The 56,412-nt window shown below is 72.0% G+C and carries 55 protein-coding genes and 2 tRNA genes; 22 read left to right on the forward strand and 35 right to left on the reverse strand.

From position 1 onward, the window contains the following. Positions 1–50: 50 nt before the first annotated feature. From ABL57_RS18960 to ABL57_RS18975, 4 genes are all read right to left on the reverse strand, one after another. Positions 51–989 (reverse strand): ABC transporter substrate-binding protein, encoded by a 939-nt coding sequence (locus ABL57_RS18960; protein WP_047805048.1) that lies wholly within the window; start codon positions 987–989, stop codon positions 51–53. Positions 990–1,092: 103 nt separating this feature from the next. Next, positions 1,093–1,764 carry an ABC transporter permease gene (locus tag ABL57_RS18965; protein WP_047805049.1) on the reverse strand — a complete coding sequence of 224 codons (672 nt, stop codon included), beginning with the start codon at positions 1,762–1,764 and terminating at the stop codon, positions 1,093–1,095. Beyond that, positions 1,761–2,441, reverse strand: coding sequence for an ABC transporter permease (locus tag ABL57_RS18970; protein WP_047805050.1), 681 nt, complete (start codon positions 2,439–2,441; stop codon positions 1,761–1,763). The genes ABL57_RS18965 and ABL57_RS18970 overlap by 4 nt, the downstream gene beginning before the upstream one ends. After that, positions 2,438–3,547 carry an ABC transporter ATP-binding protein gene (locus ABL57_RS18975; protein ID WP_047805051.1) on the reverse strand — a complete coding sequence of 370 codons (1,110 nt, stop codon included), beginning with the start codon at positions 3,545–3,547 and terminating at the stop codon, positions 2,438–2,440. The genes ABL57_RS18970 and ABL57_RS18975 overlap by 4 nt, the downstream gene beginning before the upstream one ends. A 189-nt stretch (positions 3,548–3,736) precedes the next feature. Here ABL57_RS18975 and ABL57_RS21530 point away from each other — a divergent pair, with 189 nt between their 5' ends. The 4 genes from ABL57_RS21530 (at position 3,737) to ABL57_RS18985 (ending at position 6,382) form a co-directional block, all read left to right on the forward strand. Continuing rightward, positions 3,737–4,786, forward strand: coding sequence for a DUF262 domain-containing protein (locus tag ABL57_RS21530; RefSeq protein ID WP_160310824.1), 1,050 nt, complete (start codon positions 3,737–3,739; stop codon positions 4,784–4,786). Between the two features lie 12 nt (positions 4,787–4,798). Then, positions 4,799–5,455, forward strand: coding sequence for an MAE_28990/MAE_18760 family HEPN-like nuclease (locus ABL57_RS23615; protein WP_160310825.1), 657 nt, complete (start codon positions 4,799–4,801; stop codon positions 5,453–5,455). A gap of 64 nt (positions 5,456–5,519) precedes the next feature. Further along, on the forward strand, positions 5,520–6,047 hold the full coding sequence (locus tag ABL57_RS18980; protein WP_047805052.1) for a 2'-5' RNA ligase family protein: 528 nt from the start codon (positions 5,520–5,522) through the stop codon (positions 6,045–6,047). A 98-nt stretch (positions 6,048–6,145) separates the two neighbouring features. Beyond that, the gene (locus tag ABL57_RS18985) at positions 6,146–6,382 is read left to right on the forward strand and encodes a hypothetical protein (protein WP_047805053.1); all 237 of its coding nucleotides are present in this window, start codon (positions 6,146–6,148) and stop codon (positions 6,380–6,382) included. Between the two features lie 12 nt (positions 6,383–6,394). On the opposite strand, the gene ABL57_RS18990 is transcribed toward ABL57_RS18985, so the two are convergent. Continuing rightward, the gene (locus tag ABL57_RS18990) at positions 6,395–7,351 is read right to left on the reverse strand and encodes a YafY family protein (protein ID WP_047805054.1); all 957 of its coding nucleotides are present in this window, start codon (positions 7,349–7,351) and stop codon (positions 6,395–6,397) included. A gap of 105 nt (positions 7,352–7,456) precedes the next feature. On the opposite strand from ABL57_RS18990, the gene ABL57_RS18995 reads away from it, so the two are divergent. After that, positions 7,457–8,020, forward strand: coding sequence for a DinB family protein (locus tag ABL57_RS18995; RefSeq protein WP_047805055.1), 564 nt, complete (start codon positions 7,457–7,459; stop codon positions 8,018–8,020). 29 nt (positions 8,021–8,049) lie between these two features. After that, positions 8,050–8,622, forward strand: a complete 573-nt coding sequence (locus ABL57_RS19000) for a DUF664 domain-containing protein (protein WP_047805056.1) — start codon at positions 8,050–8,052, stop codon at positions 8,620–8,622. On the opposite strand, the gene ABL57_RS19005 is transcribed toward ABL57_RS19000, so the two are convergent. From ABL57_RS19005 to ABL57_RS19020, 4 genes are all read right to left on the reverse strand, one after another. Beyond that, complete coding sequence (locus ABL57_RS19005; RefSeq protein WP_047805057.1) at positions 8,579–9,175, reverse strand: DUF421 domain-containing protein; 597 nt, start codon at positions 9,173–9,175, stop codon at positions 8,579–8,581. The genes ABL57_RS19000 and ABL57_RS19005 overlap by 44 nt on opposite strands. A gap of 3 nt (positions 9,176–9,178) precedes the next feature. Next, positions 9,179–11,050: an ABC transporter ATP-binding protein gene (locus ABL57_RS19010; RefSeq protein ID WP_047805058.1), complete on the reverse strand. Its 1,872-nt coding sequence runs from the start codon at positions 11,048–11,050 to the stop codon at positions 9,179–9,181. Between the two features lie 217 nt (positions 11,051–11,267). Beyond that, a complete protein-coding gene (locus ABL57_RS19015; RefSeq protein ID WP_082157590.1) occupies positions 11,268–11,756 on the reverse strand; it encodes a DoxX family protein in 489 nt (162 codons plus the stop codon). A 60-nt stretch (positions 11,757–11,816) separates the two neighbouring features. Then, a complete protein-coding gene (locus tag ABL57_RS19020) occupies positions 11,817–12,305 on the reverse strand; it encodes a MarR family winged helix-turn-helix transcriptional regulator (protein ID WP_047805059.1) in 489 nt (162 codons plus the stop codon). 67 nt (positions 12,306–12,372) lie between these two features. Between ABL57_RS19020 and ABL57_RS19025 the strand changes: the two genes are divergently transcribed. Then, on the forward strand, positions 12,373–13,029 hold the full coding sequence (locus tag ABL57_RS19025; RefSeq protein ID WP_053005193.1) for a hypothetical protein: 657 nt from the start codon (positions 12,373–12,375) through the stop codon (positions 13,027–13,029). Here ABL57_RS19025 and ABL57_RS19030 read toward each other — a convergent pair. The 9 genes from ABL57_RS19030 to ABL57_RS19065 form a co-directional block, all read right to left on the reverse strand. Beyond that, a complete protein-coding gene (locus ABL57_RS19030; protein WP_047805061.1) occupies positions 13,022–13,714 on the reverse strand; it encodes an MOSC domain-containing protein in 693 nt (230 codons plus the stop codon). The two genes, ABL57_RS19025 and ABL57_RS19030, sit on opposite strands and share 8 nt — an antisense overlap. Then, positions 13,711–14,112 (reverse strand): monovalent cation/H(+) antiporter subunit G, encoded by a 402-nt coding sequence (locus tag ABL57_RS19035; protein ID WP_053005195.1) that lies wholly within the window; start codon positions 14,110–14,112, stop codon positions 13,711–13,713. The genes ABL57_RS19030 and ABL57_RS19035 overlap by 4 nt, the downstream gene beginning before the upstream one ends. Then, the gene (locus ABL57_RS19040) at positions 14,109–14,366 is read right to left on the reverse strand and encodes a monovalent cation/H+ antiporter complex subunit F (protein WP_047805062.1); all 258 of its coding nucleotides are present in this window, start codon (positions 14,364–14,366) and stop codon (positions 14,109–14,111) included. Before ABL57_RS19040 ends, ABL57_RS19035 begins: the two co-directional genes overlap by 4 nt. Then, the gene (locus tag ABL57_RS19045; RefSeq protein WP_047805063.1) at positions 14,363–14,773 is read right to left on the reverse strand and encodes a Na+/H+ antiporter subunit E; all 411 of its coding nucleotides are present in this window, start codon (positions 14,771–14,773) and stop codon (positions 14,363–14,365) included. The genes ABL57_RS19040 and ABL57_RS19045 overlap by 4 nt, the downstream gene beginning before the upstream one ends. Further along, entirely contained in the window at positions 14,770–16,275 is a 1,506-nt protein-coding gene (locus tag ABL57_RS19050) for a monovalent cation/H+ antiporter subunit D family protein (protein ID WP_047805064.1), read from the reverse strand. Before ABL57_RS19050 ends, ABL57_RS19045 begins: the two co-directional genes overlap by 4 nt. Then, complete coding sequence (locus ABL57_RS19055; protein WP_047805065.1) at positions 16,272–16,718, reverse strand: sodium:proton antiporter; 447 nt, start codon at positions 16,716–16,718, stop codon at positions 16,272–16,274. Before ABL57_RS19055 ends, ABL57_RS19050 begins: the two co-directional genes overlap by 4 nt. Continuing rightward, complete coding sequence (locus ABL57_RS19060) at positions 16,718–19,681, reverse strand: DUF4040 family protein (protein ID WP_047805066.1); 2,964 nt, start codon at positions 19,679–19,681, stop codon at positions 16,718–16,720. Before ABL57_RS19060 ends, ABL57_RS19055 begins: the two co-directional genes overlap by 1 nt. A gap of 91 nt (positions 19,682–19,772) precedes the next feature. Next, positions 19,773–19,925 (reverse strand): hypothetical protein, encoded by a 153-nt coding sequence (locus ABL57_RS22535; protein WP_158041214.1) that lies wholly within the window; start codon positions 19,923–19,925, stop codon positions 19,773–19,775. Between the two features lie 37 nt (positions 19,926–19,962). Then, on the reverse strand, positions 19,963–20,373 hold the full coding sequence (locus tag ABL57_RS19065) for a hypothetical protein (RefSeq protein WP_047805067.1): 411 nt from the start codon (positions 20,371–20,373) through the stop codon (positions 19,963–19,965). A 132-nt stretch (positions 20,374–20,505) separates the two neighbouring features. Here ABL57_RS19065 and ABL57_RS19070 point away from each other — a divergent pair, with 132 nt between their 5' ends. Continuing rightward, positions 20,506–21,279, forward strand: a complete 774-nt coding sequence (locus ABL57_RS19070) for an NAD-dependent deacylase (protein ID WP_047805129.1) — start codon at positions 20,506–20,508, stop codon at positions 21,277–21,279. A gap of 267 nt (positions 21,280–21,546) precedes the next feature. Further along, positions 21,547–22,374, forward strand: coding sequence for an aldo/keto reductase (locus tag ABL57_RS19075; protein ID WP_047805068.1), 828 nt, complete (start codon positions 21,547–21,549; stop codon positions 22,372–22,374). A 54-nt stretch (positions 22,375–22,428) separates the two neighbouring features. Here ABL57_RS19075 and ABL57_RS19080 read toward each other — a convergent pair whose 3' ends face one another. Continuing rightward, a complete protein-coding gene (locus ABL57_RS19080) occupies positions 22,429–23,040 on the reverse strand; it encodes a dihydrofolate reductase family protein (RefSeq protein WP_082157591.1) in 612 nt (203 codons plus the stop codon). A gap of 159 nt (positions 23,041–23,199) precedes the next feature. On the opposite strand from ABL57_RS19080, the gene ABL57_RS19085 reads away from it, so the two are divergent. Then, positions 23,200–24,726: a peptide MFS transporter gene (locus ABL57_RS19085; RefSeq protein WP_047805131.1), complete on the forward strand. Its 1,527-nt coding sequence runs from the start codon at positions 23,200–23,202 to the stop codon at positions 24,724–24,726. 104 nt (positions 24,727–24,830) lie between these two features. Here the strand turns inward: ABL57_RS19085 and ABL57_RS19090 are convergent, their stop codons facing one another. Further along, a complete protein-coding gene (locus ABL57_RS19090) occupies positions 24,831–25,898 on the reverse strand; it encodes a nitronate monooxygenase (protein WP_047805069.1) in 1,068 nt (355 codons plus the stop codon). Between the two features lie 127 nt (positions 25,899–26,025). Between ABL57_RS19090 and ABL57_RS19095 the strand changes: the two genes are divergently transcribed. The 3 genes from ABL57_RS19095 to ABL57_RS19105 all read left to right on the forward strand — a co-directional run bounded on the left by ABL57_RS19095 (position 26,026) and on the right by ABL57_RS19105 (position 30,272). Continuing rightward, on the forward strand, positions 26,026–27,489 hold the full coding sequence (locus tag ABL57_RS19095; RefSeq protein ID WP_047805070.1) for an APC family permease: 1,464 nt from the start codon (positions 26,026–26,028) through the stop codon (positions 27,487–27,489). Positions 27,490–27,530: 41 nt separating this feature from the next. Continuing rightward, entirely contained in the window at positions 27,531–27,920 is a 390-nt protein-coding gene (locus ABL57_RS19100) for a universal stress protein (protein WP_047805071.1), read from the forward strand. A gap of 120 nt (positions 27,921–28,040) precedes the next feature. Then, on the forward strand, positions 28,041–30,272 hold the full coding sequence (locus tag ABL57_RS19105) for an MMPL family transporter (protein WP_053005198.1): 2,232 nt from the start codon (positions 28,041–28,043) through the stop codon (positions 30,270–30,272). A 25-nt stretch (positions 30,273–30,297) separates the two neighbouring features. Here ABL57_RS19105 and ABL57_RS19110 read toward each other — a convergent pair whose 3' ends face one another. Beyond that, positions 30,298–31,131: a phosphatase PAP2 family protein gene (locus ABL57_RS19110; RefSeq protein ID WP_238986135.1), complete on the reverse strand. Its 834-nt coding sequence runs from the start codon at positions 31,129–31,131 to the stop codon at positions 30,298–30,300. Positions 31,132–31,549: 418 nt separating this feature from the next. On the opposite strand from ABL57_RS19110, the gene ABL57_RS19115 reads away from it, so the two are divergent. The 4 genes from ABL57_RS19115 (at position 31,550) to ABL57_RS19130 (ending at position 36,775) form a co-directional block, all read left to right on the forward strand. Further along, entirely contained in the window at positions 31,550–31,879 is a 330-nt protein-coding gene (locus ABL57_RS19115; RefSeq protein WP_047805073.1) for a glutaredoxin domain-containing protein, read from the forward strand. 149 nt (positions 31,880–32,028) lie between these two features. Next, the gene (locus ABL57_RS19120) at positions 32,029–33,222 is read left to right on the forward strand and encodes an ROK family transcriptional regulator (RefSeq protein WP_047805074.1); all 1,194 of its coding nucleotides are present in this window, start codon (positions 32,029–32,031) and stop codon (positions 33,220–33,222) included. A gap of 171 nt (positions 33,223–33,393) precedes the next feature. After that, positions 33,394–34,809 (forward strand): sugar porter family MFS transporter, encoded by a 1,416-nt coding sequence (locus tag ABL57_RS19125; protein WP_047805075.1) that lies wholly within the window; start codon positions 33,394–33,396, stop codon positions 34,807–34,809. Positions 34,810–35,086: 277 nt separating this feature from the next. Further along, positions 35,087–36,775, forward strand: a complete 1,689-nt coding sequence (locus ABL57_RS19130) for a thiamine pyrophosphate-dependent enzyme (protein ID WP_047805076.1) — start codon at positions 35,087–35,089, stop codon at positions 36,773–36,775. Between the two features lie 129 nt (positions 36,776–36,904). Here the strand turns inward: ABL57_RS19130 and ABL57_RS19135 are convergent, their stop codons facing one another. Then, the gene (locus ABL57_RS19135; RefSeq protein ID WP_047805077.1) at positions 36,905–38,302 is read right to left on the reverse strand and encodes an MFS transporter; all 1,398 of its coding nucleotides are present in this window, start codon (positions 38,300–38,302) and stop codon (positions 36,905–36,907) included. Positions 38,303–38,386: 84 nt separating this feature from the next. On the opposite strand from ABL57_RS19135, the gene ABL57_RS19140 reads away from it, so the two are divergent. From ABL57_RS19140 to ABL57_RS19155, 4 genes are all read left to right on the forward strand, one after another. Next, positions 38,387–39,217, forward strand: coding sequence for an MSMEG_6728 family protein (locus ABL57_RS19140; protein WP_047805078.1), 831 nt, complete (start codon positions 38,387–38,389; stop codon positions 39,215–39,217). Next, entirely contained in the window at positions 39,214–39,837 is a 624-nt protein-coding gene (locus ABL57_RS19145; RefSeq protein ID WP_047805079.1) for a LysE/ArgO family amino acid transporter, read from the forward strand. Before ABL57_RS19140 ends, ABL57_RS19145 begins: the two co-directional genes overlap by 4 nt. Before the next feature lie 128 nt (positions 39,838–39,965). After that, a complete protein-coding gene (locus tag ABL57_RS19150) occupies positions 39,966–40,967 on the forward strand; it encodes a zinc-binding dehydrogenase (protein WP_047805080.1) in 1,002 nt (333 codons plus the stop codon). Beyond that, complete coding sequence (locus tag ABL57_RS19155; RefSeq protein WP_053005200.1) at positions 40,964–41,764, forward strand: GntR family transcriptional regulator; 801 nt, start codon at positions 40,964–40,966, stop codon at positions 41,762–41,764. Before ABL57_RS19150 ends, ABL57_RS19155 begins: the two co-directional genes overlap by 4 nt. Before the next feature lie 7 nt (positions 41,765–41,771). Here ABL57_RS19155 and ABL57_RS19160 read toward each other — a convergent pair whose 3' ends face one another. The 4 genes from ABL57_RS19160 to ABL57_RS19175 form a co-directional block, all read right to left on the reverse strand. Continuing rightward, positions 41,772–43,181, reverse strand: a complete 1,410-nt coding sequence (locus ABL57_RS19160; RefSeq protein ID WP_152683470.1) for a HAMP domain-containing sensor histidine kinase — start codon at positions 43,179–43,181, stop codon at positions 41,772–41,774. Between the two features lie 35 nt (positions 43,182–43,216). Continuing rightward, on the reverse strand, positions 43,217–43,909 hold the full coding sequence (locus ABL57_RS19165; RefSeq protein ID WP_047805082.1) for a response regulator transcription factor: 693 nt from the start codon (positions 43,907–43,909) through the stop codon (positions 43,217–43,219). A gap of 308 nt (positions 43,910–44,217) precedes the next feature. Further along, positions 44,218–45,012 carry a rhomboid family intramembrane serine protease gene (locus ABL57_RS19170; RefSeq protein ID WP_047805083.1) on the reverse strand — a complete coding sequence of 265 codons (795 nt, stop codon included), beginning with the start codon at positions 45,010–45,012 and terminating at the stop codon, positions 44,218–44,220. A gap of 127 nt (positions 45,013–45,139) precedes the next feature. Beyond that, positions 45,140–45,685 carry a peptidylprolyl isomerase gene (locus ABL57_RS19175; protein WP_047805084.1) on the reverse strand — a complete coding sequence of 182 codons (546 nt, stop codon included), beginning with the start codon at positions 45,683–45,685 and terminating at the stop codon, positions 45,140–45,142. Positions 45,686–45,843: 158 nt separating this feature from the next. Between ABL57_RS19175 and ABL57_RS19180 the strand changes: the two genes are divergently transcribed. After that, positions 45,844–46,716 (forward strand): hypothetical protein, encoded by an 873-nt coding sequence (locus ABL57_RS19180; RefSeq protein WP_047805085.1) that lies wholly within the window; start codon positions 45,844–45,846, stop codon positions 46,714–46,716. Between the two features lie 167 nt (positions 46,717–46,883). Here ABL57_RS19180 and ABL57_RS19185 read toward each other — a convergent pair. The 9 genes from ABL57_RS19185 to dnaN all read right to left on the reverse strand — a co-directional run bounded on the left by ABL57_RS19185 (position 46,884) and on the right by dnaN (position 56,171). Continuing rightward, positions 46,884–46,959, reverse strand: a tRNA-Ala gene (locus ABL57_RS19185). Positions 46,960–46,970: 11 nt separating this feature from the next. Then, entirely contained in the window at positions 46,971–47,093 is a 123-nt protein-coding gene (locus ABL57_RS23360; protein WP_255396112.1) for a hypothetical protein, read from the reverse strand. A 32-nt stretch (positions 47,094–47,125) separates the two neighbouring features. Beyond that, positions 47,126–47,199: transfer RNA gene (locus ABL57_RS19190), tRNA-Ile, on the reverse strand. Positions 47,200–47,295: 96 nt separating this feature from the next. Beyond that, the gene (locus ABL57_RS23230; RefSeq protein WP_082157593.1) at positions 47,296–47,883 is read right to left on the reverse strand and encodes a DUF3566 domain-containing protein; all 588 of its coding nucleotides are present in this window, start codon (positions 47,881–47,883) and stop codon (positions 47,296–47,298) included. Next, complete coding sequence (gene gyrA / locus ABL57_RS19200) at positions 47,880–50,573, reverse strand: DNA gyrase subunit A (protein WP_047805086.1); 2,694 nt, start codon at positions 50,571–50,573, stop codon at positions 47,880–47,882. Before gyrA ends, ABL57_RS23230 begins: the two co-directional genes overlap by 4 nt. Before the next feature lie 89 nt (positions 50,574–50,662). Further along, positions 50,663–52,762 (reverse strand): DNA topoisomerase (ATP-hydrolyzing) subunit B, encoded by a 2,100-nt coding sequence (gyrB, locus tag ABL57_RS19205; RefSeq protein ID WP_047805087.1) that lies wholly within the window; start codon positions 52,760–52,762, stop codon positions 50,663–50,665. 347 nt (positions 52,763–53,109) lie between these two features. Then, complete coding sequence (locus tag ABL57_RS19210; RefSeq protein WP_238986136.1) at positions 53,110–53,781, reverse strand: DUF721 domain-containing protein; 672 nt, start codon at positions 53,779–53,781, stop codon at positions 53,110–53,112. Beyond that, complete coding sequence (gene recF / locus ABL57_RS19215) at positions 53,778–55,010, reverse strand: DNA replication/repair protein RecF (protein ID WP_047805088.1); 1,233 nt, start codon at positions 55,008–55,010, stop codon at positions 53,778–53,780. Before recF ends, ABL57_RS19210 begins: the two co-directional genes overlap by 4 nt. Before the next feature lie 36 nt (positions 55,011–55,046). Then, a complete protein-coding gene (gene dnaN / locus ABL57_RS19220) occupies positions 55,047–56,171 on the reverse strand; it encodes a DNA polymerase III subunit beta (RefSeq protein ID WP_047805089.1) in 1,125 nt (374 codons plus the stop codon). Positions 56,172–56,412 lie beyond the last annotated feature (241 nt).

Below are 56,412 nucleotides of genomic sequence, written 5' to 3' on the forward strand. Positions count from 1 at the left end.
ACCGGGCACCCGCACCGCTGTGCGGAGACGTGGTTCCGCCGCGGCCGGGCTCAGTAGCCGTTGGCGGAGAGCCACTCCTGGGCCGCGTCCGCCGGGCTGATCGGCTGGTCGCCGCTGACCTTGCGGTTCAGGTCGATGAGGTCCTCCGTGGTGAGCTTGCCGGAGAGCTCGTTCAGGGCGTCCACGGCCTCCTGGGGCAGCCGGTCGGCCGCAGCCAGCGGAAGGACCTGCTGGGCGATGAAGTTGTTCTCCGGGTCCTCCAGCACCACGAGGTCGTTGTCGGCGATCGCCGGTGTGGTCGTGAAGATGTCGGCGACGTCCACGTCACCGTTGAGCAGGGCCTCGACGGTGAGGGGCCCTCCGCCGTCGTTGATCGGCTCGAACGACTGGGGCACGCAGCCGTACTTCTCCTCGAGGCCGTCCAGGCCGTAGGCGCGCTCGGCGAACTCGGGCGGACCGGCGATCACCAGCTGGCCGCACACCTGCGCCATGTCGGCGATGCTCGTGAGGCCGTACTGCTCCGCGGTCTCGGGCGTGACGACCATCGCGTCCTTGTTCTGCGCCTCGGAGGGCTCCAGCACGGTGAGCCCCTCGGGGAGGGCGCCCGGCAGGGCGTCCATGATCTCCTCGGCGGAGCTCGCGGTGGCCTCGGGGTCGGCGAAGAGCAGGAGGTTGCCCGAGTAGTCCGGGACGACGTCCACGGACCCGTCCTGGACGGCCCCGACGTACGCCTCGCGGGCCCCGATCCCCAGGGACGTCTCCGTCTGGACCCCGGCGGACTCGAGGGCGCCGGCGTAGAGCTCGGCCACGATCTCGCTCTCCGGGAAGTCGGCGGAGCCCACGGTCACGGTCTCCGAGGACCCCGCGGAGGTCTCCTCGCCCCCGGCGAGCGGATCGCCGCCGGAGCCGCAGGCCGTCAGACCCAGCAGCAGGGCGGCGCCCAGGGCCGGCCCGGCGGCGCGGCGGAGGGAAGCGGGAGCAGTGGTCATGGTGGTTCTCCTGTCGGTCGGTGCAGGTGGTCGGTGCAGGCGGTGGATGCCGCCGGTCGTCGGACGGTCGGTGCAGGCGGTGCGGGCGGAGGACGGCGGGCGGTCAGGGAGAGGCCAGGCGAAGGCCCGGTGAGGTGGACAGCCGCTGGGCCGCGGCGAGCGCGGCGTCCACGGCGAGCGCGAGGACCGCCACGAGCACCACGGACCCCAGCATCCGCGAGTAGTCGCGCACCGCGAGCCCGTCGATGAGGTAGCGGCCGAGCCCGCCGAGGTTGATGTAGGCGACCACGGTCACCGTCGCCACGACCTGCAGGGCGGCGTTGCGGATCCCGCCCAGGATCACCGGCAGCGCGTTGGGCAGCTCCACGCGGGTCAGCACCTGCCCCCCGGTCATGCCCATGGCCGTCCCGGCGTCCTTGAGGGCCGGGGAGACGTTCGCGATGCCGGCGTAGGTGCCCGACAGGATCGGGGGGATCGCCAGCAGCACCAGCGCGATGATCGGCGGCACGAGCCCGAGGCCCAGCAGCAGGGTGAACAGGGTCAGCAGTCCGAGGGTGGGCAGGGCGCGCAGGGCACCGGTCAGACCCACGACCAGGCCCGAGCCGCGTCCGGTGTGGCCCACCCACAGACCGAGCGGCACCGCCACGGCCAGGGCCACGGCCAGGGTGATGCCGCTGTAGGCGAGGTGCTCGAGCAGCCGGGCCGGGATGCCGGCGGCCCCGGACCAGTTCTCGGGGTCCGTCAGCCAGGACAGGGCGGTGCCGAAGAGGCTCATGCGACGGCTCCTCTCCGCACGCGCGGCACGCGCGTGCGGGCCCGGCCCGCCCGCTGCCACCGGGTCAGGGCGTGCCCGGTCCCGCGCAGCACCAGGTCGAGGAGCACGGCCAGGAGCACGGTGAGGGCGATGCCGACCACGATCTCCTCGAGGATGGAGCGGCGCAGCCCGTCGGTGAACAGGGTGCCGAGGGACTGCACGCCGATCACCGCGCCCACGCTGACCATGGAGATGTTGCTGACGGAGGCGACCCGCAGCCCGGCGATCAGGACGGGCACCGCGAGCGGCAGCTCCACCGCGAAGAACCGGCGCAGCGGGCGGTAGCCCATGGCGGTGGAGGCCTGCAGGACGTCCCGGTCCACGGACTCGAAGGCGTCCACGGAGGAGCGGACGAGGATGGCCACCACGTAGACCGTCAGGGCCACGATCACGTTCGTCACCGAGGTGATCTGCGTGCCCAGCAGCAGGGGCAGGACCACGAACAGGGTCAGGGACGGGATCGTGTAGAGCAGGGACGAGCCCGTGACGAAGACCGGGCGCAGCGTGCGGTTGCGGGCGGCCAGCCGGGCCACCGGGATCGCGATCAGGGCGCCGAGGAGCAGCGGGAGCACCGACTGGACGAGGTGCGCGCCCGTGAGCTCCAGGACGTAGGGCCAGTTCCGGGCCGTCCAGTTCACCGCGGGGTCCTCCCGCCGAGCCGGGCGTCCTGGACGGCGGCGACGATCTCGCCGGGCTCCATGACCCCGATCGCCCGCCCGTCGTCGTCGACCACCACGGCCAGCCCCGAGGGCGAGGACAGGGCGGCGTCCAGGGCGCTGCGCAGGGAGCCGCCGGGCCGGTGCAGGGTGCCCCCGACCACGGGGTCGGCCTCGGCCCCGGTGCGCACCCAGCCGCGCGGGGCGCCGTCGTCGCCGACCCGCAGGGTCCACCCCCCGGGGAAGGGGCCGTCGCCGGGTCCGACGACGCCCGGGGTGCCGTCCGGGCGGAGGACCGCCACGGAGCGGACCGGGATGTCGTGGGCCGAGTCGAAGGTGAGGGAGCGGAAGCCGCGGTCGCGGCCCACGAAGTCGGCCACGAAGTCGTCGGCCGGCGCCCGCAGCAGCTCCTCCGGGGTGGCGTACTGGGCCAGGCGCCCGCCCGTGGCGAAGACGGCCACCTTGTTGCCGAGCAGGACCGCCTCGTCGATGTCATGGGTGACGAACACGACCGTGCGGTGCAGCCGGCGCTGGAGGTCGAGCAGCTCCCGCTGCAGGTCCTGGCGCACCACGGGGTCCACGGCGGAGAACGGCTCGTCCATGAGCAGGATCGGCGGATCGGCGGCGAGCGCCCGGGCGACGCCCACCCGCTGCTGCTGCCCGCCGGAGAGCTGGGACGGATAGCGGGAGCCCAGCCCCGCGTCGAGGCCGACCGTGCTCAGCAGCTCCCGGGCCCGCTCGCGCGCCTGCTTCCTCGGCACACCGTTGAGCCGGGGGACGGTCGCGATGTTGTCGACCACGGTGCGGTGCGGCATCAGGCCCGACTGCTGCATGACGTAGCCCATGGAGCGGCGCAGCTCGTGGGCCGGCACGGAGGTGATGTCGCGGCCCTCCACGGTGACGGTGCCGGAAGTGGGCTCCACCATGCGGTTGATCATCCGCAGGGACGTGGTCTTCCCGCAGCCGGACGGCCCCACGAAGACGGTCAGCGACCCCCGCGGGATCTCGAGGTCGAGGGCCTCGACGGCGGTCGTCCCGTCCGGGTAGGTCTTGCCGGCACCCTCGAAACGGATGGCGATGTCGGTCATGGAGATCCTCCCGTTGCCGTGCCGCAAAGCCTATCTTCTTGCCCCTGCCACAACAGGTGCGAGTGCAGGAACATGACGACGCCCACCAGAGGGCTAATCGGGGCTGCCTCAAGGATAGGCGCTTCCTGCAAACCCCCGAACCGCTCTGGTTGCTCATTATAGGCTGCCAGTTCCCCTATGATCGTAAGTATGGTGGAAGCGAAAGAACTTCAGTCAGAACTCGATGCCGCCCGCAAAAAGGTGGATGTAGACGCATACAACATAATTGTGCGCGAGCTTGTGGGAATGACAGAACGAGGTGAATTGCATCGAGCTCCCACCTATCAAAGAAAGTTTAGATGGGATAGCGAAACAGAATCCCGCTTAATTGAATCCATTCTTTTGGGACTTCCCATCCCTAACGTTTTTGTGGCCACCAACGACGATGGGACTTGGGAAGTGGTCGACGGCCTCCAGCGAGTATCTACACTTTTGCACTTTACGACTGAAGATCCACAATCCCTTGCTGAGCTGGGCAAAACCGATCCATTGGAACTCGAGGGGCTCCGTTCGCTACCCAATTTCAATGGCAGCACTTTTCGGTCCCTTCCACCAGCAATCCAAATGAGCTTTATGAAACGCGGGATTGGCATAACCGCCCTTTCCGATAAGAGTGATCCAAAAACTCGGTTCGAAAGTTTTGAACGACTTAACCGCGGAGCCGTAGCATTATCTCCTCAGGAAATTAGGGCCTGCATTTACGAAGGTCCGTTTAATGAACTACTTCGCGAACTAGCAGGTTACCCCGGTTTCAAATCTCTGTTAAAGCTTCAAAAGAACGACGAAGCGAACGCAACCAGGGAGGAACAGGTACTAAAGTACTTTGCTTATAGCTACAATAGGGAAAATTTCGGGGGTGCGGTGAATGAATTCTTATCGAAGTTCATGGAGGACCACCGTGACTCTGGGCAGATTATTGAGTTGAGACAGGAATTTCACTCAGTAGTGGATTTCTTGAATGAATTGATCGGCGGGCCATTTTTGCGAACGAATGTCGCTGTGACGCCGAAAATTGAACTTGAAGCCTGCATGGTGGCTGTCGGCGACATACTTCGAGACGGCAGTTCTCCCGTACATCCGCAGGAAAATTGGCTTGACGACCCCCAGCTCGTTGAGGCTAGTACGGGAGCAACCAACACTCGCAAAAAACTCCGTGAAAGAATTGCTCGCGCGCGACAACTTCTTACCAATGCTGAGTAACTGAGTATTCTTGTGGCATATTCAAATTTGGAAGGCTGCCTTCACACAGCTGGGGAAAGTCTGGATGGAATTCGACAAGCCCTTCTGGACATCAGTTCTGGAAAAGTCAAGGGAGGCGCAGCAGAAGCCCTACATGCATCAACCTATGTCCTAATCTCTGCCACCCTCGAACGCACACTAAAAGAATCTCTCACCGCATTAGTGAATGAAATAAACGCAACAAGAACTCCACTTATCCAGGTGCGTCCCAGTCTGTTTTCCCTCATTTGCGATTCGCAGTTTGTTTCCATAGCGAATAGTGGCGCCCACGAATCACTTAATCGGAGAGTTGACCTAACTCTGCAGTTTAGTAGTCACGACCAATGCCTGCTCAACGAAAGCATTTTGCCTCTCGATGGCAGAACAATTCGAAAAAAGCACTTTGATCCAATATGGAGAGTCTTCGGCTTTTCGAATAATTCGCTTGATCTTCCTAGGCATCAATTTACACTTGAGACTGTAGCCAACTTCCGAAATGATGTTGCCCATGGCGATGCTTCGTTAGCCGAGGTCGCGGGACGCCAAACAGTCGAGGACACCTTACGATACGTCGACGAGATAGAAGCCGTTTTACTTCACTTCTATTCAACTGCGGAGGACTACCTATTGAAATCTCTCTATGTAAGGTAAGTCAGACCTCCATGCGCCAATTTACGGGCATAAAGAACATATCGGCTGAGGGAGGAGGTGGGCGGTGCACAGCCTGGAACTGCTGCTCGGCGAGGACGCCGAGGCGTCCGTGCGCGCCGACTGGGACCGGCTGATCGAGGCGGGTCTGCCCAGCTCCGGCCGGCACCGCTCCCCGTCCAACCGCCCGCACATCACCGTGGTGGCCGCGCCCTCGCTGGCCCCGGAGACGGTCCCGGGGATCGACGAGCGGGTCGCCGCCGCCGCCGGGTTCGTCGACCTGCCGCTGGCCAGCGCCGGGGTGCTGCTGTTCGGTCCCGGGCGGGGCGGCTACGTGGTGGTCCGCCAGGTGGTGACCACCCCGGAGCTGCTCGAGCTCCACCGGCGGGTCTGCGACGCCGTCGGCACCGTGCCCGGGCAGGCCCGCACCTCCTTCCCCGGGGCCTGGACCCCGCACATCACCCTGGCCCGCCGGATGCGCCCGGACCAGGTGGCCGTGGCCCTCGGCGTCCTCGAGCCGCACCCCGCGCCGCTGCGGGCGGTCTCCCTGCGCCGCTGGGACTCGGACGCCCGCACGGTGGTCCGGCTGGCCTGACCGGCCCTGGCCGGGTCCTGCGGCCCGGAGCTGCTGCGGCCCCGGATCCGCTGCAGCCCCGGTGCGGCTGGGGCGCCGGAGCCGCGTAGGCTCGAGGCATGACGAGCGCACAGGACATCGCCGGCTGGATGGTCGACCGGATCCGCACCGAGGGACGGCTGTCCCAGGAGCAGGCCGTGCAGGAGATCCCGGAGACCTTCGGGCCCGAGTGGGTCCGCACCCTGGAGAACGGGCACACCGCGATCAGCAAGGAGGTCCTCGCGGAGTTCCGCAAGGCCCACGGCGGCACGGTGCAGTGGGACCGGGACCGCCGCTTCTGGTCCGTCAAGGGCTGACCCCCGGGGCCCTCACCCGGGTCCCGGGACCGCCCGCAGCATCCGCCGCCCCATCTCCTGCAGGACCGCGGTGAGCTCCGGAGGGTCCAGGACCTCCAGCTCGAAGCCGGTCCGCACCAGGTGGAGGGCGATCCCGGCCAGGTCGTCCCCGCCCGCCTCGAGCACGCACGCGCCCGGGCCGTCGGCCGTGAGCCGTCCCGCCTGCGGCGGGACGACCTCCCCGGCGCGCTCCAGCGGCACGAGCAGGCGCACCCGCACGGTGTGCGCGTAGGCCCAGGTGGTGACCGACCGGCGCACGTGCTCCTCCACGTCTGGCACCGGGCGCGGGACGAACCGGAACGTGGTGGTGCGCGCGCCGTGGATCCGGTCCAGCCGGAACGTGCGCCAGTCGTCCCGGTCCGCGTCCCAGGCGAACAGGTACCAGCGCCGGCCCAGGGACAGCACCCGGTACGGCTCGATCCGCCGCTCGGCGCGCCGGCCGTCCCGGGTCTCGTAGTCCAGCCGCACCAGCACCCGGGTCCGCACGGCCCGGGCCAGCAGGACCAGGACGTCCGCGTCCACGCTCGGCCCGGGCGGGACGACGACGTCGACCGCTCCGGCCACGGCCGAGACCTCCTCGCGCAGACCCGGCGGCATCAGCTGGTCCAGGGTCGTCAGCGTCCGCAGCGCGGCCTCGCCCAGCCCGTCGATCCCGGAGGCCGCCGCCAGCCGCAGTCCCACGGCCGCGGCCACCGCCTCCTCCGGCTGGAGCAGCAGGGGCGGCAGCCGGCGGCCCCGCCCCAGGCGGTAGCCGCCGCCGTGCCCCCGGTCCGCCGGCACGGGATAGCCCAGCTCCCGCAGCCGGTCGACGTCCCGGCGCACGGAGCGGACCGTGACGCCCAGCTCCGCGGCCAGCTCGGGCCCGGTCCACACCGGGCGGGACTGCAGCAGGGAGAGCAGGCGCAGGACGCGACGGGTCGGATCGGTCATGGCACCAGTGTCCTCGCACCAGCGGACAGGATCTGTCCGCTCCTGCGCGGACACTGGCTGCACGGCCCCGCACCCGCCCAGGGCCCCGAACAGGAGGGAACCGCCATGCCCGACCTCGACGTCGCCGCCTGCGCCACCGACCAGATCGAGTGGCACTGGACCCATCAGCTGCGGCCCCGCCTCGCGGGCCTGACCGATGAGGAGTACCACTTCGACCCCACGGGCGGGTCCGCGTGGACGGTCCATCCCCGGGGCGAGCAGCGCACGCCGATGCAGGCGGGCGGCGGGGAGTTCGTGGTGGACTTCGCCTTCCCCGAGCCGGTGCCCGCGCCGTTCACGACCATCGCCTGGCGGATGGCCCACGTCGTCGTCGGGATCCTCGCGGTGCGCAGCCACGGGCACTTCGGCGGCCCGGAGGCCTCCTACCAGGACTGGGCCTACGCCGGCACCGCCGACGAGGCCCTGGACCAGCTGGACCGCGAGTACGCACGCTGGACGGCCGGGGTGCGCTCCCTGTCGGAATCGGACCTGGCGCGCCCGTGCGGACCGGTGGAGGGCCCCTACGCGGAGCTGCCGATGCTCGCGCTGGTGCTGCACATCAACCGCGAGCTGATCCACCACGGCGCGGAGCTCGCCCTGCTGCGCGACCTGTACGCCCACACCCGCTGACCCACCTCCCCGGACACCAGGAGACGACCATGCCGTTCCTCACCCGCACCGTCACCGACGAGCGCGACGCCCTCGCGGCCTTCGCCGCCCAGCAGATCCGGCAGATCGCAGCCACGCTCCAGGGGCTCGACGCCCAGCAGCTGCGCGCGACGCCCTCTGCCAGCGCCATGAGCCTGGGCGCGCTGGCCCGCCACGTCCTGTTCATCGGCGAGCACGGCGCGTTCGCCGAGCTGCTGGATCCCGGCCGGACGCCGGAGCAGCCGCAGGACGGCACGGACTGGGCGGCCGGCGCGGTCCTGCCCGAGGCCGTGCGCCCGGCGGACACCGCAGAGTCCCTGCGCGCGGCCCTGCTCGCGCTGGCCGACCGGGTCGAGGCCGCTCTGCGCACCGCGGATCCCGAGATGCGGATCCCCGTCCCGGAGGCGCCCTGGTTCCCGCCCGACCTGGAGACCTGGCCCGCCCGGTGGGTGGCGCTGCACATGGTCGAGGAGAACGCCCGGCACGCCGGGCACGCGGACATCCTGCGCGAGAGCATCGACGGCAGGACCGCCTACGAGCTCAACGCCCTGGCGGACGGGGAGGAGTGGAGTCCGGAGGAGTGACCGTCAGCAGCTCCCGCGGCACCAGGTCCCCGTCCCGCACGCCCGCCAGCAGCCGCGGGTCCACCGGCGTGCCGCGCCGGAGCACGCTGATCGTGCCCGAGGCCTCGAAGACCACGCAGGCGATCTCCCCGAGGTTGCGCACCCCCGCCTTCCGCAGGGCTCCGTGGAGCTCGGCCTCCACCACGTGCACCCGGCGCAGGTTGGCCTCCAGCACCCGGTCGCCGGCCATCAGCAGCACGGCCCGGTTGTTCATCAGCGCGGACACCCGGATCCCGGAGCGGAGCCGGCCGAACGCGGCCTCCAGGGCGAAGAGCGTGCCGAGCCCGAGCACACCGGCGGCGAGGGTGGGCGTGTCCCCGAGCACCGCGCGCCCGGCCACGGCCCCGAGCATCACCGCCACGACCGCGTCGAAGGTGGACAGCCGGGAGAGCACGCGCTGCCCGAGCAGGCGCACCATGAGCAGGAACGCCAGATAGATGCCCACCGCCGAGAGCACCACCGCGAGCGCGCCCGCGGCATCCACTCCGAGGCGCGCCAGGACGTCGTCGAGCACGGGTCAGACCTCCTGGTCGGCGAACTGGGTCTCGTACAGCTCGGCGTAGCGCCCGCCGGAGGCCAGCAGCTCCGCGTGCCGGCCGCGCTCCACGATCCGGCCGCCCTCCACCACCAGGATCTGGTCGGCGGAGCGGATGGTCGAGAGCCGGTGGGCGATCACCAGGGCGGTGCGCCCCTCCATCGCCTCGCCCAGCGCGGCCTGGACGTAGGCCTCGTTGGTGGAGTCCAGCGCGGAGGTCGCCTCGTCGAGGATGACCACGCGCGGGGCGGCCAGCAGCAGGCGGGCGATCGTCAGCCGCTGGCGCTCACCGCCGGAGAGCCGGTAGCCGCGCTCGCCGACCACGGTGTCCAGCCCGTCCGGCAGGGCCCGGATCACGTGCTCCATCCGGGCCCGGGCCAGGGCGTCCCACAGCTGCTCGTCCGTGGCCTCGGGGCGCACGAGGGCGAGGTTCTCCCGGATCGACTCGTGGAACAGGTGCCCGTCCTGGGTGACCATCCCGATGGTCTCCCGCAGCGAGGCGAAGGTCGCCTCCCGCACGTCCGTGCCGCCGATCCGCACGGCCCCGGAGGTGACGTCGTAGAGCCGGGCCACGAGCTGGGCGATGGTGGACTTGCCCGCGCCGGAGGAGCCCACGAGGGCGACGGTCTGCCCGGGCAGCACCGTGAAGCTCACCCCGTGCAGCACCTCCTCGCCGCCCCGGGTGTCGAGCACCGCGACGTCCTCGAGCGAGGCCAGGGAGACCTCCTCGGCGGAGGGGTAGGCGAAGCGGACGTCGTCGAACTCCACCGACGCCGGGCCGGGGGGCAGGGCCCGGGCTCCGGGCCGCTCCTGGATCAGGGGCACGAGGTCCAGGATCTCGAAGACGCGCTCGAAGCTGACCACGGCGCTCATGATGTCCATCCGGGCGTTGGCGAGCATGGTCAGCGGGGTGTAGAGCCGGGTGAGGAGCAGGGCGAGGGTCACGACGTCGCCGGCGTCCAGGTTCCCGAGGATCGCCTGCGCGCCGCCCAGCCCGTAGACCAGCGCGAGGGCCAGCGCGGAGACCAGGGTGAGCGCGGTGACGAAGACGGTCTGCAGCATCGCCACCCGCACGCCGATGTCCCGCACGCGGCCGGCCCGGCGGGCGAACTCGGCCGACTCGGTCTCGGGCCGGCCGAAGAGCTTGACGAGGGTGGCGCCGCCGGCGGAGAACCGCTCGGTCATCTGCGTGGACATGGACGCGTTGTGCTGGGCCGCCTCCCGCTGGAGCCGGGCCAGGCGCCCGCCCATGGCGCGGGCCGGGACCAGGAAGATCGGCAGCAGCAGCATGGACAGGGCCGTGACCTGCCACGAGATCGTGACCATGACGACGACGGTGAGCAGCAGCGAGACGATGTTGCTGACCACGCCCGAGAGGGTGTTGGAGAACGCCCGCTGCGCGCCGATCACGTCGTTGTTGAGCCGGGAGACGAGGGCCCCGGTGCGGGTGCGGGTGAAGAAGGCGATCGGCATCCGCTGCACGTGCTCGTAGACGGCCGTGCGCAGGTCCACGATCAGCCCCTCCCCGATCTGGGAGGACAGCCACCGGTTGACGATGCCCAGCGCGGCGTCGAGCACCGCGACGGCGGCGATGGCCACGGCCAGCCAGACCACCACGGAGACGTCGTCTCCCCCGGTGATGGCATTGACCACGTCACCGGCCAGGACGGGCGTGACCACGCCCAGCAGGGCCGTGAGCACCGAGATCACCAGGAACACGGTGAGCTGCTTGCGGTGCGGCCGGGCGAAGACCACGATCCGCCGCAGGGTCGCCCGGTCGATGCGGCGGTTCTTGACCTCCTGGCCCTGGACGGTCCGCCACAGGACCATGTACGGCGAGTTCTGCATGCTCATGGGTGAGCCCCCGATCTGCGGGGGTCGCCCGCGCTGGAACCGGCCCGGCGCCGTGGTGGTGCGCGCCGCGCCGGACCGATTTTACGCCCCCGTGCCGACACCGGCGGTGGGGGGCCGGGGGCGCGGCGGACGGCCGAGGACGGCCCCGTGCCGCGGCACGCAGCAGCACGGGGGCCGTGGCTCCGTCCGGACGAGGAGCGGGGCGGGCGCCGTGGGATCAGGCGCGGGCGGCGGCCCGGCGCCTGCCGGCGAGCACGTGGTCCACGGACCAGCGGCCGGCACCGGCCAGAGCGAGGAACAGCGTGCCCGCGGCGAGCAGCAGGACGAGCTCGAACCCGCCGTCGGCCGCGAAGAACCCGGCGGGCAGGTGCACCAGGACGAGGGCTCCGAGCATGGTGAGGGCCAGGAGCGCGGCGACCACGCGGGTGCCCAGACCGACGACCAGCAGCGCGCCGCCGACGAGCTCGAGCACGGCGACGGCCGGCGCGGCGACCTCGGCCAGCGGCACGCCCATCTGCGCGAACGAGGCCTGGGTGCCGGCGAGGGTCCACTCGCCGACCTTCTGCCAGCCGTGGAGCAGGAACGTGAGGCCGAGGACGGCCCGCAGCACGGTCAGGCCGAGGGTGGGGCCGGCGCTCGCGGCGGCCGTGGTGGGAACGGAGGAACGGGAGGCGGTGGCGCGCTCGGGCGCGGGCGTCGTGGACATGGCACGACCGTAGCCCAATATACTTTCCCTTACAACATTTGCTGACGCATGCTTACGGGGTCACAGCTGGTCGGCGGCCATCCCGCGGGCGGTGGGGCCCTGGGCGTCGTCCTCGACCAGGCGCCCGATCAGGGCGAGCTGCTGGACCTGGACGGGGGTGAGCCGGTCGATCACCGTGCGGCGGACGTGGGCGACGTGGCCCGGCGCCACCTGCTCGACCTTCTCCATGCCGCGGTCGGTGATCTCCGCGAGCACCACGCGCTTGTCCTTCTCGTCGCCCGTGCGCACCACGAGGTCGTCGCGCTCGAGGCGCGCCACGATCCGCGACAGCCGGGACTGCGAGGTGTTGGTGGCCGTGGCCAGGTCCGACATCCGCCGCCGCCGGTCCGGGGCCTCGGAGAGCATCGCCAGGACGAGGTACTCGGCGAGGCTGAGGTCGGCCTCGGCCTGCAGCTGGGACTCGATGCTGCCGGGCAGGGTGAACATGATGGACACGAGCGCCAACCAGGCCTCGCGCTCCTCGGGGGACAGCCATCGGGTCTCGGTCATGGGCACGATTCTACGAGCCGGCACCCTGCCGCCGGTCCCGCACCGCCCGCGCCCCATAATGGAAGCCATGGACTCCCTCGGCACCTGGCCCCGGCCCGTTCCCGCGGACGATCGCGACTTCGACGTCCAGGTGATGAAGCGCCTGCGCACCGCGCACGGCGCGGACGGCGCCCCCGACCGCCCGTCGTGGGGCGAGCGGCTGGGCACCTCGATGCTGCTCGTGGTCCCGCTGCTCACGGCACTGGCCGTGGTCCTGCTGTGGCAGCAGTGGTCCCGCTCCGGGGCCGCGTGGCCGCTCGCGCTGATCGCCGTGATCCTCGTGGCCACCGCACTGTGGTGGACGGCCCGGCTCCGCCGGGCCTTCACCGCGGCCCAGGGCCGGCTCGGCACCCGCCTGGCCCACGTGGTCGACCACGGGGTGGGCGTGGTCCGGGAGCTGACCCTGGAGCCCCTCACGGCGCAGGACGGCACCCCGGCGGAGGCGCCCGAGGACGGTGGGCGGGTGCGCGCCCGCCTCGAGCTGTCCGTCAACCCGGTCCGCGGCTCCCGGTTCCGCACGGTGGTGGAGGCGGTCTACGACGCCGACGCGGCCCTGCTCCTGGAGGTCGGCTCGCACGGGCCGGTGCGCTTCCTGCGCGACGACCCCGAGGGCACCGCGGTGATCGACACCCGGCTCTCCGAGGCGCAGGTCGAGCAGGTCTACCGGGGCGCCGCCCTCAACTGACGCCCCGCCGCTGCGCCCGGCGGGCCTCCGCGCGGCGCTCCTTCTCGATCCGCCGGCTCAGCTGCTCGCACAGGTCCTCCCCCGCCCGCAGCAGCTCCGGCAGGCGGTCCCGCTCGGTGGTCTGCGCGCGGAAGGCGTCCGTCACGCCCACCCCGTGCTCGGCCCGGCGGACCAGGTCGACCGCCTGCCCGGCCCGCACCGCGCCCGGGGAGAGCACCTTGAGGTAGGCCCCCGAGCGGCCGCGCTCGGTGAACCTCCGCAGCCATCCGCGCACCTCCATGACCCCGCGGAACGTGCCGCAGGGGATGCGCGCGTCGGTCACCTGCAGCAGCACGTCCCCGATCCGCCAGACGTCGCCCAGCCGGGCGTCGTCGACGTCGAAGCCGGCGAGCGTGAGGTTCTCCCCGAAGGAGCCGTCGGGCAGCTCCCGGCCCAGCTCCTGCGCCCAGAAGTCCAGCTCCTCGCGCGCGAACGCGTAGACCGCCTGGTCCGTGCCGCCGTGGTGGGTGCTGTTGCCGATGAAGTCCCCGGCCACGCCGGAGCCGAGACCGCCCCTGCGCGGTCCGGGGTCGCGGATCGCCACGGGACCCGCCACCGGGCGCTTGCGGATGCCCGTGGGCAGGGAGGACCGGGCGGGGTTCTCCTCGGCCCGGCCGACGTTGACGCTGCGGACGCGGGCGGTCACCGACGGACGTCCTTCCCCGGGTGGTCGCTCGCTCCCCCGTCGGACCCGTCCAGTTCGTTGTGGTGGGTCGGGGAGTACACCGCGGAGCCGATGAGGTACCCGGAGCGGGCCAGCGCCATGCTGCCCACGGCCGACGTCAGCAGCTGCAGGACCACCGCGGCGAGCAGCTTCACGGCGTTCTCCACGCCGGGCAGGAAGAAGAACGCCCCGGTGAGGACGAACGAGACGCCGATGCCCGCGGCGGTGGCGATCGCCGAGGACCGGGTGTAGAGGTCGGGGAGCGTGATGATGCCCACCGTGGCGGTGAGGAAGACCAGGGCGCCCAGGACGATGAACGCCTGCCCCACGATGCTCATCCACAGGGTGTCGTGCATGATCAGGTCGAACTCCACACTCATCGCCTCCCCTTGGTCAGCGCGCGGGCGAGCGACAGGGTCGCCAGGAAGCCCACGAGGGTGGCGACGAGCACCAGGTCGAAGACCGGCGGGCTCATCGCCAGGACGCCGAACAGCGCGATGAGCCCCACCACGGCGAAGAACAGCAGGTCGGCGGCGATGGCCCGGTTCGCGTCGTTGGGGCCGCGGAACATCCGCACCCCCGCGACGAGGACGGAGCCGGCGAGCACCAGCACGCCGAAGAGGATGCCGATCATCGGGGCGCCCCGTCCACTCGGATGCCGTTCAGCATGTGCGTCTCCATCTCCTGCAGGCTCGACCGTGCGTCCCGCGGTCCGTCCGAGTACATGGCGTGCACGAAGAGGTCGTACTCCTGCGTGCGGCCCTCTCCCCCGCCGTCCGTACCGTCCGCGCCGTCCGCGCCGTCACGGGACCGGGCCACGGTGGCCAGGGTCAGGGTGCCCGGCGTCAGCGAGATGAGCACGCTGAGCAGGACGGTCTCGAACTCGCTGCGGCACCGGGTGCGGTAGCGCACCACGATGGGCGAGGACCGGTGACCGGGCGTGAACACGTCCTGGGTCACCGCCACATTGGAGAGGACCAGCGCCCACGCGTACCAGAGCAGGAAGCCGAGCAGCCGGAACGGCCAGGTCAACCACTTCACGAGGAGGTCACCGCCTCCACGAACGCGCTGGTGTCCACGAGTCCCTCCGCGGCCGTGGCCGAGACGCCGAGCAGCAGCTCACCGCCCACCCCGAGGGCGAGGGTGACGACCGCCAGGACGAGAGCGGGGGCGATGAGGCCCACCGGGATGCGGCGCTCCTTCGTGCCCACGGCGGTGACCACCTCGCTCGACGAGTTCTCCGGCTCCCCCAGGAACATCCGGCCCCAGATCTTGAGCGAGTACAGGAGGGTGAAGAGGCTGACCGCGACCGCCACGAGGGCGACCGCGACCTGCTGCTCCTCGAACGCCGCCAGGATCAGCGCGAGCTTGGCCACGAACCCCGAGAACGGCGGGATCCCGGTCAGGGACATGGCCGCGGCGAAGAACACCACCGCGGTGAGCGGTTCCCGCCGGAGCAGACCCGTGACCTCGCCCAGCGGTTGGCGCCCGTAGGCGATCTCCACCGCGCCGGTGGACAGGAACAGGGACACCTTCACCACCGTGTGGTGCAGCAGGTAGAAGATGCCCGCGGTGAGGCCCACGGCTCCGAACAGGGCGACGCCCAGCAGGATGTAGCCGATCTGGCTCACCGTGGAGTGGGCGAGGATCGCGCGCGCGTCCCGCTCCCCCACGGCGCCGAGGACGCCGATCACCATGCTCGCGGAGAACACCACGACCCCGATCCACAGGTACTGCGCCATGCCATCGAAGATCACGGCGTAGATCCGGTAGATCGCGTAGACCGCGACCTTCGTGTGCAGCCCCGAGAAGAGCGCGGTGACGGTGGGCGACATGAAGGGGTAGGTGCGTGCCAGCCAGCCGTGCACGGGCACCACGGCCGCCTTGACCGCCAGGGCGGAGAGGACCACCGCGACCGACACCGCCACGGCGGTGGACTCCGCCGCCCGGCCGGCCAGCTCGCCCACGTTCACGGTGCCCGCCGTGCCGTAGACCAGCCCCACGCCGGCGAGGAAGATCGTGGAGGCCAGCAGGTTGACGCTCACGTAGATCCGCGAGGACGTGACCTGCATCAGTCGTCCCCGCCCGCGGTGGGCGAGGATGATCAGCGCGTAGGACGGCAGGAGCATGACCTCGATGAACACGAAGAGGTTGAACAGGTCCGCCGTGAGCAGGGCCCCGTTGAAGCCCGCGGTGAGCACGAGCACCAGCGGGCCGAAGTAGCGCTTCTCCGCCTGCCCCGAGACCACCCCGAACCAGCAGGTGACCAGGGTCACGAAGCCGGTCACGGTGAGCATCAGCGCGGTGAAGAGGTCGGCGGCGAACGGGATGGCGACGCCGGTGGGCCAGAGGCCGATGCGGTGGGCCAGCACGGTGTCGCCGTCCAGGAGGGTGGTCAGCAGCCACACCGCCCACACGACGTCGGCGCCCAGGACGGCCAGCAGCCCCGCCTTGCCGATCCGCTGGGAGTTCCCGGCCAGCACCAGCACGCCGGCGGCCAGCAGGGGGACGATGACGAAGAACGGGATCAGGTCCGCGGTCATGCGCGACCACTCCGCCCCGGTCCCCGCTCGCGGCGGACGCCCAGCGGGCCCGTTCCCGCGGGTGCGTCGCGGTGCGTCCCGGTGCTGTCAGCGGGGTCGTCCATCAGGTCAGGGGTCTCCATCTCCCGGCCGGTGAGCTCGAGGTCGGTGTCGTCGTCGTCGTCGCCGGTCACGGCGAGCACGAGCATGTACATGGTGATCGCGAAGGCGATGACGATCGCCGTCAGCACGAACGCCTGGGGCAGCGGGTCCGCCGTGGTCGCCGGGTCCGGGAAGGCCCCCAGGGGCTCGCCCCGCCGGTCCACGCCGCCGGCCGCCATGATCAGCAGGTTCACGCCGTGGCTGAGCAGGGCGAACCCGATGATCAGCCGGACCATGCCGCGCCGCAGCATCATGAACACGCCGCCCCCGATGAGCACGCCCACCGTCAGTGCGAGTGCCATCAGGAATCGTCTCCTCGGTGTCGGTCGGTGCCCTCGGCGGAGGTCCCGGAGGGCGTCCCCGCGGCGGTCCCTGTGGCGGTTTCCGTCCCGCGTCCGGACTGCCGCTCGAGGACCCGGACCCTGCTGCGGTCCAGAGGCGCCGTGCTGGGGTGGTGCGGCTCGGCCGTGGTGCTGGTCGGGCGGGGACCCGGCACCGGCACCGCGGTGGAGCCCACCCGCCGGAGGGGCGGCGGCTCCTTCTCCTCCACCCCCAGGCGGCTGATCGCCGCGAGGATCACACCGACCACCGCCAGGTACACGCCGACGTCGAAGATCAGCGCCGTGGTGATGTGGACGTCGAGCACGTAGAAGTGCAGCGGGCGGAGGAACGAGCCCTCGGCCAGGCCGAGGAGGCCCACGCCCACCGCGACGACGACCCCCGCGCCGATGAGCTTCAGGTAGGGCAGCTCGAGGCGGCTGACGCGGTCGTCCTGGGCGGCGAGGTAGACGAGGGCGATGCCGGCCGCGCCGATGAGCGCGGCGATGAACCCGCCGCCGGGCTGGGTGTGCCCGCGGAGCAGGAAGTAGAGGGACAGGACGACGATCACCGGTCCGAGCAGACGGTCCGCGACCCGCAGGATCATGGTGTTGTCCTCGGCGTCGCTGATCGGGGAGCCCGCCGGCTCCGTGACGGGGCTGTGCAGCTTGGGCAGCAGGCCCCGCGACTCCAGGGCCACGACGATCGCGATGCCGGCCACGCCCAGCACGGTCAGCTCGCCCAGGGTGTCCAGGGCGCGGAAGTCGACGAGGATCGTGTTCACCACGTTCGTGCCGCCGGTCTCCGCCTCGCCCTCCGTGAGGAAGTACTGCCCCGCGTCGGAGAGCCCGCGGCGGCCGGTGAGCGACCACACGGCCACGGAGGCGGCGGCGCCCGCGAGGACCGCGACGACGGCCGCGAGGGTCGTCCGCCGTCTGCCCGTGCGGTGGAAGGTGGACGGCAGGCGGTTGAGCAGCAGCACGATCACCACCACGGTCAGGATCTCGACGAGCAGCTGGGTCAGCGCCACGTCGGCCGCGCCGAGCTCGAAGAACCACAGCGCCACGGCGAAGCCCACCACCCCGATGATGGTCACGAGGGCGATCCGGCTGCGCACGCCCAGCGCCAGCAGCACCCCCACCAGGACCACGCCGAGCAGGATCCAGTCCAGCGGCTCCGTCACGTCGCCGTGCAGCGGCGGGACGTCGACCGTGGCCACTCCCACGACGGTCAGCAGCACCAGCACGACCACGGGCGGGACCAGGTGCCGGTAGGGGGCGTCGGTGCGGGTGAGGTCCCCGACCCGCTCGCCCAGGGCGACGGAGCCGTTCCGGAACGCCTCGACCGCGCCCACCCCGGTGACGGGCGACAGCTCCCGGTCCAGGACCCGGTCCATCCTCCTCCGCGCCAGCACGAGTGCGCCGCCGAGGGCGAACACCGCCAAGGACATGTACAGCTCGGGGGCGAAGCCGTGCCACAGGCCCAGGTGGGGCTCGGCGTCGGGCCCGGCGACGGCGGCGGAGGCGGCCCCGAGCAGCGGCTCCGCCAGCACGCCGGCCAGCCCCAGTGCCAGACCGGCCACGGAGACCAGCGCCACCGGGGCCAGGAAGGCGGCGGAGGCCTCCTTCGGCGGGTCCTCGGCCGGGCGTCCGGGGAAGATCGTGACGACCATCCGGGCGGAGTAGGCGAACGTGAAGGACGCGGCCAGGACCGCCACGGCGCCCACGAGCCACACGGCGGCCGGCGGCCCGGGGTTCTCCGCCATGGCCTTGAACATGGCCTCCTTGGAGACGAAGCCGAACAGCGGGGGGAGCCCCGCCATGGAGACCGCGGCGAGGGTCATCACGACGGCGGTGACGGGCATCGTCCGGGCCAGCCCGGAGAGCCTGCGGATGTCCCGGCTGCCGGCCTGGTGGTCGATCACGCCCAGGGACATGAACAGCGCGGACTTGAACAGCGCGTGGGCGGCCACGTGCACCACGGCCCCCACCACGGCGTAGGAGGTGCCGATACCGATGGTCGCGGTCAGGAACCCCAGCTGGCTCACCGTGGAGTAGGCGAGCAGCTCCTTGAGGTCATGGCGCTGCAGGGCGAACACCGCGCCCATCAGGGCGGTGAACAGGCCCACCGAGATGAGCAGGACGTTCCACACCGCCACCTCGCTGAGGGCGGTGGAGAAGCGCAGCATCAGGTAGATGCCCGCCTTCACCATGGCGGCGGCGTGCAGGTAGGCGCTCACGGGAGTGATGGCGACCATGGCATCGGGCAACCACGCGTGGAAGGGGAACTGCGCGGACTTGGTGAAGGCCGCCAGTGCGATCAGCACCGCCACGAACGCCGCGAGGCCCGGGGACGTGGACCACACGTCGTCGACGAGGATCTCGCTGAGGCGCGTCGTCCCGGTCGCCACCCACATCGCGACCGCCGCGGCGAGCAGGCACAGCCCGCCGGCGAAGGTGACCAGGAACGTCCGGATGGCCGGGTCCCGGGCGTGCGGTCCCGAGCGGGCGATGAGCAGGAAGGAGCACAGCGTGGTGAACTCCCACATGACGAACAGGAGGACCACATCGTCGGCCAGGACGAGCCCGAGCATCGCGGCCGCGAAGAACGTCATCAGGCTGTAGAACGCCGCGTGGCGGCCCCGGCCGAGGTAGCGGGCGGAGTAGGCGATGACCACCGCGCCGATGACCAGCACCAGCAGGCCGAAGAACAGACCCAGGCCGTCGAGCCGGAGGTGGAAGGAGATCCCGAGCGTGGGCATCCACGGGACCGCCTCGCTCACCCCTGCCGGGTCGGTGCGGCCGTTCCAGGCCGAGACGAGGCCCGCGGCGAGCGCCAGCAGGGCCGCGGCGATCGGCCAGCCCGCGTCCCGGCCCGCACGGCGGCCGAGCAGCCCGGCCAGCGGGGCCAGGAGGTTGGTGAGAACCAGAATGAGAAGGAGGGACACGCCTGAATTACCGTCCGGTCGTGGTGAGGAGGGTCCGGTGGGGTGCCGACGGACCGATCCCTCTGCGAGAGCCGGGGCCGGTCAGGAGGTGTCAGAGTTCGGAGGGGTATCCGGAGAGCGACGGGCCCCAGGACGTGGTGTAGCCGTTGGTGCCGACGGGCAGGTTCCGCCCGCCCGGGAGCAGCACGCAGGTCGAGGGCACATCGTGGCCTCGGTGCGCGGGGACCCGTACGGCTGGACTCATCAGCCCGAATCTAGCACGGGCGACCGGGTGTCAGCGCTCAGCGCCGCGGCCCGTGGGCCCGGGAACCGGTGTGGGGCACCGTGGGGGTCGCGGCCGTCTCGGCCTCCGGCTCGACGATCGCCCGGCGCAGCCCCTCCCGGGACGGCTCCGCGGAGATCCCTCCGAGCGGATCGGTGTCCGGGTCGGCCTCCGGGCCGTCCCCGCGCTCGTCGGCGGGGCGCCGGGTGCGGGACACCCGTGCGGGCAGGGTGGGGCGCCGACCGCCCGCGCGCGGGGCGTCGTGGATCTCGGTGACGGACACGGCCATCGCGTTGAGCGCGAGACCGAGGAGCACGAACACCCACGCCGCGACGGGGTACCACGCCAGGCCGAGGAGCACTCCGATCACGATGAGAGCGATGGAGGTCAGGTAGGCCGGGGTGAGAACGCGCTGGACGTTGAACTTCATGGGTTCCATTCCACCACGCGCGCGCGTGGATCGACCAACGCACCCGCGCGATTCCCGGCCCGCACCCAGGCTCGCGCCCGGCCGCGCGGCGGAGCGTGGCCCCGGCGGCCCTCCGCGTATACCGTGGGCGGCATGGACGACCTGGATCCCGAGCTGCTCGCCCTCGCCCGGTCCGCCCGCACGGTCACCGTGCTCACCGGCGCCGGGATGTCGGCGGAGAGCGGGGTGCCCACGTTCCGCGACGCCGGGACCGGACTGTGGGCCCGGTGGTCCCCGGAGGAACTGGCCACGCCCGAGGCCTGGGAAGCCGATCCGGAGCTCGTGTGGTCCTGGTACCTGTGGCGGGCGCGGCAGCTGTGCCGGCTGCGCCCCAACGCCGGGCACCGGGCGCTCGCCCGGTGGGCCGGGCGGGCCCGGGTGCAGGTGGTGACCCAGAACGTGGACGACCTGCACGAGCGGGCCGGGTCGGAGGTCCTCGCCCATCTGCACGGCAGCCTGTTCGCCTTCCGCTGCTCGGCCTGCGGCGCGCCCTTCCCGGGGGCGCTCGTCCCCGGCCTGTCCCCGGTGGACCCGGAGGAGCCGGTGGACCCGGAGGAGCCGACCCGCGAGCGACCGCCGATGTGCCCGGTGTGCGGCGGGGCCGTCCGCCCCTCCGTCGTCTGGTTCGGGGAGCTGCTGCCCGAGGGTGCCCTGGAGCGCGGCGCCGACGCCGTGGCGGAGGCCGACCTCGTGCTCGTGGTGGGCACCTCGGGGCTGGTGCAGCCCGCGGCCTCCCTCCCGCTCATCGCCGCCGGCCGCGGGATCCCGGTCGTGGAGGTCAATCCCGAGGACACGGCCCTCACCCCGCACGCGGACTGGGTCGTGCGGGCCCGCTCCGCCGAGGCGCTGCCCCGCCTCCTGCCCTGAAGTCAGCCCGGACTCCGGTCCGGACTCGGGCCCGACGGGAACCGTCCCGCGCCGTCCCGGTGAGCGCCCCCGGCGGAGCACCGGGGGCCGGGCGCCGGCCGTCGGACGCCGATAGCTGAGAGCAGAAAGCAGCCTGTCCTTCTTGTCACGGGCCCCCGGCGGCCACAGACTGAACGACGGACACCAGCTCCGGGGCCCCGTTCCGGAGCCCACCCCTTCCAGCCACCGGCTGGTTCCCCACGAAAGGCACGGTCCATGACCCAGTCCATGACGCAGTCCCCCACCCTGCCCCTGCACGACGGCAGGACCATCCCGCAGCTCGGCTACGGTGTCTGGCAGGTCGACGCCGACATCGCCGAGGACGTGGTGGGCCAGGCCCTGGCGGCCGGGTACCGGCACATCGACACCGCCATGATCTACGGCAACGAGGAGGGCGTCGGCCGGGCCATCGCCAACAGCGGCATCCCGCGCGACGAGATCTTCGTGACCACCAAGCTGTGGAACGAGGACCAGGGCTACGACTCCGCCCTCGAGGCGATCGACGCCTCCCTGGAGCGCCTCGGCCTGGAGTACGTGGACCTGTACCTCATCCACTGGCCCACGCCGAAGCGCGGGAAGTACCTGGACACCTGGAAGGCCTTCCGGGAGATCCGCGACAGCGGCAAGGCCCGCTCGATCGGCGTCTCCAACTTCCCGCAGGAGGAGCTGCAGGAGATCATCGACGAGACCGGCGTGGTCCCGGTGGTCAACCAGGTGGAGCTGCACCCCTACTTCAACCAGGCCGCGCTGCGGGACTTCAACGCCTCCCACGGCATCCTCACCGAGGCGTGGTCCCCCCTGGGCCAGGGCGGCGACCTGCTGAAGGACCCGGCCATCGCCTCGATCGCCCGAAAGCACGGCGCCACCCCCGGCCAGGTCATCATCGCCTGGCACCTGGCGATCGGGAACGTGGTCTTCCCCAAGACCGTCACCCCCGAGCGGATCCGCGAGAACTTCGCGGCCCTCGACGTGCAGCTCGACGCCGAGGACGTCGAGGCGATCAGCGGCCTCGACAACGGCGGGCGCATCGGCTCGGACCCGAAGGACTTCAACTGAGTCCTCGGCGTCCGGGGACGGTCCCCCGCCCCTGACGACCGCCCGCACCGGTGCTCACCGGTGCGGGCGGTCTCCTGCGCGGTGCGGATCGGCCACGCGGTAGGCCTCCTGGACCAGCCCGCCCGGGAAGGACCGCACGTCCACCAGCTCCAGCGGGACGTCCGTGCCCGCCCCGGCGAACGGGGAGATGCCCTCCCGCAGCAGCACCGGCACGCGCGTCAGCACGAGATCGTCGATCCGGCCAGCGTCGAGGAAGGAGCGGATCGTGGCGCCGCCGTCCACGTAGACGTGGCGGGCACCCACGGCGTCGAGCAGTTCGACCGCCCGGGGCACGGACGGCGCCCACTGCACCGGAGGAGCCGTTCCCGGGCCCGGGCCTCCGGAGCCCAGCACCACCACGGGACGCTCGCCGTAGGGCCAGTCGCCGAAGCCCAGGACCTGCTCGTAGGTGACGCGGCCGAGGACCACGGCGTCGATCCCGGCCAGGAACGCCTCGTAGCCCAGGTCCCCGGCCCCCGCCTCCGCGGCGGCGGCCCCGCGGCTCTCGAGCCAGGCCAGGTCCCCGTCCGGGCGGGCGATGTACCCGTCCACGCTCAGCCCGATGTACACGTGCCCGGCCCAGCCGGACCTGCCCCGTCCGGTGTCCTCGTCGCGCTCCGTCCCCACGTCCCGCCTCCTCGTTCCGGCCCCTCGTCCGACCGCTCCCCACGCTAGCCCGGGGGCGGAGCCGCGGAACGCCCCGTGACAGAACCGTTGCAGGGCGGGGCCCGCCCGTCCCGCCCGCCGATTGGTGCGGGACCGGCCGACGGGTGAACCATGGTGGTCATGAAACACAACACTTCCCGGGCGGGCGACGGCACCACCAGCGCCGCCGCCCCGCACGGCAACCCCGACAACGTCCCGGGCGCGGACCTGCCCCGCCCCGAAGGGAAGACCTTCTTCGGACAGCCCCGCATGCTGGCGAACCTGTTCAGCGTGGAGCTGTGGGAGCGCTTCTCCTTCTACGGCATGCAGGGCATCGTCCTGCTCTACATGTACTTCGCCACGACCGAGGGCGGGCTGGGCATCGACCAGTCGACCGCCGCCGGCATCGTGGGCGCCTACGGCGGCGCCGTCTACCTGTTCGCCATCCTCGGCGGGTGGGTGGCCGACCGGCTGCTGGGCTCCGAGCGCACCATGTTCGTCAGCGGCGTGCTCATCATGGCCGGGCACATCTCCCTGGCCCTCCTCCCCGCGGTCGCCGGCCTGGCGATCGGGCTGATCCTCATCGCCGTCGGCTCGGGCGGGCTCAAGGCCACGATCACCAACCTCGTGGGCTCCCTCTACGAGCGCCACGACCCGCGCCGGGACGCCGGGTTCTCGATCTTCTACATGGGCGTCAACATCGGCGGCCTGACCGGCCCGCTGCTGACCGGCCTCGCCCAGCAGACCTGGGGCTTCCACCTCGGCTTCGGCCTCGCCGCGATCGGCATGGCGTTCGGGCTCACCCAGTACGCACTGGGCCGGCGCCGGCTGCCCGGCGAGGTCCACCACGTGCCCAACCCCCTGCCCCGCAGCGCGTACGGCCGGTGGATCGGCGTCGCGCTCGCCGCGCTCGCCGTGGTCGCCGCCGCGGTGCTCACGGGCGTGCTCAACGCGGCCAACCTGGCGGACGTCGTGGTGGTCGTGACCGTGCTGGCGGCCGTGGCCCTGTTCGTGCTCCTGCTCACCAGCGCGAAGGTCGACGACGACGAGCGCTCCCGCGTGCGGTCGTTCATCCCGATGTTCATCGGCTCGGCCGCGTTCTGGGCGCTCTTCCAGCAGCAGTTCACCGTGATCACCATCTACTCCGACACCCGGCTGGACCGGACCCTGGGCGACTGGACCATGCCGATCTCCTGGGTGCAGTCCTTCAACCCCTTCTTCATCATCCTGCTCGCCCCGGTGTTCGCGGTGCTGTGGACGCGGCTGGGCGAGCGGCAGCCGTCGACTCCCGCCAAGTTCGGTCTCGGCATCGTCCTGATGGGGTCGGCGTTCCTGATCTTCCTGCCCATGGTCGGGGTGTCCTCCGTGCCGGTGCTGTGGGCGGCGCTGATCCTGCTCGTGGCCACCCTCGGCGAGCTGCTGGTCTCCCCGGTCGGGCTGTCCCTGTCCACCCGGCTGGCCCCCCGGGCCTACCCGGTGCTGATGGTCTCCCTGTTCTACCTCTCCGTGGCCCTGGGCACGGCCCTGTCCGGGTCCCTGGCCGGGTACTACAGCGAGCAGTCGGAGGCCGCCTACTTCGGCGTCCTCGGCGCGGTGACGATCGTCATCGGCGCGGGCCTGCTGGTGCTCTCCCCCTGGATCCGCCGCCGGATGCGCGGGGTGCGCTGACCGGAGCTGGATCCGCGGGGCGGCGCCGGCCGGGCCCCGCGTCACTGCGGGCGGTCGCCCGCTCCCGTCCTCCGGCGCTCCGGCGCCGGAGGACGGGCTGCCGCTCAGGTGCCGACGATCTGCGCCACCACGTCCGCCGCGGGGCACTCCCGTGCCGCGGCGAAGGCCGGACCTGCCCACAGCGAGATGGTCTCGGGGTCCCCGGCGGCCGCCGCTGCCGCCCGCAACGGCTTCGTCAACTGGTTGACGTCCGGATATGCCGCTGGAGCAATATTCGAGTAGCGGTCGACGAACCCGTTCCGCAGGCCGCGGGCCAGGCGGCCGGAGAACGCCCGGGTCACGACCGTCTCCCGGTAGCGGCCCGAGCCGAGGGCCTCCCGGTACGCGGCGGAGGTCCCGGCCTCGTGGGTGCGCAGCAGCAGCGTGCCGACCTGGACCGCGTCCGCCCCGGCGGCCCGCGCGGCCTCCGCGTCCGCGCGCGAGGCGATGCCCCCGGCCGCCACGAGCGGGAGGTCGACCGCGGCGCGGACCGCGGCGACGAGCTCGGCCAGGGGCTCCTCGCCCGCCACGTCCTCGGTGCGGTGCGTGCCCCGGTGGCCGCCGGCGGCCGGGCCCTGCACGGTCAGCAGGCCGGCACCGGCCCGGGCCGCCGCCTCCGCCTCCGGGACCGAGGTCACCGTGACGGACGTCGTGCTGCCCACCGCCGCCAGCCGCTCCAGGACGGACGCCGCCGGCAGGCCGAAGGTGAACGAGACCACCGGCACCCGCAGCCGTTCGAGGAGCTCGAGCTTGGCCGCCCAGCCGTCGTCGTCGGCCGGGTCCGTGGCGGGCAGCTCGACCCCGTGGTCCCGCGCGGTCTCCTGCAGCGCCTCCCGGTAGGCGGCGAGCGACCAGTGCACGGCCGGGTCCACGGCGGGGCCCGGCGCGGCGGTGTTCGCAGCCTGCGGCACGAACACGTTCACCCCGAACGGACCGCCCGTCAGCGCCCGGACCTCCTCGACGTCCGCACGGACCCCCTCGGCCGGGCGGTTCCCGGCGGCGAGGAACCCCAGGCCGCCGGCGGCGCTGACCGCCGCCGCCAGCGCGGGAGTCGACGGTCCTCCCGCCATCGGGGCGCCCACGAACGGCACGGAGAGATCGGACAGCCGGAAGCGGGGCGCGATGCTGGTCATGACACCCAGGCTAGGAACACGCACGGTCCGCGTCATCCCCTGCACCGCGCCCCGGCCGTGGCATAGGCTGTGCCCAGATCACCGTCCGCCCGGGCGTGGGCCGGGCACGACCGATTCGAGGCATCCGATGGCTCAGTCAGCAGACTCCAAGACCCGGTCCCGCCCGCAGCCGGAGCTCAAACGCGTGATGGGCCCGGGGCTGCTCCTGCTCTTCATCGTGGGGGACATCCTCGGCACCGGCGTGTACGCCCTGACCGGCAGCATCGCCGGGGAGATCGGCGGCGCCGCCTGGGCCCCGATCCTCGTGGCCTTCGTCGTGGCGACCATCACCGCGTTCTCCTACCTGGAACTGGTGACCAAGTACCCCGGGGCCTCGGGCGCGGCCCTGTACACGCACAAGGCGTTCGGCATCCACTTCGTCACGTTCCTGGTGACCTTCGCCGTGCTGAGCTCGGGGCTGACCTCCGCGTCCACCGCGGCCTCCGCCGTGGCCTCGAACTTCGCCCGGGGCTTCGGCCTGGACGTGGGCACCACCGGGATCACGGTGATCGCCGTGAGCTTCATCGCGATCCTGGCCGCGATCAACATCCGCGGCGTGACAGAGGGGCTGGCCTTCAACGTGGTCCTCACCTCGATCGAGCTCACCGGACTGCTCATCGTGATCCTCGTCGGGTTCTGGGCAGCGTTCCAGGGCAACGCCGACTTCAGCCAGACCGTGGTCTTCGAGACCTCCGAGGACAAGGGCATCTTCCTGGCGCTGACCGCCGTGACCTCGCTGGCGTTCTTCTCCTTCGTGGGCTTCGAGGACTCCGTCAACATGGTCGAGGAGACCAAGCACCCCAGCCGCGACTTCCCGCGCGTGATGCTCTTCGGCCTGGGCCTCACGGGCGTGGTCTACATCCTGGTCTCGATCTTCACCGTGGCGGTCGTGCCCATCGGCGTGCTCGGGGAGTCGACCACGCCGCTGCTGGACATGGTCCGGATCGGGGCCCCGAACATCCCGATCGACACCATCTACCCGTTCCTGACGATCTTCGCCGTGGCCAACACCGCGCTGATCAACATGCTCATGGCCTCCCGCCTGCTCTACGGCATGGCGCGGCAGGGGGTGCTGCCGGACTTCCTGGGACACGTGCTGCACGGCCGCCGGACCCCGTGGTCCGCGATCGTGTTCACCACGCTGCTCGCCATGGGCCTGATCGTGGTGATCAACAACCTCCTCGGCAGCGGGACGGCTAGCGCCCTCGGCGGCACCACCGCACTCCTGCTCCTCGGGGTGTTCACCATCGTGAACATCGCGGCGATCATCCTGCGCAAGGACCACGGACCCACCCACGACTACTTCCACGCCCCGCGGGTCCTGCCGTACCTGGGCGCGATCACCTGCGCCTACCTGGTGGGGCCGTGGGCGCAGGATCTCATCGAGTACCAGATCGCGGTGGTCCTGCTGCTGATCGGCCTGGGCCTGTGGGTCGTCAACTTCCTCTACGACCGCCTGTTCCTCGGCCGCAAGGTACGGTTCGAGAACCCCGAGGACCTCGCCCGGCTGGAGGACGAGCCCGAGGGCGGGGACCCGCACCACACCCTGTGACCCGGTCCGCCGTTCCTGGCGGCCCTACGCGAGGAGAGACCGTGACCGTCGTCGTCGGATACATGCCCACCGCCCCCGGACACGCGGCGCTGGACGCCGCGATCCGTGAGGCCGAGCGCCGGGGCACCGACCTCGTGGTGGTCCAGCCGCGGCCGAAGCGCCACCAGACCCCGGAGGTGGGAGCCGACATCGACGTGGAGCGGGAGAAGCTCACCCGCTCGGGGCTGCGCTACGAGCTGCGGGAGCCCGAGCACGACAGCGACCCCGCGGACGTCATCCTCGACACCGCCCGGGAGCGGGAGGCCGAGCTGATCGTGCTCGGCATCCGCCGCCGCTCCCCCGTGGGCAAGATCATCATGGCCAGCACCGCCCAGCGCGTCCTGCTCGAGAGCCCCTGCCCGGTGCTGAGCGTGAAGGCCGTCTACGACTGAGCACCACGTGTTATTTCTGTTTTCGAAATATTAGGCTGGTGCCGGACCCGGGTCCGGCGGCCGCCGGATCGGGCCCGTCCCGACGTCGGGACCGCTCCAGCCGCTTTCGAAAGGCCCGCCATGCCCTCCTCCGCCCCCACCAGGCCCCGCTCCGCCCCCTGGTCCGGCGACACCCGGCCGCCGCGTCGTTCCCGCTGGGCCACCCTGCTGCGCGTGCTCCTGCCGGCGCTGCTCATCGTGGGGTGGCTGGCCGTGGCCGGCGTCGGCGGGCCGTACTTCGGCAAGATCTCCGAGGTCTCCACGAACGACCAGTCCAGCTTCCTGCCCGAGTCCACCGAGTCCACCCGCGTCACGGACCTGCAGGGCGAGTTCCGGGACTCGGACGCGATCCCCGCGATCGTTCTCCTCGTGCGGGAGGGCGGCCTGGAGCCGGCGGACCGCGCGTGGGCGGAGGAGACCGTCGCCTCCGTGCAGGACGGCGGACCGGCCGAAGGACGCCTCTCCCCGCCCATTCCGTCCGAGGACGGCGAGGCCCTCCAGGTCGTGGTGCCGCTGCCGGACGGTGAGGTGGTCGAGGACGTGGAGGCGCTCTCGGACCGGTTCGCGCAGGATCGCCCGGAGGGGCTGCAGGCCTACGTCACCGGTCCCGCCGGGTTCACCGCGGACCTCGTGGCCGGTTTCGAGGGCATCGACGGGCTGCTGCTGGGCGTGGCGCTGGCCGTGGTCTTCGTGATCCTGCTGGTGGTCTACCGCTCCCCGGTCCTGCCCGTCCTCGTCCTCCTGACGTCGGTCTTCGCCCTGAGCGCCGCGATCCTGGTCGTCTACTGGCTGGCCGCCAACGACCTCGTGACCATCAGCGGCCAGGTCCAGGGCATCCTGTTCATCCTCGTGGTGGGTGCGGCCACCGACTACTCCCTGCTGTACACGGCCCGCTACCGCGACGCCCTGCTGCACCACCGCGGCCGGGCCGAGGCGACGCGGGCGGCGCTCAAGGGGTCCGTGGAGCCGATCGTCGCCTCCGGCGCCACGGTCATCGCCGGTCTGCTGTGCCTGCTGCTGTCCGATCTCGCCTCCAACCAGGCACTCGGCCCGGTGGCCTCGGTCGGCATCGTGATGTCGATCCTGGCGGCCCTGAGCTTCCTGCCCGCGGTGCTCTACGCCACCGGCCGCGGCGCCTTCTGGCCGTTCCGGCCCCGCTTCGACGCCTCCGGGACCGAGCGCGTGCGCGTGGTCGGCCACGGGACCGGCCACCGCCCCACCGTGGAGGGCCGGGGCGTCTGGGCGTCCGTGGCCCGCTTCGTGGCCCGCGCCCCGCGGGCGATCTGGGTCGTGACCACGGCGGTGCTGCTGGTGCTGGCCGGGTTCAGCACCCAGTTCCAGGCCACGGGCGTGGAGCAGAGCGAGCTCGTGCTCGGGGAGTCCCAGGCCCGGGACGGCCAGGAGGCCCTCGCGGAGCACTTCCCCGGCGGCTCCGGCAGCCCGGCGGTCGTGCTGGTGCCCACCGGGTCCCTGGACGCCGCGGTCGCGGCGGTCGAGGACACCGAGGGCGTCGCCGACGTGGCCGCCGTCGCCAACGACTCGCCCTCCGGGATCCTCCCCCTGGGGGAGGACGCGCCCCCGCCGGCCGGCCCGTTCGCCGGCGTGCAGCCGACCGAGGCGGAGGGCCTGTACCAGCTGCAGGCGACCCTGTTCGACGCCGCCGACTCCCCTGCCGCCGAGCAGACCGTCCGCGAGCTGCGGGAGAACCTCTCCGCGGTGGACGAGGAGATCCTGGTGGGCGGGACCACCGCGACGAACCTCGACACCAACGAGACCTCGATCGCCGACCGCACGCTGATCATCCCGGTGATCCTCGTGGTGATCACCCTGATCCTCATGCTCCTGCTGCGCTCGGTCCTGGCGCCCGTGCTGCTGATCCTCACGACCGTGATCTCGTTCTTCTCCGCCCTGGGCGTCTCCGCGCTGGTGTTCGAGCACGTCCTGGGGCTGCCCGGCGCTGACCCCTCGGTGCCGCTGTTCGGCTTCGTGTTCCTCGTGGCCCTGGGCATCGACTACAACATCTTCCTGATGTCCCGGGTGCGGGAGGAGTCCCTGGCCCACGGCACGCGGGCCGGCATCCTGCGGGGACTGACCCTCACGGGCGGGGTGATCACCTCCGCCGGGATCGTGCTGGCGGCGACGTTCGCGGCCCTGGCCGTCATCCCGATCATGTTCCTGGTGCAGCTGGCGTTCATCGTGGCGTTCGGGGTGCTGCTGGACGCGCTGGTCGTCCGCTCGCTGCTGGTGCCCGCCCTGACCTACGACATCGGGCGGGCCATCTGGTGGCCCGCCCACCGGCGGATCGAGCCCTGAACCGGCGGCGCCCCGCGTCGTCCGCTCAGGCGGCGTGGTGGCCGGAGCGGCGGGCGACGACGGGGATCCGGTTCGTCACCGGACGCGCCTCCTCCTCGGGCGCCGGCTCCTCCTCCGGCGCCTGCTCGACGGCGTCCCACTCGGCGCCCTCCTGCTGCCAGCCGAACCCGAAGGCCAGCGCGGGGACGAGCAGGTTGGCCAGCCCGCAGCCCACGGCGAGCCCGGCCCACGCCACGGGGAACGAGGCGAGGACGTCGAGCGGGTAGTGCACGCCCAGGTAGAGCCGGGAGACGCCGACCAGGGCGGCGACCCCCACGCCCGTGGCCAGGACCGCCGGTGCCCGCCCGGACCGGCGCACCGCGAGGCAGAAGGCCGCCGCGATCGCCAGGGCGGCGCCGGTGTGCCCCGAGGGGAAGGACGTGATGCCGTCCACCAGGACGAGCGGCTCGGTGAGCGTCGCCGCGTCCGGGCGGGACCGCCCGACCGCCACCTTGGCCACGGCGACCGCGCCCCAGCCGCAGAGCGCGGTGACGGCGAACCCGGCGGCGTCCCAGGGGCGCCGCCGGGTGCGGGCGAGCCAGGCGGTGAGGGCGACGATGACGGCGAACGCCCCGGGGGTGGAGAAGGCGTGGTGCAGGGCGAGTGCCCCCAGATCGAGCACGCCGGAGCGTGCGACGTCGAGCCGCTGGAGGACCTCGGTCTCCCGAGCCGCGATCCCCGGCGAGTACACCAGGAGCCGTCCCACCGTCGCCGTGGCGAGCACGACGATGAAGGGGACGACCACCCACTGGTGCAGCTGGGGCAGGGACCAGGTGGAGCGGGCCGGCCGGGGGGAAGAGTGCTGTGCCGGGAATGCCATGGTGCCCACCATGACATACACCACGTGGGCTCGATGGCCGAGCGGGCCTGTGACCAGGGGCTTCGCAAAGATTTCGCCGTCCGGACCCAGAGAATGACAAATCATGAAGCTGTTCGGGGGACAAACGGTGCCGGCACGCCGGCACGACGCCAGGTGTCAGGACGTCGCTCGTCCAGGGACGGCGCAACCTTTTCGAGGTGATGGAGCAGCGGCTCACTCGTTTCACGTGGAACGGACGGTGAATCCCCACGCCGAACAATGCTTGTGAGTTGTTTCGTCGACTGCGCCCCGGTGCAGGGCGGGCCGTCAGTTCCGGCCCGGGCGTCCCCCACTCAGGGGACAATGACGTGCTGCGGGAGCCGCACTAGACTGATCGGTCAACCAGGCCCCGCACCACCCGACCGACGATGGAGCACCCGTGTTCAAGAAGGACCCGTCCCGCCGCGCCCGACAGGCCGTCTCCCACGCCGAGGCCGTGCAGCACGTGGCGGAGGGAGGGGTCGCGATCTACTGGCGGCCCGGCTGCCCGTTCTGCAGCATGCTGGAGCGCGGTCTCGCGGAGGACGCCGACCGCGCCACGTGGACGAACATCTGGGAGGACCGCGACGCCCAGGCGTTCGTCGAGTCCCTCAACGACGGCAACGCCACCGTGCCCACGGTGGTCACCCGCGACGAGCACTTCGTGGCGGCGTCCCGCGAGCAGGTCGCCCTCACGAGGGCCCTGATCGCGAATTCCGCCGACCGCTGAGCAGCGGCTCCCGGCGCGCCGCCGCCGGCGACCGGCCCGCGGAGTGCCACCGGTGCGGTCCGCGGGCGAAGGGCGACCCCTGTCTTCAACCTATGAATGGTGAGTAGAATCACTCATCGTCACATGTTCACCGGCGAAAGAGGACGACGATGTCCGAGTCCGCTGAGCCCCGCGCCAAGCCCGGCTCGCAGACGTCCCTGCGCAACGCCAACCAGCGCCGCGTGCTCGACACCGTGCGCCGCAACGGCCACCTGACGCAGGCTCAGATCTCCCGGCGCACCGCCCTGGCGCCGTCGACGGTCTCCAACATCGTGCACGAGCTGATCGGCGCCGGACTGCTGGTCATGGAGGCCGACAACGCGGGCCGCCGCGGTCAGCTGATCAGCTTCAGCGGCTCGGCCGGCCACGTGGTGGGCATCGACGTGGGGAACCGGCACCTCACCGTCGCGGTCGCCGACCTCAACCAGCGGATCCTCGCCCAGCGGCGCCACGACCTGCCCGCAGGGCACCGCTTCGCCGACGACCTGGAGCTCGCGGGGCGGGCCCTCGACGATCTGCTGGACGGCCTCGGCACCGCCCGCCCGGAGCTGCTCGCCGCGGGCCTCACCCTGCCGGCCCCCGTCGACCTGGACGGCCGGCTGATCAGCGCGAGCGCGATCCTGCCCGCCTGGAGCGGGATCGACGTGCGCGAGGAGGCCGGCCGGCGGCTGGGCCTGCCCGTGGTGGTCGAGAACGACGCGAACGCGGGTGCGCTGGGCGAGCACGCGTGGGGCGCGGGGCGCGGGGCGCGCAACATGGCCTACATCAAGATCGGCCACGGGGTGGGTTCCGGCCTCATCCTCAACGGCACCCTCTTCCGCGGCGCCACGGGGTCGGCGGGCGAGATCGGCCACTCGACCGTCGACGAGCGGGGCCGGGTGTGCCGGTGCGGCAACCGTGGCTGTCTCGAGACCTACGTCTCCTCGGAGGAGACCACGCGGCTGCTGACCGACACGCACGGCCCCGACCTCACGATCCCCGACCTCGTGGCCGCCGCGGCCGCCGGGGACATCGGCTGCGCCCGGGTCATCGGCGACACGGGACGGATGCTGGGCACCAGCGTGGCCAACCTGTGCAACATCATCAACCCGGAGCTGGTGGTCATCGGCGGGGAGATCTCCCGCGCCGGGGACCTGCTGCTCGACCCGCTGCGCGAGATCGTCTCCCGCTACGGGGTCCGCGGCAGCGTGCAGGACCTGCGGATCGAGGCCGCCCGGCTCGGCATCCAGGCCCATGTGGCGGGCGCCGTCATCCTGGCCCTGCAGCACGCGGAGCTGCCGGCCGGGGCCGGGCCGACCCGCTGAGGAGGGCGGCGCGTCCATCGTGTTCAACTAATGGACATCCAGTGCGCCGAGTTCTACTGTGGACCGGACCACAAGATCCCCTCGACGTCGGCCGGTGCGTCCGTCCCGGGGCGCGGAGGCCGGCCGGCACGCCGGACCCCGCCGATCTCACACCAGCAAGGGAGCTGTTCGATGAGTCAAGACGCAACGACCCCGACGGTGGCGGAGCATCCCAACACCTCGGCCGTCCTCAGGATCAGCATCATCGCCGCCTTCGGCGGCTTCCTCTTCGGCTACGACTCCGCCGTCATCAACGGCGCGGTCTCCGCCATCCAGGAGGAGTTCGGGGTCAGCCCCGGCCCGCTCGGGTTCGCCGTGGCCTCGGCGCTGCTCGGCGCGGCCGCCGGCGCCTTCTTCGGCGGACGGATCGCCGACCAGCTGGGCCGTGTTCCGGTCATGAAGATCGCCGCGGTGCTCTTCCTCGTCAGCGCGATCGGCTGTGGCGTGGTCGACAGCTTCGGCTGGCTGATCTTCTGGCGCATCGTCGGTGGTGTCGGCGTGGGCGTGGCCTCCATCATCGCCCCGGCCTACATCGCCGAGATCGCCCCGGCCGCCGTGCGCGGACGCCTGGGCTCGCTGCAGCAGATGGGCATCGTGCTCGGCATCTTCGTCTCCCTCGCCGTGGACGCCTGGCTCGCCGCCCTGGCCGGCGGCTCCACCCAGGAACTGTGGTGGGGGCTCGAGGCCTGGCGGTGGATGTTCATGGCCGAGGCCGTCCCGGCGCTCGCCTACCTGATCGGCGCGTTCACGATCCCCGAGTCCCCCCGCTACCTGGTGGAGGACGGCCGTTCCGACGAGGCCCAGGCCGTGCTGGCCAATCTGCAGGGATCCGCGTCGGCGACCGAGCGCGTCCGCCTGATCAAGGAGTCCCTCCGCAGCGAGCACAAGCCGCGGCTGTCCGACCTCAAGGGCCGCATGGCCGGTCTGAAGCCCATCGTGTGGGTCGGCATCGGCCTGGCCGCGCTGCAGCAGTTCGTGGGCATCAACGTGATCTTCTACTACTCCAACGTGCTGTGGCAGTCCGTGGGCTTCACCGAGGCGGACTCCTTCACCATCACGGTGATCACGTCGGTCACCAACGTGGCCGTCACCATCGTGGCGATCGCCCTCGTGGAGCGGGTGGGCCGCCGCCGGCTGCTGCTCATCGGCTCGGCCGGAATGGCCCTGTCCCTCGGCACCCTCTCCGTGCTCTTCGCCACCGCCGACGTCGTGGACGGCTCGCCCGTGCTCGGCCCCACCGCGGGCCCGGTGGCGCTCGTGGCCGCCAACCTGTTCGTGATCTTCTTCGGCGTCTCCTGGGGTCCCATGATGTGGGTGCTGCTCGGCGAGATGTTCCCGAACCGCATCCGCGGCGCCGCGCTGGCGGTGGCCGGCTTCGTGCAGTGGATCGCCAACTGGCTGGTCACCGTGACCTTCCCGGCGCTGGCCGCCTTCTCGCTGGGCGTCGCCTACGGGCTCTACACGTTCTTCGCGCTGGTCTCCCTGCTCTTCACGCTCAAGATGGTCCGGGAGACCACCGGCATCGAGCTGGAGGACATGCAGGACTGAGCGGCCCCGCAGCTCCGCGGACGACGGCGGTCCGCCTCCCCTTCCGGGGAGGCGGACCGCCGTCGTCCCCGGCGACCGTGGCCCCTCTCGAGGCTTTCCGCCGCACGGCGCCGGACCGGGGCCGTGCGCTCTTCGTTACCCCTCGGTGACCGTCAGGACACGAATCGCCGCCGACTTCGGGTATTTTCGGGACAGCTGTGTGCGGCCCGGGCCCCCGGAATGGGCCCCGCTCCGCCCAGTCGCACCGCTCCATTTTCAACGGCGAAAAGGAACCACGTTGACCCAGACCACTGCGGATCCCGCATCCCCTGCTGAGACCACTGCCCGGAAGTCGGCGGGCCACGTGATCGTGGACACGCTCGTGGCGCACGGGGTGGAACGCACCTACGTGGTCCCGGGGGAGTCCTATCTCGACGTGCTCGACGGGCTGCACGACTCCCCGATCGCCACGGTGGTGTGCCGCCACGAGGGCGGGGCGGCGTACATGGCCGAGGCCGACGGGAAGATGAACCCGGTGCCGGGGGTGGCGATGGTGACCCGCGGGCCCGGGGCGGCCAACGCCCACGTGGGACTGCACACCTCCTGGCAGGACTCCACCCCGATGGTGCTGTTCGTGGGGCTGATCCCCTTCGAGCACCGGGACAAGGAGGCCTTCCAGGAGTTCGACCCGCACGCCTGGTTCGACTCCGGGGCCAAGCGGGTGATGGTCCTGGACCACGCCGAGCGGGCCTCCGAGATCGTGGCCGAGGCGATGTTCGCCGCCGCCTCGGGCCGTCCCGGGCCGGTGGTGGTGGGCCTGCCCGAGGACATCATCCGCACGCAGATCGACCCCACCCTGCACCCGCCGATCCCGGTGGCCCACGGCGGGATGACGGTCAACGACTGGAAGGCGCTGCGTGATGCGCTCTCGGCGGCCGAGAAGCCGCTGTTCGTCACCGGCGGCAACGACTGGACCCACGCCGGCGCGGCGGGCCTGACCACCTGGCTGGAGGAGCACCACCTGCCGGCCGCGGCCGAGTGGCGCACCGAGGGCACCGTGGGCTTCGACTCCCCCTCCTACGTGGGCCCGATCGGCTACGGCCGCCCGCAGGCCACCTTCGAGATGCTGGAGGAGACCGACCTGCTGGTCTTCGTCGGCACCGTCCCGGGCGATGTGATCACCAACGGGTTCCTGGTCCGCCAGGACTGGGCGAAGAAGAACTTCCTGGTCACCATCGACCCGTCCCTGCGCGGGCGCTCCGGGCCGGTGTCCTACCAGATCGTGGCGAAACCGGACGTGTTCGTGCGCGACCTGGTGCGCATCGACCTGCCGGCCAAACCGGTCTGGAAGGAGTGGACGGCCCGGCTGCGGGCCAAGCAGGTGGAGTTCTCCGCCCCCGCCCCGATGGTCACCGACCGGACCCCGGGCCAGGCACCGGCGCGGATGGACACGCTGATGGCCCACCTGGTGGCCGGTCTGCCGGCCGATGCGATGGTGACCTTCGGGGCCGGGGAGCACACCAACTTCGCCCACCGGTACTTCCCCACCCGCGGGTACGCCTCGATGATCTCCGCGCGCAACGGCTCGATGGGCTACTCGGTGCCCTCGGCGGTGGCCGCCTCGCTGCGCTACCCCGGCCGGCGGGTGGTGACCATCGCCGGGGACGGGGAGTTCCTGATGAACGGCCAGGAACTGGCCACCGCCGCCCAGTACGGGGCCACCCCGCTGGTGATCGTGATGGACAACCAGGAGTACGGCACGATCCGCACCCACCAGGAGCGCGACTACCCGCAACGGGTCTCGGGCACCCAGCTCAAGAACCCGGACTTCGCGCTCATGGCCAAGGCCTTCGGCGGCTACGGGGTGCGCGTCGAGCACGAGGCCGAGATCCCCGGCGCGCTCGAGTCCGCCCTGACGGCGATCGACGAGGACGGCACCTTCGCCCTGATCCACCTGCTCGTCGAGCAGCGCGTGAAGGCCTACTGACCCGGCCCCGGCGGGGTCGTCCCGCCCGGGTCGTCCCGGGGCGCCGGCGGGTGCGCCCGCGCCCCGGGCGGAGCCGGTCCGGCGGCGGAGGGTCGGTCCGACGACGGCGGCCACAGCGGCCCGGGCGTCTCAGCCCGCCAGGGGATGCGCCAGCTCGTCCTGGCGCATCCGGCCGGCCCACAGTGCCACGAACCCCAGCACGGGGGTCAGCACGGCCACGGTCCAGAAGATCACCGGCAGCGGCACGACCTGCGCGACGGGCCCCGCGATCGCCATCGACACCGGCATGAGGGCGATGGAGACGAAGAAGTCGAGGCTCGAGACCCGCCCGAGCATGTGCCGCGGGACCCGGCGCTGCAGGAGCGTCCCCCACAGCACCATGCCCGCGCCGTCCCCGGCGCCGACGCACGCGAGGCACAGCGCCATGACCCAGAACGACTCCGTGGTAGCCACCAGGCCGAACGGCAGCGTCCCGAGCCCCCAGAGCCCGATCATCCAGCTGAGGTAGCGCCGGGGCAGGGGCAACGAGGCCACCACCAGCGAGGCCAGCGCGCTGGCCCCGCCGTAGCACGCCAGGAGGTAGCCGAAGGTGGCGGCGTCCCCGCCCAGCCGGTCCCGCACGAGGAAGGGGACGAGCACCTCCAGGGGCCCCAGCAGCAGGAAGACCGCGCACACCGCCCACAGCAGGGTCCACAGCAGCCACGGCGTGTGCACGGTGTAGCGCACGCCCTCCATGAGGTCGCGCCGCACGGACGCGAACACGCCCCCGGACGGCTCCGCCGCCCCTGCGGAGGCCTGCGCGTCCGGCGCCGAGCCGACGACCGGCTCCGCCGCCGACTCCGCACCCGATGCCACGACCGGCTCCGCCGCCGAGGCCACGGCCGGGTCCGCGAGCGGCGCCCGGGCCGCCGGGCCCGTCACGGGCAGCGCCTCCCGCTCGGGCACGTGCAGGCGCAGCAGCAGCACGAGTGCCGCGAGGTGGCACGCGGCGATCAGGGCGACCGCCCCGCCGGGAGCCAGGAGCCCGATGAGCACGCCGGCCACGGCGGGGCCGGCCGCCTGCTGCAGCAGCGGGCGTGCCGTGCCCTCCACCCCGTTGGCGGCGAGCAGCTGCCGGGCGGGCAGCACCCGGGGCAGGGCGGCCGAGTAGGCCGGGTAGAAGAAGCCGACGCCGGCGCCGAACACGAACGCCGCGGCGCCGAGGTGCCACAGCCGCAGCCCACCGGTCAGGGCGAGCACCGCGACCGTTGCTGCCGTGAGCGCGTTCGCGGTCTCGACCAGGCGCAGCAGGGCCGCCAGCGGGAGGCGGTCCGCCGCGATGCCGCCCACGAGCACGACCACGAGCATGCCCAGCGCACCCACGGCCGTCACGGCCGAGAGGTCCACGGCCGTCCCGTCCAGTTCCAGGACCTGGTTCACCAGGGCCACCGCCCACATCCCCGCGCCGAAGACGCTGACGAACATCGCGAAGGCGAGCACACGGTACTCGCCGAGCCGGAAGGGCTCCAGCGCGCGGGGGAGGGGCATGGTGCCAGTCTACGGAGTGGCCCGCGGGGCGCCACGCGGCGGCCACGGTGGTGGCCACGGTCCGGTCCGTAGCAGACTGGGGCGGTGCAGACCTTCCTCCCCTACCCGGACTTCGCCCGCTCCGCCCGTGCCCTGGACCGCAAGCGGCTCGGCAAGCAGCGGGTGGAGGCCCTCCAGGTGCTGCGCGCGGCCACGGTTCCCGGCTACGGCTGGTACCGGCACCCCGCCACGGCGATGTGGACCGGGCACGTCCCCGCACTGGTGGCCTACGGGCGGGCGATGGTCGACGAGTGGACCGCCCGCGGCGGGGCCGACAGCACCGCGTGGCAGATCCGGGAGTTCGCCCCGGAGGCCTGGGACCGGTATCCCGACGACGGAGTGGCGCACCCGCCCCCGTGGCTGGGCGACGCCGCGTTCCACCGCTCCCACCGGTCCAAGCTGCTGAGCAAGGACGAGGAGCTCTACCGGGACGTGTTCCCGGACGACACCGCCGGCCTGGACTACGTGTGGCCGGAGCCCGCGCAGGCCCGCACTCCCCCCGCCGAGCCGCCGCACGGCCGGCGCGCCTGGGTCCTGGCGCCGGGGACGCACGAGGCCGCCGGCGGCGCCGTCCTCGTCCCGTTCCGCGTCCCGGAGGGGGTGCGGGAGAACCACTGGATGGCGGCGGTGGCGCGCGTCGAGCAGGAGCTGCAGGAGGGTGAGCCCGTGCTCCTGCTGCACGGGCCGCCCGGCCCCGAGCAGCTCGTGGAGCGGACCGTGCTGCGCGAGAACGTGCACCACGCCGTCGCGGGGTTCTCCCTCGAGCTCGAGCCCGGGGAGCGGGTCCTGCGCCGGGAGCTGCCGGCCCCCGCACGGCTGCAGTCCCCGCGCCCGGTCTTCGCCGTCCCCGCCGAGGCCGTGGGCGCCGGCGCGTGAGCCCCGCCGCGGTGCTCGGCCCGGCCCTGCTGGGCCTCGGCTCGGGCCTGGCCCTCATCGTGGCCATCGGGGCGCAGAACGCCTTCGTCCTCCGCCAGGGCCTGCGCCGGCAGTTCGTCGGCACCGTGGTGGTGCTGTGCGCGGTCTCCGACCTGATCCTGATCGCCGCCTCCGTGGCCGGCACCTCCCTCCTGGAGCAGGTGGCGCCCTGGCTGATGAGCGCCCTGCGCTGGGCCGGTGCGGTGTTCCTGCTCGGCTACGGGCTGCTGGCCGCCCGGCGGGCACTGCGCCCCGCGGGCGGCCTGGTGGCGGCAGGGGCGGCGCCGCCCGGCCGCGGCCGGGTGGCGCTCACCGCGCTGGCCCTGACCTGGCTCAATCCCCACGTCTACGTGGACACCGTCCTGGTCATGGGCTCGCTGGCCAATGCGCAGGGCGAGCAGCTGCGCTGGTGGTTCGCCGCCGGGGCGATGACCGCCAGCGTGCTGTGGTTCGGCGGTCTGGGATGGGGAGCCACCCGTCTGCAGCGGTTCTTCGCGTCGCCCGTCTCCTGGCGGGTCCTCGACGGCTCGCTCGCGGTGCTCATGCTCGTCCTGGGCCTGGAGCTCGCGCTGGGCGCCTGACGGGCACCCGCACCCGGCAGGTGCGCCGCGCCCGCCATTCATCTCCTGTCATGGGGGACCACCGAGACAAAGGGTCGGTAGCATGTCACTCACCCGGCGCCCGTCGTGCCGGACGTCAGGAGGCGCACATGCGAGGGTCCCACGTTCCCGCCACGGGAACGATCACCGTCACGGACTGGCCGGATCCGCAGGCCACGGAGCCGGGTCAGCTGGTGGTGCGGATGCTGCACGCCTCGATCTGCGGCTCGGACCTGCACGTGGTCTTCCACGGCCTGCTGCACGCCGAGGGTCCCCGCCGTCCCGGCTATCCCGGCCACGAAGGCGTCGGGGTGGTGGTGCAGTCCCGGTCGCCGCACGTCCGGGAGGGCTCGCTCGTGCTCACCGTGCCCCAGGGTGAGATGGGCGGGTGCTTCGCGGAGCTGCAGCTGGTGGACGACCGGCACGTCGTCGAGCTGCCCGCGGGCACCGACCCCACCGACTCCCGGCAGCTGCGCCGGCTCATGATGGCCCAGCAGTACGGCACGTGTCTCTACGCCATGCGCCAGTTCTGGCCCGTGGAGACGCCCGCCCGGCGCGCGCACACGTGCGTGGTGATGGGTGCCGGCTCCGCAGGGCTGTTCTTCGTGGAGGAGGCCCGGCGGCTGGGCTTCGAGCACGTCGTCGCCTCCGACCTCGACCCCGGCCGGCTCGAGGTCGCCCGGGGACTCGGCGCCACCCCCGTGCACGTGCCCGAGCAGGACCTGGGCGAGGTCGTGGCCGAGGTGAGCGGCGGCCGCGGCGCCGATCTCGTGATCGAGGCCGTGGGGCACGACGTGCTGCGCGACCAGGCCGTCGACCTCGCGGCCGACCGGGGGGTCGTGGGCTTCTTCGGCCTGCCGGAGCGGCACGGCCCCACGGACATCCCGCTGTGGACTGCGTTCCGCAAGAACCTGCGGCTGCAGTGCTCCGTGGCGGCGCAGGCCGAACCGGGGCTCACGTCCTTCCGCGAGGCGCTGCGCCGGATCTCCGAGGGCGAGATCGACGTGGAGCACTGCCTGGGCCCCGAGCTCCCCCTCGAGCGGCTGCCCGAGGCCATGCAGCGGGCCGAGGAGCACCGCCCCGGCGACATCAAGCTCACCGTGACGCCGTGACCGAGCGCATCCGTCCTCCCTCCGGCGCGGCGGCGGACGGCCGACACCCCACCGACACTCCCACCCTGCCCGCCGTGACCGCCACGACCCAGAGCTCGCTCGCCGTGCAGGTGATGGCGGCGGTGCGGCGGGCCGTCATGGCCGGTCAGATGGAGCCCGGGCGGCTGTACTCCGTGCAGCAGCTGGCCTCCGTCATGAACGTCTCCCGCAGCCCCGTGCGGGAGGGCCTCCTCCGGCTGGGCGAGGCCGGGCTGATCCGGTTCCACCGCAACCGCGGCTTCGAGATCGTCGAGGTCAGCCCCACCGACGTCGCGCAGATCCTCGCCGTGCGCACCGCCCTGGAGGTCCCCGCCGCCCGTCGGGCGGCGGGCCTCGCGCAGCCGCCGGACCTCGAGCGCGTCCGGGCGCAGTGGGAGGCGATGCACGCCGCGGCCCGGGCGCAGGACCTCGAGGCGACCGCCGGGGCCGACGAGGGGCTGCACCTGGTCCTGCTCGAGCTCGCCGGGAACGAGCAGGCGGCCCGGCTCGTGGAGCGGCTGCGCGCCACCACGTCCTTCCTGGGCGTCGTGACCGCCACGACGCTCCGCCCCGTCGGGGAGCTCGCCGGGGAGCACGACGCCCTGGTGCAGGCGGTGCTCGGCCAGGACGGGGACGCCGCGGGAGAGGCCATGCGCGAGCACCTCGCCTCGACCGCCGAGCGGCAGATCGGCCAGGCGCTGCGCGCCCGGGGCACCCCGGAGCAGGACGTCCCGGACCTGGCGGGGCGGATCTGGCGCGAGGCCTCCGCGGGGTACTGAGCGCGGCTCAGACCCCGGTGCCGCCGGGCCCGAGCGGGAGCCGGAGCTCGAAGCGGCAGTTGCCCCGCCCGTCCTCGCCCGCGGCGACCGTGCCCCCGTGGGCGGCCGCGATCTCCCGGCTGATCGCCAGTCCCAGACCGGAGCCGCCGGTGTCCCGGGTACGGGAGTCGTCCAGGCGCACGAACCGCTCGAAGACCCGCTCCCGGTCCGCCGGGGCGATGCCGGTGCCGTCGTTGTCCACGGTCACGACCGCGTCCTGTCCCTCCGTCCGCAGGGACACGGCGATCCACGACTCCGCGTGCCGCTCCGCGTTGGAGAGCAGGTTGCGGAGCACCTGCTGCAGCCGGCTCCCGTCCCCCCGGATCCGCACCGGATCCAGGTGCACGCGGACCTCGTGCCGCGACGCGGGCCGCATCCGCGCGACCTCCTCCCGCACCACCTCGTCCAGGTCGGTGTCCGCGACGCGCAGCCGCAGCCCGGCGTCGTCGATCTTCGCGAGGGTCAGGAGGTCCTCCACGAGCCGGCCCATCCGGCGGGACTGGGACCGGAGCACGGGAGCGACCTCCGGCCACATCGTGGCGGACGGATCCGAGGCGGCCACCTCGATGGTGGTCGTCAGGGTCGCGAGGGGGCTGCGCAGCTCGTGGGAGGCGTCCGCCACGAACCGGCGCTGGGCGCGGTCGGAGGCCTCCAGCCGGTCGAGCATCCCGTTCATCGTCCCGGCGAGCGCGGCGACCTCGTCCCCGGTGGGCGGCACGTCCACCCGCGCCCCGAGGTTGGCGGTGCCGATCCGGCGGACCTGCCCGGTGATCCGCCGGACGGGGGCGAGGGACCGGCCGACCAGGAACCACATGAGGGCGGAGCCGAGCAGGGCCAGCAGCGGACCGCCGACGAGCAGGAACAGGCCCACGGTCCGGAGCGTGGTCTGCTGCAGCGCCATGGGCACGGCCACGGTGAGCGTGAAGGGGACGTCGTTGATGTACATGCCGTGCGAGACATACACGAAGTCGGCGGCGCGCGTGCCCGGTCCGGCGGCGTCCGCCGCGGAGTCGAAGGACTGCCCCGGCTCGAGCGTGGGCGGGGACAGGCCAGCCTCGAGCGTGGAGGCGGGCGCGGCGGCGACCAACCGCCCGTCGGCGTCCTGCAGCTGCACGAGCACGCCCGGCCGCCCGAGCCGCTGCATCAGCTCCCCCAGCCCGGAGGTCGTGTAGACGGCCGTCTCCCGGGCGGTGCCGCCGGCCGTGCGCGGCTGCCAGGGAACGCCGAGGTCCTGCAGGATCTCCGCCTGCCGGGCCACGGCCTGGTCGTGGGCGGCCCCCACGGCGGTGCGGTGCACGAGCTCGAGCAGCACGCCCCCGGCCACAGCGACCACGAGCAGGATCAGCAGGCCCGCGGCGGCCGTGCTGCGCCGGCGCACGCCCCACCGATCGAACGGCGATCCCCGGCGGGCGGTCACGGGCTCGCTGCCCCCGGCTCGTCGGGCACCAGGCGGTAGCCCATGCCGCGGACCGTCTGCAGGGTGGACAGGCCGAAGGGGGCGTCGATCTTCTTGCGCAGGTAGCCCACGTAGACCTCCACGATGTTCTCCGAGCCCTCGAAGCCGGCGTCCCAGGCGTTGTCCATGATCTGGAGCTTGGAGACCACCTTCTCCTTGTTCTGCAGGAGGTACTGCAGGATGACGTACTCCTTGGCGGTGAGCTCCAGGTGCTGCCCGCGGCGGGTCACGGTCCGGCGGACCGGGTCCAGCTCCAGGGAGCCGGCGGCGAGCACCACCGGCCGTTCGGGGGCGCCCCGGCGGATGAGCGCCCGCAGCCGGGCGACGAGGACGAGGAAGCTGAAGGGCTTGGTCAGGTAGTCGTCGGCGCCGAGGTCGAACGCGTCGGTCTGGTCGTACTCGCCGTCCTTCGCGGTGAGCATCAGGACGGGCACCCAGTTCTCGGCGGCACGCATCTCCTCGAGGACGGCGTAGCCGTTCCTGCCGGGCAGCATGAGGTCCAGGACCACGACGTCGTATGGGTTCTCCCGGGCCAGCCACGCCCCGGTGACGCCGTCGTGGGCCACGTCGACCACGAAGCCCTCGTTCGTCAGGCCGCGGCGCACCGACTCCGCGAGGTCCACCTCGTCCTCCACCAGCAGCACGCGCACGCGCCCTCCTCCCTCGCCGGCCGTCACGGGGCCGCGCGGTCAGCTTCCAGTGTCCCGCACCGCGCTGAGGATCGGTTGAGGACGACGCGCCCGCACCGGTTCCCGCTTCTCCCCAACCGGTGCACAACGTTGTCCACAGGTGTGGAGAACCGTGTGCACAGTCGCCTCTCCACAGCGTTATTAACAGGTGTGGACGCCGCCGTGGCGCCGTCCACAGCGCGGGTCACAGGTGTGGAATTCCACGGCTGTAACTTGTCGACAGCTGGGGACAGAGCCTGTGGAGAACCTCGTGGGGCCGACCCGGCGGCTCAGCGCCGGCGGCCGGCGCGCCGTCGTGCGGCCGCGGTGTAGCCGAAGGCCACGAGGGCACCGGTGAGCAGTCCCCCGAGGTGCGCCTGCCAGGCGATGCCGGGGAAGAGGAAGCCGAAGACGATGTTGATCCCGATGAGCACGGCGATGGGCGTGATCGACTGCCCCAGGTGCCGCTGCAGGACGAAGAGGGCGCCGAAGAGCCCGAAGACGCCGCCCGAGGCGCCGACCACCAGGCTCAGCGGGTGCGAGAGCAGCAGGACGCCCACCGATCCCCCGAGGACGGAGAGCAGGAACAGCAGCAGGAACCGGGTGCGGCCCAGCGCGGGCTCCAGCATCCGCCCGAACAGGTACAGCATGTACATGTTCAGGAGCAGGTGGAACGGGCTGGACATCGAGTGCAGGAACCCGCTGGTGAGCATCCGCCACGGCTCGGAGGTGGTCATCACGGGGGCGTAGGCGAACATCTGGAGCAGGCTCACGCCCACGGCCTGGACCAGCCACTGCAGGGCGTAGACCACGGCGTTGGCGCCGATGAGCCACCACGTGACGAGCATCGGCGAGCCCTGCGGCGCCCGGCCGCCCAGACCGGTGCGCACGGCGGGGCGGCGGCGCGAGGCCTGCTGCACGCAGTCGACGCAGTGCACGCCCACCGCGGCCGTGCGCTGGCACTCCGGGCACACCGGGCGGCCGCACCGCTGGCAGGTGACGTAGCTGGGGCGGTCCGGGTGGCGCGGGCACACGGGGACCTCTCCCCCGGTGGACGCGCCGTACTGCGGTCGCTCGCCGCTCACTGGAACTCCTCGTGGGCCGGCCCGCGGGCCGGGATCGGTGGACAGGGACGACGCAGGCCCGCCCGGATCGCTCCGGACGGGCCTGCGCCGTGACCCCGGCGGCGCCGGGGTGGGGTCCTGCTGGGGCCTAGAGCTGCTCGACGTCGATCGAGGTGATCACGCAGTCCTCGACCGGGCGGTCCATGCCGCCGGTGCGGACGTCGTTCAGCTCGTCGACGACCTTCCGCGACGCGTCGTCGGCGACCTCGCCGAAGATGGTGTGCTTGCCCTGCAGCCAGGTGGTGGGGGCCGTGGTGATGAAGAACTGGGACCCGTTGGTGCCCCGGCCGTTGCGCTTGCCGGCGTTCGCCATGGCGAGCACGTAGGGCTCGTTGAAGGTGAGCTCGGGGTGGATCTCGTCGTCGAACTCGTAGCCCGGCCCGCCGATGCCCTGGCCCAGGGGGTCCCCGCCCTGGATCATGAAGTCCCGGATGATGCGGTGGAAGACCACGTCCTGGTACAGCGGACCGGTCTGCTTCTCACCGGTGCGCGGGTCGCTCCACTCCTGGGTGCCGTCCGAGAGGCCGATGAAGTTCTTGACGGTCTTCGGGGCGTGGTTGCCGAACAGGTTCACGACGATGTCACCGTGGTTCGTGTGGATCGTCGCCTTGGCAGTGGGGATGGCAGAAGTCATGGGGTCATTCTTGCACGCGGGCGGAGGCCGCTCCGTGACGTCCCGTGGCGTTCAGCGCACAGTGAAAAGCCCCGGCATCGCGCGGGAGGACCTCCATCGGGGTGGACTCTGCACGTATGCTGACCATGGATTGTCACGACCCGAGGAGGGATGGATTCATGAGCTTCACGAAGTCCAAGAGCGAGAAGAAGGCCGCCGCGGCGCAGAAGGCCGCGGAGAGCAAGGTGCTCGACGCCGGCAAGTGGGCGTCCAAGGAGATCGGCGAGCTGGCACCCCGGCTGCAGCACGGCGTCGAGGCGGGTGCCGCCGCGCTCGCCGGCGGTGTGGCGACCGCCGGACCGAAGGTCCAGGAGGGCCTCGGCCGGGCCCACGACCTCTCCGGCTCCGCGAAGCTGAAGGCGGCCGCCGTGACCGCACCGGTCGCCGCGAAGGCGTCCAAGGCCGCGGCCCCCGTCGCCGCGAAGGCCGCCGACCGCGCCGCCGAGAGCCGCGCCGCGATGCAGGCGAAGTACGCCGGTGCCGCCGCCCTGCTCGCGGGCAAGTTCGCGGACGCGGACACCCCGGAGCAGCTCGAGGCCATCGTGGCCAAGCTGACCGGTGACAAGAAGGCCGTGGCCAACGCGAAGAAGGCGGCCTCGAAGGTCGCCAAGGACTACGCCAAGCAGCAGAAGAAGGCCGAGAGCTCGCACAAGGGCCTGCTGGTGCTGGGACTGCTCGTCGCCGGTGGCGTCGCCGGTGTGGCCGCCTGGAAGGCGTCCCGCCCGGTGGAGGACCCCTGGAAGACCCCCGCGGCCACGTCCCCGCGCGTGACGGCCTCCCCGGTCGCCCAGCAGACCACCGTGGCCGCCGGCACCGGCGTGCAGGTCGACGACGTCAAGGACGCCACCACCCCGGCCGGCCAGTCCGGCGGTGTCTCGGAGGCGGCTTCCGAGGTCAAGGACAACGCCCAGTCCGTGGGCGAGGACGCCAAGGCCACGATCCACGAGGTCAAGGAGCAGATCCAGGGCAAGAAGGACGACCACGAGTCCTGAGCCCCCGCTCCCGCCGCAGAGGCCCCCGCTCCCGTCCAGGGAGCGGGGGCCTCTGCCGTGGAGCAGGAGGGGACGCGGCGCCGAGCGGTGCGGCGCGTGGCCGGCGGACGCACCCGGGCCGGACGACGAAGATCCCGACCGAGCGCGAGCTCGATCGGGATCTCAGGTGGTGGAGGCGAGGGGACTCGAACCCCTAACCCTCTGCTTGCAAAGCAGATGCGCTACCAATTGCGCCACGCCCCCGCAGTGCCGGACTACTCCACCTCGTCGGTGGCGTCCGCCCACGCGGTACGGTCGGCATCGGTCTCCCGCAGCTTGGAGAGCACCGCGACGGACGCTCCGACCAGGGCGAGAACCGCAGCCACTTTCCTGTTCACGCCTGCCTCCTGACATGCGAAAAAGGGAACCGTGGGCGTACCAGGAATTGAACCTGGGACCTCTTCGTTATCAGCGAAGCGCTCTAACCGTCTGAGCTATACGCCCTTCCGGCCCTTGCGGACCGAGAAGAAACGATACCGGAGTTGCCGATCCGTGCCAAATCCGGCCCGGACCGGCGTCCGGTGACCGTACCGTGCCGGGTCAGTCGTCCGTGAGGGTGAGACCGACCCCGCCCACCAGGGCCGCGGCGATGTTGTAGAGCAGCGCCGCGAGCACCGAGAGAGCGGTCAGGAGGATCACGTTGACCACCGAGACGATGGTCGCGAAGATCGCGATCTGCCCCAGGGACAGGAAGTCCTTCACGTTCAGCGCCCCGCCCGCGCCGCCCAGCATGCCGAGCAGCTCGTTGATGCCGTCGAACATCCCGGTGAGGTCCAGGACGATCCACAGCACCACGGAGGCGACCACGGTGATGATCCCGAGCGCCACCGAGAGCAGGAACGCGAGCTTGAGCACCGACCAGGTGTCCACCTTCGAGACCACGAGCCGCGCCCGGCGCACCCTCGGGCGCGGAGCGGGGCGGACCAGGCCCTTCGTGGAAGCGGCCGGCCGGCTGCTCTTGGCCGGGGCCGGGGCGGACTTCACCGGCCGGGGGGCGGTGCGGTCGGCCGTCCCGGACTTCGCGGACGTGGCCGGGCCCGGCTTCGCCGCGGCACCGGGCCGGGGCGCGGACGCGAGGGGGGCGCGTCCGGACTTGCCGGCGGCGTTGGAGCCGGAACTCGAGCTCATGCGTTACCTCCGTTGTTGTTCGCGTCCAACGCTACTTCATCGCCCGCCGTGTCCCCGGTTCCGGGGACGGAATCGAGCTCACCGGTGTCCTCGGCCTGCTGCACGTCGGCCGTCTCCATGGACTCGTCCTGCTGGACGTCGATCTCGGCCACGGCCTCGGCGTCGACCTCCTGCGCGATCTCGCGGTCGGCGTTGTGGGCCACGCCCGTGATCGAGTCGCCCGCGGACGGCTTGGCGAAGATCACGCCCATCGTGTCCCGGCCCTTGGCGGGGACCTCGGAGGCCCCGGTGCGCACGACCTTCCCGGACTCCATGACCACGAGGACCTCGTCCTCCTCGCCCACGATCAGCCCGCCGACCAGGCGGCCGCGCTGCTCCGCGAGCTTCGCCACCTTGATGCCGAGCCCGCCGCGGCCCTGCACCCGGTACTCCTCCACCTTGGTGCGCTTGGCGTAGCCGCCCTCGGTGACGACGAAGACGTAGGCGTCGTCGGTCACCACGTTGGCCGAGAGCAGCTCGTCGCCGCCGCGGAACTTCATGCCGGTGACCCCCGAGGTGGCCCGGCCCATGGGGCGCAGCACGTCGTCCGACGCGGTGAAGCGCAGGGACATCCCGTGGCGGGAGATGAGCAGCAGGTCGTCCGTCGCCGACGCCAGCTGCGCCGAGACCAATTCGTCGTCCTCGCGCAGGTTGATCGCGATCACGCCGGCCGAGCGGTTGGTGTCGTAGTCCAGCAGCCGGGTCTTCTTCACCAGCCCGTTGCGGGTGGCGAGCACGAGGTACGGGGCGTCGTCGTAGGAGCGCAGCTCCATGACCTGGGCGATCCGCTCCCCGGGCTGGAAGGCCATCAGGTTGGCCACGTGCTGGCCCTTGGCGTCCCGGCCGGCCTCGAGCAGCTCGTAGGCCTTGGTCCGGTAGACCCGGCCGAGGTTCGTGAAGAACAGGATCCAGTTGTGCGTGGTGGTCACGAAGAAGTGCTCGACGACGTCGTCCGCGCGCAGCTGCGCGCCCCGGACCCCCTTGCCGCCGCGGCGCTGGGACCGGTACTGGTCCGAGCGGGTGCGCTTGACGTATCCGCCGCGGGTGATGGTCACGACCATCTCCTCCTCGGGGATCAGGTCCTCCATCGACATGTCGCCGTCGTAGCCGTACTGGATCTCGGAGCGGCGGTCGTCGCCGTAGCGGCTCACGATCTCCTCGAGCTCGGTCGAGATGATGTCGCGCTGGCGCGCCTCGGAGGCGATGATCTCGGTGTACTCGGCGATCAGCCGCTCCAGCTCCGCGTGCCGGTCCTGGATCTTCTGCCGCTCGAGGGCGGCGAGCCGGCGCAGCTGCATGTTGAGGATGGCCTGTGCCTGGTCCTCGTCGATCTGCAGCAGCTCCATGAGCCCGGTGCGGGCGTCGTCGGCCGTCGGGGAGCGGCGGATGAGCGCGATGACCTCGTCGAGGGCGTCGAGGGCCTTGAGCAGGCCCCGCAGGATGTGGGCCTCCGCCTCGGCCTGGCGCAGCCGGTACCGGGTGCGCCGCACGATGACGTCCATCTGGTGGGTGACCCAGTGCCGGATGAAGGCGTCGAGGCTGAGGGTGCGGGGCACCCCGTCCACCAGGGCGAGCATGTTGGCGGAGAAGTTGTCCTGCAGCTGCGTGTGCTTGTAGAGGTTGTTGAGCACCACCTTGGCCACGGCGTCCCGCTTGAGCACGATCACCAGGCGCTGGCCGGTGCGCCCGGAGGTCTCGTCCCGGATGTCGGCGATGCCGGTGATCCGGCCGTCCTTGACGAGGTCCGCGATCTTCATCGCGAGGTTGTCCGGGTTCGCCTGGTAGGGCAGCTCCGTGACCACCAGGCACGTGCGGCCGTGGATCTCCTCGACGTTGACCACGGCCCGCATCGGGATCGAGCCGCGCCCGGTCCGGTAGGCCTCCTCGATGCCCTTGTGCCCGAGGATCTGCGCCCCGGTCGGGAAGTCCGGACCCTTGATCCGCTGCAGCAGCTCCTCGAGCAGGTCCTCGTTGGAGACGTCCGGGTTCCGCAGGTACCACTGCACGCCGTCTGCGACCTCGCGCAGGTTGTGCGGCGGGATGTTGGTGGCCATGCCCACCGCGATGCCGGAGGACCCGTTGACCAGCAGGTTCGGGAACCGGGACGGCAGCACCGACGGCTCCTGGTTCTTGCCGTCGTAGTTGTCCTGGAAGTCCACGGTCTCCTCGTGGATGTCCCGGACCATCTCCATGGCGATGGGCGCCATCTTGGTCTCGGTGTACCGCGGGGCCGCCGCGCCGTCGTTGCCCGGGGAGCCGAAATTGCCCTGGCCCAGCGCGAGCGGGTAGCGCATCACCCAGTGCTGGATCAGGCGCACCAGGGCGTCGTAGATCGCGGAGTCGCCGTGCGGGTGGTACTGGCCCATGACCTCGCCCACCACGCGGGCGCACTTGTTGAAGGAGCGGTCCGGGCGGTAGCCGCCGTCGTACATCGCGTAGAGGACCCGGCGGTGCACCGGCTTGAGCCCGTCCCGGACGTCCGGGAGGGCGCGGCCGACGATGACGGCCATGGCGTAGTCGAGGTAGGACCGCTGCATCTCGGTCTGCAGGTCCACCTGCTCCACGCGGTCGGTCAGCACGGGCGAGCTCTCGAGGTCGCCGCTGGGGCCGGCGTCCTCCGGGGTCTGTCCGTCCTGGATCTCGTCACTCATGCGGTCATTCCGTTCTGTCTGCTGGTTCTCGGTGTCCTGCCGGCGCCCCGGTCCCGGCCGTATATGCCGAGCCGGTCATATGTCGCGGATCAGATGTCGAGGAACCGGATGTCCTTGGCGTTCTGCTGGATGAACTCGCGGCGGGACTCGACGTCCTCGCCCATGAGCACGGAGAAGATCTGGTCCGCGGCCGCGGCGTCCTCCATGGTCACCTGGAGCAGCGTGCGGTGCTCGGGGTCCATCGTGGTGTCCCACAGCTCGGTGTAGTCCATCTCGCCGAGACCCTTGTAGCGCTGGATCCCGTTGTCCTTGGGGATGCGCTGGTTGTTGGCCAGGCCCCGGGCGAGGGCCTGGTCCCGCTCGGCGTCCGAGTAGACGTAGTCGTGCGGTGCGTTGGACCACTTGATCCGGTACAGGGGGGGCTGGGCCAGGTAGACGAAGCCGTGCTCGATGAGCGGGCGCATGAAGCGGAACAGCAGCGTCAGCAGCAGGGTGGTGATGTGCTGGCCGTCCACGTCCGCGTCGGCCATGAGCACGATCTTGTGGTAGCGCGCCTTCTCGATGTCGAAGTCGTCGCCGATGCCCGCGCCGAAGGCGGTGATCATGGACTGGACCTCGGCGTTGGACAGCGCCCGGTCCAGCCGCGCCCGCTCCACGTTGAGGATCTTCCCGCGCAGGGGCAGGATCGCCTGGTGCGCGGGGTCGCGGCCCTGCACCGCGGAGCCGCCCGCGGAGTCGCCCTCCACGATGTAGATCTCGGACAGGGACGGGTCCTTGGAGGAGCAGTCCTTGAGCTTGCCCGGCATCCCGCCGGACTCGAGCAGGCCCTTGCGGCGGGTGGTCTCGCGCGCCTTCCGGGCCGCGAGCCGCGCCTGCGAGGCGTTGATGGCCTTGCGGATGATCTCCCGCGCCGCGGCCGGGTTGCGCTCGAGCCAGTCGCCGAACCGGTCGTTGACCTCGCGCTGGACGAAGGCCTTCGCCTCGGAGTTGCCGAGCTTGGTCTTGGTCTGGCCCTCGAACTGGGGCTCGGCGAGCTTGATCGAGATGACCGCGGTCAGGCCCTCCCGCACGTCGTCGCCGGTGAGGTTCTCGTCCTTGTCCCGCAGCAGCTTGTTCTCCCGGGCGTACCGGTTCACCAGCGAGGTCATGGCCGAGCGGAAGCCCTCCTCGTGGGTGCCGCCCTCGTGGGTGTTGATCGTGTTCGCGTAGGTGTGCACCGACTCGGTGTAGGCGGTGGTCCACTGCATGGCGAGCTCGAGGGACATCTTCCGGTCGGTGTCCTCGGTCTCGATCGCGATGACGTCGTCGTGGACGAGATCGGCCTTCTTGGACGTGTTCAGGAAGGTGACGTAGTCGAGCAGGCCGTGGTCGTACTTGTAGACGACCCGGCGATGGCCGGAGTCGCTCTCGTCCTCGTGGTTGAGCCGGGGGACGTCCGTGCCGCCGTCGCGGCCCTCGACCGGCTCCCCGTCGGCGCCGGCCGCCGCGCGGCCCCCCGAGTGGTCGGAGGCGGAGCCGGCGATCTCCTCGCCGGACTCCTCGGCCACGCGCTCGTCCGTCAGGCTGATCCGGAGGCCCTTGTTGAGGAACGCCATCTGCTGGAAGCGCGCCCGCAGGGTCTCGAAGTCGAAGTCCACGGTCTCGAAGATCTCGGGGTCCGGGTAGAAGACCTGGGTCGTGCCGGTCTCCTCCGTCTCCTCGCCCCGGACCAGCTCTCCCTGCGGCCGGCCGCCCTCGGCGAAGACCATCCGCCAGACGTGGCCCTGGCGGCGCACCTGGGTCTCCACACGGCGGGACAGGGCGTTGACCACGGAGATGCCCACGCCGTGCAGACCGCCGGAGACGGCGTAGCCGCCGCCCCCGAACTTGCCGCCGGCGTGCAGGATCGTCATGACGACCTCGACGGTCGGCCGGCCCTCGGTCGGGTGGATGTCCACGGGGATGCCGCGGCCGTTGTCGACCACCCGCACCCCGCCGTCGGCCTGCAGCGTCACCTCGATGTGGTCGCAGTAGCCCGCCAGCGCCTCGTCGACCGAGTTGTCGACCACCTCGTACACGAGGTGGTGCAGCCCCCGCGGGCCGGTCGAGCCGATGTACATGCCGGGCCGCTTCCGGACGGCCTCGAGTCCCTCCAGGACGGTGATGTCACCGGCACCGTACTCGCGCTTCTGCGGATCCTCTGTTGCCACGGGTTCCTGGCTCCTCCTGTTGGGCGTTCCGGCCGCTCCGGACAGCACAAGAGAACGCCGATGAGACGCTCGACGACTCATCGGCTCGTGCAGGGTCGGAACGGTTCGACGACTCCGGACGTCCGCGCCGCGGGCGGGTGCCGTGATCGGCCGTGGGGGGCCCGGTCCGTCGATTCCTGTCTGCCACCGATTCTATCGGAAAACGACGGGCCAGGGGTGCCCGCAGATGCCCCTGAGCGGCCGGAAAAGGCCCTCAGGACGAATTTTCCTGCTCTCCACCACCCGCTGATCGTTCCCGGGGGGCCGCAGCGCGCCACGAGGCCGCTCAGCGCTCCGCGGCACCGGCCTCACCCGTAGGTGTCCCGAGGGCCCCGGCCCTGCACCGACCGGCGGCCGCGCTTCCAGCTCGGCGCCGCGGGGCCGAGGATCTCGATCCGGGTGACGATGCCCTCCCCCAGGTGCTCGTCGAACATGCGCAGCAGCTGCGGGACCATGAGCCGCAGATTGGCGGCGTAGGCGGTGGAGTCGCAGCGGACCCGCACCACCGTCTCGTCGAAGCTCTCCGGCCGGCAGTGCCCCGCGATCCCCGGGCCCACGAGCTCGTCCCAGCGGGAGAGCACCGACCCGACGGCGACCGGCGACTTCCAGCCCCGCCCCGACACGAGGCCGTCCAGCACCGAGCCCACGCCCCGGGGATCGCGGGCGGAGCGGCCCGCCCCGGAGTATCCGCCGAGCGCCCGGGGGTCCACGTCGTTGCCGCGGCGCCCCAGGCGTTCGGCGGGGGACGCGGTGGCCGACTCCATCGCCGCCCCGAAGTTCTTGAGGTTGCGCCGCGCGGCCGCGCCGTAGAGGCGGCCGTCCCCGCGCGCCTCGGCGGCGTGGCGCAACCGGGTCAGCAGCGCCGCGGGGGCGTCGATCTCGTCCTCGATCCGCACGACGTTCGCCTCCGGGTCCGGCGGGTCCGCCGGGAGGCCGTCCGGGGGATCGGGGAGCCGGTCCCCGCGCTCGGGCCCGCTCACGACGACGGAGCCTCCTCCGTCTCCGGGCCCGTCCCCGAGCCAGTTCCCGCGGGCGGGCGCTCGTCGTCGCGCACGGCCGTCCCGGGCCCCACCCGCACCACGTCGTGCGGGCCGGCGACGAGCTCGGCGGGCAGGTCCTCCTCGACCGCGGCGGTGACCAGGACCTGCTCCGCGGAGGCCACGATCGCGGCCAGGCGGCTCCGGCGCCGGGCGTCGAGCTCCGCGAACACGTCGTCGAGCAGCAGGATCGGCGCGGCGCCCTCGGCGGGGTCGTCCGCGAGGTGGACGTACCAGGAGCCCAGCCGGAGGGCGAGGGCGTAGGACCAGGTCTCCCCGTGCGAGGCGTAGCCGCGGGCGGGGGCCGAGCCCAGCAGCAGCTCGAGCTCGTCGCGGTGCGGGCCGATCAGGGTCAGGCCCCGTTCGAGCTCCCGCTGCTCGGCGTCCTCGCATGCCTCGAGGATCAGCCGGTGCAGGTCCGCCGGGGTGAAGTCGCGCAGCTGACCCACGTCCCCGCCGGCGCTCTCCGGCAGGACCGAGGACACGTAGCGCAGCGTGGTGGACTTCGTGCCGTCGGTGAGCTGGTCGTAGGCGGTGGCCACCTGCGGGGCCAGGGCGTCGATCAGCTGCAGGCGCGCGTGCAGGATCACGGCGCCGGTGCGGGCGAACTGGTCGTTCCACGCGGCCAGCGTCGAGCGGTGGGTCTCGGTGAAGCGGCCGCTGCGGCGGGCCGACTTCAGCAGCGCGTTGCGCTGCTTGAGCACCTTCTCGTAGTCGGCCATGGTGCCGGCGAGGACCGGGCGCATCGACCGGGCGAGGTCGTCCAGGAACCGGCGCCGGTGCGAGGGGTCGCCCTTCACCAGGGAGAGGTCCTCCGGGGAGAACAGGACCGTCCGCACGACGCCGAGCGCGTCCCGGGCACGGACGGGGGCGGCACGGTTGATGCGCACCCGGTTGGCGCGGCCGTCGTTGAGCTCGAGCTCGAGGACCGTCTGCTGGCCGCCGCGCCGCACACGCACCCGGACGATCGCCCGCTCGGCGCCGAAGCGGATCAGCGGCGCGTCCGAGGACACGCGGTGGGAGGAGAGCCCCGCGGTGTAGTCCAGGGCTTCGACGATGTTCGTCTTGCCCACGCCGTTGGGGCCCAGGAACACGGTGGTCCCGGGCCCCAGACGTATGTCCAGCAGGGCATACGTCCGGTAGTCCAGCAGGGAGAGGTGGTCGACGAACACGCCCGGGTCAGCAGCTTCCGCTTCGGCGCCGGCCGGTCACTGGCTCGGGAGCCGGACCGGCATCAGCAGGTACTTGTAGTCGTCCCGGTCCTCGCCCTCCGGCTCGGCCTGCGCGGAGAGCACCGCCGGCTTGGGCGGGGCGGTGAAGGAGAACCGCACGTAGTCCGAGGAGAAGGCGTGCAGGCCCTCGGACAGGTAGGTGGGGTTGAAGGCCACGGTGATGTCCTCCCCGGTCAGGTGGGCGTCCAGGACCTCCGAGGCCTGGGCGTCCTCGCCGGTCCCGGCGTCCAGGGCCACCTGGCCCTGGGTGAAGGCCAGGCGGACGGGCGTGTTGCGCTCTGCCACGAGCGAGACGCGCCGGACCGCCTCCACGAGCTCGGTGGTGCGCACCGCAGCCGTGATCGGGGTGTGCTCGGGGAACAGCGAGCGGATCTTGGGGTACTCGCCGTCGATGAGCAGGCTCGTGGTCCGGCGCCCGCCGGACTCGAAGCCCACGAGCTCGGCGGAGTCGGACAGCGCGATGTTGATGTCCCCGGCCGGGCCGAGGGTCTTGGCGATGTCGTTGAGCGTACGGGCCTTGATCAGCGCGGCCGTGGAGATCTCGTGGGAGGACGGCCGCCAGGTCAGCTCCCGCATGGCGAGCCGGTACCGGTCGGTGGCCAGGAGGGTCATCTTCTCGCCCTCGATCTCCACGCGCACGCCGGTGAGGATCGGCAGGGTGTCGTCCTTGCTGGCCGCGATGTTGACCTGGGAGACGGCGAGGGCGAACTCGTCGCCGGCGACCACGCCGGAGACGTCCGGCAGGGCCGGCAGCTCGGGGTAGTCGCCCACGGGCATCGCGGCGAGGTTGAACCGGGAGGACCGGCAGGTCAGCGTGACCTTGCCCTCGTCGGCCTGGACCTCGACCGGTGCCGACGGCAGCGAACGGCAGATGTCCGCCAGGAGGCGTCCGGAGACGAGCGTGGTGCCCTCCTCCTGCACGTCGGCGCTGATCGACAGCCGCGCGGAGATCTCGTAGTCGAAGCTGGCGATGGACAGCGATCCGCCCTCCGCCCGGATGAGCAGACCGGACAGCACGGGGACCGGGGGCCGAGGAGAGAGGGACCGGGCGGTCCAGGTCACGGCCTCGGCGAGAACATCGCGTTCGACGGAGAACTTCACGAGAGGTTGCTGCCTTTCAGTCTGAGCAGGGGCGGCGGAGCCCGCGCCCGGAGGACGGCGTCCGCCGCGCCGCGAGGTGCGGCCGATCGGGTCTTCGCCCCCTGCATCGTATCCGTCCGTTTCGGCGGACGGCCATTCGGCCGGCCGTGGCGGACTTCTTGTGGTTCGCCGGTGCCGGAGGCCTCACCGGGGGCCGGGAGTCCAGGATTCTTGTTGTTTGGCCGGAGATCTCTTTAAGGAC

Origin of the sequence: Kocuria sp. SM24M-10, assembly GCF_001027955.1 — a bacterium.
GTDB classification, from domain to species: domain Bacteria; phylum Actinomycetota; class Actinomycetes; order Actinomycetales; family Micrococcaceae; genus Kocuria; species Kocuria oceani.

Bases quoted from the DNA above. Each gene is read 5' to 3' on its own strand.
- ABL57_RS19040 (WP_047805062.1), bottom strand. From the start codon at position 14,366: ATGATCGGCATCCTCTTCGGCGTGCTGGTGCTCGCCGGCTCCGTCCTC.
- ABL57_RS19010 (WP_047805058.1), bottom strand. From the start codon at position 11,050: ATGAGCATGCAGAACTCGCCGTACATGGTCCTGTGGCGGACCGTCCAG.
- ABL57_RS19025 (WP_053005193.1), top strand. From the start codon at position 12,373: ATGGACTCCCTCGGCACCTGGCCCCGGCCCGTTCCCGCGGACGATCGC.
- ABL57_RS19095 (WP_047805070.1), top strand. From the start codon at position 26,026: ATGGCTCAGTCAGCAGACTCCAAGACCCGGTCCCGCCCGCAGCCGGAG.
- ABL57_RS19065 (WP_047805067.1), bottom strand. From the start codon at position 20,373: ATGAAGTTCAACGTCCAGCGCGTTCTCACCCCGGCCTACCTGACCTCC.
- ABL57_RS19075 (WP_047805068.1), top strand. From the start codon at position 21,547: ATGACGCAGTCCCCCACCCTGCCCCTGCACGACGGCAGGACCATCCCG.
- ABL57_RS18965 (WP_047805049.1), bottom strand. From the start codon at position 1,764: ATGAGCCTCTTCGGCACCGCCCTGTCCTGGCTGACGGACCCCGAGAAC.
- ABL57_RS19035 (WP_053005195.1), bottom strand. From the start codon at position 14,112: ATGAGTGTGGAGTTCGACCTGATCATGCACGACACCCTGTGGATGAGC.
- ABL57_RS19050 (WP_047805064.1), bottom strand. From the start codon at position 16,275: ATGACCGCGGACCTGATCCCGTTCTTCGTCATCGTCCCCCTGCTGGCC.
- ABL57_RS19135 (WP_047805077.1), bottom strand. From the start codon at position 38,302: ATGCCCCTCCCCCGCGCGCTGGAGCCCTTCCGGCTCGGCGAGTACCGT.
- ABL57_RS19150 (WP_047805080.1), top strand. From the start codon at position 39,966: ATGCGAGGGTCCCACGTTCCCGCCACGGGAACGATCACCGTCACGGAC.
- ABL57_RS18975 (WP_047805051.1), bottom strand. From the start codon at position 3,547: ATGACCGACATCGCCATCCGTTTCGAGGGTGCCGGCAAGACCTACCCG.
- ABL57_RS19085 (WP_047805131.1), top strand. From the start codon at position 23,200: ATGAAACACAACACTTCCCGGGCGGGCGACGGCACCACCAGCGCCGCC.
- ABL57_RS18985 (WP_047805053.1), top strand. From the start codon at position 6,146: ATGACGAGCGCACAGGACATCGCCGGCTGGATGGTCGACCGGATCCGC.
- gyrA (WP_047805086.1), bottom strand. From the start codon at position 50,573: ATGAGTGACGAGATCCAGGACGGACAGACCCCGGAGGACGCCGGCCCC.
- ABL57_RS23230 (WP_082157593.1), bottom strand. From the start codon at position 47,883: ATGAGCTCGAGTTCCGGCTCCAACGCCGCCGGCAAGTCCGGACGCGCC.
- ABL57_RS19180 (WP_047805085.1), top strand. From the start codon at position 45,844: ATGAGCTTCACGAAGTCCAAGAGCGAGAAGAAGGCCGCCGCGGCGCAG.
- ABL57_RS18995 (WP_047805055.1), top strand. From the start codon at position 7,457: ATGCCCGACCTCGACGTCGCCGCCTGCGCCACCGACCAGATCGAGTGG.
- ABL57_RS19090 (WP_047805069.1), bottom strand. From the start codon at position 25,898: ATGACCAGCATCGCGCCCCGCTTCCGGCTGTCCGATCTCTCCGTGCCG.
- ABL57_RS18990 (WP_047805054.1), bottom strand. From the start codon at position 7,351: ATGACCGATCCGACCCGTCGCGTCCTGCGCCTGCTCTCCCTGCTGCAG.
- ABL57_RS19125 (WP_047805075.1), top strand. From the start codon at position 33,394: ATGAGTCAAGACGCAACGACCCCGACGGTGGCGGAGCATCCCAACACC.
- ABL57_RS19105 (WP_053005198.1), top strand. From the start codon at position 28,041: ATGCCCTCCTCCGCCCCCACCAGGCCCCGCTCCGCCCCCTGGTCCGGC.
- ABL57_RS21530 (WP_160310824.1), top strand. From the start codon at position 3,737: ATGGTGGAAGCGAAAGAACTTCAGTCAGAACTCGATGCCGCCCGCAAA.
- ABL57_RS19110 (WP_238986135.1), bottom strand. From the start codon at position 31,131: ATGGCATTCCCGGCACAGCACTCTTCCCCCCGGCCGGCCCGCTCCACC.
- ABL57_RS18960 (WP_047805048.1), bottom strand. From the start codon at position 989: ATGACCACTGCTCCCGCTTCCCTCCGCCGCGCCGCCGGGCCGGCCCTG.
- ABL57_RS19015 (WP_082157590.1), bottom strand. From the start codon at position 11,756: ATGTCCACGACGCCCGCGCCCGAGCGCGCCACCGCCTCCCGTTCCTCC.
- ABL57_RS19055 (WP_047805065.1), bottom strand. From the start codon at position 16,718: ATGGCACTCGCACTGACGGTGGGCGTGCTCATCGGGGGCGGCGTGTTC.
- ABL57_RS19120 (WP_047805074.1), top strand. From the start codon at position 32,029: ATGTCCGAGTCCGCTGAGCCCCGCGCCAAGCCCGGCTCGCAGACGTCC.
- ABL57_RS19000 (WP_047805056.1), top strand. From the start codon at position 8,050: ATGCCGTTCCTCACCCGCACCGTCACCGACGAGCGCGACGCCCTCGCG.
- ABL57_RS19175 (WP_047805084.1), bottom strand. From the start codon at position 45,685: ATGACTTCTGCCATCCCCACTGCCAAGGCGACGATCCACACGAACCAC.
- ABL57_RS19020 (WP_047805059.1), bottom strand. From the start codon at position 12,305: ATGACCGAGACCCGATGGCTGTCCCCCGAGGAGCGCGAGGCCTGGTTG.
- ABL57_RS22535 (WP_158041214.1), bottom strand. From the start codon at position 19,925: ATGAGTCCAGCCGTACGGGTCCCCGCGCACCGAGGCCACGATGTGCCC.
- ABL57_RS19070 (WP_047805129.1), top strand. From the start codon at position 20,506: ATGGACGACCTGGATCCCGAGCTGCTCGCCCTCGCCCGGTCCGCCCGC.